Genomic DNA, 42,457 nt, shown 5'->3' with positions numbered 1-42,457 from the left:
CCCTCGATCCCTCCCCACAAGGGGGAGGGAAGCGCGTCATCCTGCAGCCGAGATGGGCCATACAACGCGGCTGATTTAAGGAGATGCTTGACGTCCCGTGCCTTTGGAACCCCACCGGGAAGGTCCGTGTTCCGGGGTGAAATCCGTCGAGCCTAAGGCGCCGCCCCTCCGTGCAAAGGCAAAATCGTAGGAGATCGGATTTGTCTCGCATTCGCACACATCCGGGTGAAGTCCTGGCCGAAGACTACCTCGGCCCACTCGGGCTTTCCGCCCGGCAGGTCGCGGCCGAGATCGGTGTTCCCCCCAACCGCCTGTCCGAGATCATCCGCGAGCGGCGTGGCGTGAGTGCCGACACGGCGATCCGGCTCGGTGTCCGCTTCGGCACATCGCCCCGGTTCTGGCTCAACCTCCAGAACGCGCACGATCTATCCAAGGCTCGCGCGACGATGGACTACTCCGCCATCCTCTACTGCGGACCCCAGACCGTTCCGGCGCCGTAGAGCGAAGCCGAGGCTCCGCCTACTTGTTTCGCCCCAGCAGCACGAGCCAGCCGATTCCGATCACGCAGACCATCGCGCCCACCGTCACGAAAGCCGGGGTGCCGAGGTCCATGAAGCGGGGAGCGAGCTGCGTCGCGAAGGCGGCGACGATGAGGGCCACGGCGATGCGGGCGGCGGCGCGCTCGATGCCGCGGGTGAGCTTTTCGATGCCCTTCAGCTCGATCTCGACGGTGACGCGGCCCTGCTTCAGGCGCACCAGCATGAGATGGATCAGGGTCGGCAGTTCGGAGGCCGCGCCGAACAATCCGGCGCCCACGGCCTCGACCTTGCGGGTGATGCCCTTGATCGAGAATTGCGAGGCGAGCTTGCTCTTCACCGTGGGGCCGGCGGCGGTGAAGAGGTCGAATTTCGGATCGAGATGGCGCATCACCCCGTCCGCCGTCACCAGGCCCTTGAACAGGATGGCGAGGTCGGTGGGCATGGCGAGGTCGTTCTCGCGGGCCATGGTCATGAAGTCGGTGAGCAGGTCGCCGAAGTTCAGCACCGAGCCGGCATGGCGGTTGATGAAGGCCTGCGACGAGGATTCGAGCTTGGTGAGGTCGGGATTGCTCGATCCGGTCCAGTCCAGAAGCACGGCCATGAGCCCGTCGGAATCCTCCTTCAGCATGGCGCCGATGAGCATCAGCAACTGCGTGCGGCGGCGCTCGGAGAGGCGGCCGATGATGCCGAAATCGATGAAGCCGATGCGGTCGCCGGGCATCACCAGCATGTTGCCGGGATGCGGGTCGGCGTGGAACACGCCCTCGATCAGCGCCATGTTGAGGAAGGCGTCGGTGCCCTTCTGGGCGACCTTGACCTTGTCGACCCCGGCCGCGTCCAGGCGGGCATGGTCGTTGGGCGGGATGCCGTGGATGAATTCCTGGACGAGGACGCGCTCGGAGGTGAACTCCCAGTGGATCTTGGGGATGACGATGTCGTCCCGGTCGGCGAAGATCGCCGCGATGGTCTCGCAGTTGCGCGCCTCGTTGATGAGGTCGAGCTCGCCGTAGAGGCCGCTGGCGAGATGGCGCATCTGCTCGTGGGGCTGGTAGCGCCCGAATTCCGGCCATTCCTGAACCACGATCCGGGTCGCATGCGCCAGGAGGCGCAGATCCGCCTCGATGATCTTGCGCAGGCCCGGACGCAGGACCTTCACCACCACCTCCTCGCCGGACATCAGCCGCGCCCGGTAGACCTGGGCGATGGAGGCCGCGGCCAGGGGAACGGTGTCGAACTCGGCGAAGATTTCGGAGGGCGGCGCGCCGAGATCGGCCTCCAGCTGCGGGCGGATCTTGTCCCAGGCGATGGGCCGGACCTGGCTGTGGAGCTTCTCCAGTTCCTCGGTCCATTCCGGCGTCAGCAGGTCCGGCCGGCTCGCCAGGATCTGGCCGAGCTTGATGAAGGTCGGCCCGAGGGCCTCGATCGCCCGGCGCACGCGCTGCGGCTGGGACAGGCGCGCCACGTCCACCTGCGGCCGGCGGCGCTTGGCGAACCGCGCCAGATGGCCGAGGCCGAGGCGCTCCACCACCTTGGTGACGCCGTAGCCGATGAGGACGGCGGCGATCTCGCTCAGGCGCTGCCTGTCGCGAGCGGCGACGAAGGCGGTTTTCAGCATGTGCTCAAGGGACTGCCCCGGCTGGCGTGAGGATGGCCGTGTCGTCGTCTCAGGCCGGCGGGCCTGTCCTGGACGGTGCCGGTGTCCAGATAGGCCACGTCTAGGAAGCCGGCGAGGCCGAATTTTGGCGGCGCAGCGGCAATCGTCGGCGCGCGGCACCGCGGACGGCTCGACGAGCCGGAACCCGCGACGCGTCAGAAGCCCGAGGGAGCGGAAGCGTTGGCGTGCCGGCGCGAACCCGCTTAGACAGGCGGCTCCCGCGCGATCCTCGCGCCCAATCGACGGAGAGACGGTCCCGATGGCAGGTACGCCCCGCGCCGGCATCATCCCGGTGACGCCCTTCCAGCAGAACTGCACCCTGATCTGGTCCGACGAGACCAAGATCGGCGCCGTCGTCGATCCCGGCGGCGACCTCGACCGGATCGAGGCCGCGATCCGCGACCAGGGCATCACCATCGAGAAGATCCTGCTCACCCACGGCCATATCGACCATGCGGGCGGCGCGGACGAGCTGCGCGAGCGGCTCGGCGTCCCCATCGAAGGCCCGCACGAGGCCGACCGCTACCTCCTCGACAGCCTGCCCGAGACGGGGGCGAATTACGGCATCGACGGGGCTCGCGCGGTGATTCCGGATCGCTGGCTCGCCGAAGGCGATGCGGTGAGCGTGGGCGATCTCGCCTTCGACATCCTGCACGCGCCCGGCCACTCGCCCGGCAGCGTCGTCTTCGTCAGCCGCGACGCGCGCTTCGCCCTGGTGGGAGACGTGGTGTTCAAGGGCTCGGTCGGCCGCACCGACCTGCCCGGCGGCAACCACGACCAGCTCATCCGCGCCATCAAGGAGAAGGTCCTGCCGCTGGGCGACGACATCGCCTTCATCCCAGGCCACGGCCCGACGAGCACGCTGGGCGAGGAGCGGATGACCAATCCGTTCCTGCAGGAGTGAGACCGAAGACCGGTCGGTGATGTCATTCGGCGGTCTTGGTCTTCCGGGCCGGATTTCTGCGGGCACGAGGAACGGCCGCGCCGATGTCTTTCAGACGGACGGCGCGGCCTTCCGGAAACGTCACCAGGAGTTGGAGATCGCCGCCGATCGCCCGCACATAGGCACGCAAGGTCGATAGCTTCATGTCCGCGCGCTTCTCGAGGCGCGAGACATAGACCTGGCGGCCCCCTAGCCGTTCGGCGACTGTTGCCTGGGTGATCTCCTCGGCACGTCGCAGGTCCCTCAACGCGAACTCTTCGGCGATCAGTTCGGCGCCGCGCGCTCTGATCCGTGCCTGTCGCTCCGGCGTGAGCGACGCGAGGATGTCGTCCGCCGAAACAGGGCGATGGTCATCGGTCACCGGGAGCTCCCATCCCTGCGCAAGGCCTTGAGATGCTGGTCGAAACGGGCATCGGCCCGCTTGATCAACGCGGTATAGAAACGTTTCCCCGAAACACCGGACTTGTCATCGGCGACGAGGAGAATGCCCGTTCGAACAGGATCGAAGGCGAAGGCCACCCGTCAGACACCATCGTCCGCCTCGAAGCGAAGCTCTTTCATGTTGGCATGCTTCGAACCATTGAGCGTATCCGCCCCGGGCCGTCTCAATCCAGGGCCCGCGACCTTCAGAAGCTCGATCATGGCCAGCAACTCGTCCTGAACCGCCTCCTGCAGCTCATCGAACTCGCGCCGGAATTCATGGTGAAGCTCGACCCGCCAGCCCATTCTTCATACCCTGCACGGTATGTTTTCGAAAGGGTCGGCGCGACCCTCGACGCAGAGTGAGATTGGGGCGATCTCAAGCTTGGCGGCAAGCCTCCGAGTGGGCGGGAAGACACGGGGACCGCGTGTGCTCATGCGGTGCATTTTCAAGACGCACCGCTTATATATAGCCCACTGAACGAATCGCAGGCGTACCCGGGGACCGAGCCGGGGCACGAAAATCAAGCAAAGACCCGCCTGCCTGGGGAACTTGATGTCCGACATGACCGACGACGACACCTCCCGCAACCTGGCGGCCACGGCCTATGGCGCGGAATCGATCCGCGTGCTCAAGGGCCTGGATGCCGTGCGCAAGCGGCCCGGCATGTATATCGGCGACACCGACGACGGGTCGGGCCTGCATCACATGGTCTACGAGGTGGTGGACAACGCCATCGACGAGGCGCTGGCGGGCCATGCCGACGTCGTCACCTGCACCCTCAATGCCGACGGCTCGGTGACGGTGTCCGATAACGGCCGCGGCATCCCCACCGACATCCACAAGGAGGAGGGGGTCTCGGCCGCCGAGGTCATCATGACCCAGCTCCATGCCGGCGGTAAGTTCGACCAGAATTCCTACAAGGTCTCCGGCGGCCTGCACGGCGTCGGCGTCTCCGTGGTCAACGCCCTGTCGCAATGGCTCCGCCTGCGCATCTGGCGCAACGGCAAGGAGCACGCGATGGAGTTCCGCCACGGCGACGCGGTCTCCCCGCTGGTGGTCGTGGGCGACGGCAACGGACGGCGCGGCACGGAAGTGTCGTTCCTGCCCTCCACCGACACGTTCACGATGATCGAATTCGACTACGCGACGCTGGAGAAGCGCCTGCGCGAACTCGCCTTCCTCAATTCCGGCGTGCGCATCGTCCTCACCGACGCGCGCCATGCCGAGCACAAGCGCGAGGAGCTGTTCTACGAGGGCGGGATCGAGGCTTTCGTGCGCTATCTCGACCGCTCGCGCAAACCGATCGAGGGCATGACGAAGCCGGTCTTCGTCCGGGCCGAGCGCGACAACATCCGCGTCGAGGTGGCGTTGTGGTGGAACGACTCGTTCAACGAGACCGTGCTGCCCTTCACCAACAACATCCCACAGCGTGACGGCGGCACCCACATGGCGGGCTTCCGCGCCGCCATGACCCGGCAGATCACCGGCTATGCCGAATCCACCGGCATCACCAAGCGCGAGAAGATCACCCTCACCGGGGAGGATTGCCGCGAGGGCCTCACCGCCGTGATCTCGGTGCAGGTGCCCGACCCGAAATTCTCGTCCCAGACCAAGGACAAGCTGGTCTCGTCGGAAGTCCGCCCGGCCGTGGAGAACGTCCTCAACGAGGGCCTCTCCAACTGGCTCGAGGAGAACCCGGCCCAGGCGAAATCCGTGATGGGCAAGGTCATCCTCGCGGCCTCCGCCCGCGAGGCGGCGCGCAAGGCCCGCGAGACCGTGACCCGCAAGGGCGTGCTCGACATCGCCTCCCTGCCCGGCAAGCTCGCCGATTGCCAGGAGCGCGACCCGTCGAAATGCGAGATCCTCCTGGTGGAGGGCGATTCCGCCGGCGGTTCGGCCAAGCAGGGCCGCGACCGCCACTTCCAGGCCGTGCTCCCCCTGCGCGGCAAGATCCTGAACGTCGAGCGCGTGCGGGCGGACCGGATGCTCTCCTCGGCCGAGATCGGCACGCTGATCACGGCGCTCGGCGCCGGAATCGGCCGCTCCTCCACCGACCGGGAGGGCTTCAACCCGGATAAGCTGCGCTATCACCGCATCATCATCATGACCGATGCGGACGTGGACGGCTCCCACATCCGCACCCTGCTGCTGACCTTCTTCTTCCGGCAGATGCCGGAGCTGATCGAGCGCGGCTACGTCTACATCGCCCAGCCGCCGCTCTATAAGGCCGCCAAGGGCAAGACCGCGATCTACCTCAAGGACGAGCGGGCGCTGGAGGATTACCTCATCGATGCCGGCGTCGACGGGGCCGTGCTGCGCCTCGCCTCCGGCGCCGAGTTCGGCGGGCCGCAATTGAAGGTCCTTGTGGAGGAGGCGCGCCAGTTCCGCGGCCTGATGCAGGCGCTGCACACCCGCTACGACCGCGCCACAGTGGAACAGGCGATGATCGCCGGGGCCTTCCGCACCAACGTGGACGAGAACCCCGACGAGGCGACGAAGCGCGCCGCCGAGATCGCCCGGCGCATGGACGTCATCGCCGACGATATCGAGCAGGGCTGGGAAGGCTCCGTCAGCGAAGGCGGCTACGTCCTCAGCCGGACCCTGCGCGGGGTGCGCCAGGTGGTGACCCTCGACGCCTCGCTCATCGCCTCGCAGGAGGCGCGCCGCCTGTCCGACCGGGCCGAGGCCCTGCGCGAGATCTACGGCGAGCCGGTGACCTATGCCCGCAAGGGCGAGGAGACCGTGCTGCACGGGCCGGTCGGCCTGTTCGAGGCGGTGATGGCCTTCGGGCGCAAGGGGCTGCAGCTCCAGCGCTACAAGGGGCTCGGCGAGATGAACCCGCAGCAGCTCTGGGAGACCACCCTCGACAGCGAGGTCCGCTCGCTCCTCCAGGTTCGGATCAAGGACACCCAGGATGCCGACGATCTGTTCGTGAAGCTGATGGGCGACGTGGTGGAGCCGCGCCGCGAGTTCATCCAGGAAAACGCCCTCAGCGTCGCCAATCTCGACGTCTGAATGAATGCGGCCGGGAGGGTCGACATGAGCAACATCATCCGTCCGACCTTCGGTCAGCCGCGTCGGCCCGAGCCCGTCAGTGACGACGACCGTGTCGAGGTGACGACGCAGCGCGTCTACGGGGAGGCCGGCGATCACCGCGTCTGCCTCGTGCGCGACGACGACGCGCCCGGCGGGGAGGTCTACAAGGTCGTCGTCGGGCGTCTTGCCGGACAAGAGGTCAGCACCGTGGCGATCCTGCCGGCCACGGCCGAGGGCGAGGTGGATGCCGAGATGGTCGCCCTCGCGATCCTGCGCACGCTGAGCCTCATCGACGAGGACGACGAAACTCCGGGCATCGCCTGACGCCGACGCGGGTTCGCATCGACAAGTCGGCGATCGACTTTGCTCGGGTCGTTCGTGTGTCGCCGGTTTCAGAATGCAGGACCGGTGACGACGTTTGCGAAACCGGCTCGGGGACGCGGCTTTCCCTCCCCGGTGACACGCCGAACGAGAGCGATCCGATGGCCGATGCAGGGCCGATACCCCTGCCGGAACCGGCCGGTCGCCCACCGCGACATCGAGACGACCCCATCGCGCCCTTGTATACATGGTCGACATCGCGCTGTTCGGCAGGGCCGAAACCGCGGTCTTCGACCTGCCGCCGGAGGACAGAGCCATGAGTCGCAACCCCGTCGTCGTCGCCGTGGCGATCACCGGTTCGGTGCCGCGCAAGAAAGACAACCCGGCCGTGCCGGTGACGATCGCAGAGCAGATCGAATCCACGCAACGGGCCTTCGAGGCCGGCGCGACGCTCGCCCATATCCACGTCCGCAACGACGACGAGAGCCCGTCTTCCGACCCGGACAAGTTCGCCGCCGTGCAGGAGGGCCTGCGCAGGCACTGCCCCGGGATGATCGTGCAGTTCTCCACCGGAGGACGCGGGCGCGACCCGGCCGGGCGCGGCCTGTCGCTGAAGCATCGGCCCGACATGGCGTCGCTGTCCACCGGCTCGGTGAACTTCCCCACCATCGTCTACGAGAACCCCGCGAGCCTCGTGACCGCTCTCGCCAGCCAGATGCAAGAATACGGCGTCCGGCCGGAGATCGAGATCTTCGACCTCTCGCATCTGCACGGCGCCAGGCGCCTCGTGGAGGCGGGCCTCATGGACGCGCGCCCGCATGTGCAGTTCGTCATGGGCGTGCAGAACGCCATGCCGGCGGACGAGCGCCTGCTCGACATCCTGCTCGGCGAGATGCGGCGCATCCTGCCCGAGGCGACCTGGACGGCGGCCGGGATCGGCCGCAATCAGGCGGTCGTGATGGAATGGGCCCTGGCGCGCGGGGCCGACGCGGTGCGCACCGGCCTGGAGGACAACATCCGCATCACGAAGGACCGCCTGGCGACCAGCAACGCCGAACTCGTCGGCCGCGCCGTGGACACGGTGATCCGTCATGGCAGGCGGGTCGCCAGCCCGGCCGAGGCTCGCACCGCCCTCGGGCTGGCGACCTGACGGATGAGCGGCCCGGCTTTTCATCCGGCTGGATGAAGCCGGGGGTCACGTCGGAGGCCGTCGCGTGGTCAGTGCCTCCGGCTGGCGAGCACCTTGTCGATGCGACGCCCGTCCATGTCGACCACCTCGAAGCGCCATCCTCCCGCATCGAAGGCATCGCCGACGCCGGGGATCCGTCCGAGTTGGAAGATGACGTAGCCGGCCAGGGTGGTGAAGTCGTCGCTGTCGGGCGTCTCGGAGAAGGCGAGGCGTTCGAAGGCCTGCCGGGCCGGCATCATGCCGTCGATGAGGAGCGATCCGTCTGCGCGTTCGACGACGTCGGGCTCCTCGCCCACCTCCGGAATGTCGCCCGCAATCGCTTCCAGGAGGTCCGTCTGCGTGACGATGCCCTCCAACGTCCCGTATTCGTCCACCACCACGGCCATGCGCATGGGCTGGCTCTGGAAGGTCTCGAGGACGGCCAGGATGGTCATGCTCTCGTGCACGACGATGGGCGGCTGCGTGGCCACGGCGAGGTCGATCTCCTTGCCGTCGAGGACCTGGTCGAGCAGGTCCTGCTTGCGCACGATGCCGACGAGTTCGTCGACCTCTCCGCGGCTGATGACCACCTGAGCGTGGTCGCATTCGCGGATCGCCTTGAGAACCACGTCTCGCGGGTCGTCGAGATCGACCCAGAACACCTCGTGGCGTGGGGTCATGATGTCCCGCACCTTTCGCTCCCCGATGGCGAAGATGCGCTCGACGGCCTCCTGCTGAACCTCCCGGATGAGGCCCGCTTCCTGGCTCGCCTGGATCAGCAGGTTGAGTTCGGCCGTCGAGTGAAGGGAGCCCTCGCCATGTCCCGGCTGGAGGCCGCAGAGGCGCAGTACCCCGTTGCCGAGGGCGTTGAGGAAGAGGATCGCAGGGCGGAAGACGAGGAGGAACAGGCTGAGGGGGCGGACCACGGCCAGCGCCGTGCGCTCGCTGCGCTGGAGGGCGAGGCTCTTCGGGGCGAGCTCGCCGAGCACGATGTGCAGGGACGTGATGATGGAAAACGCGACGACGACCGCGACGGTGTGCGAGGCCACCGAGCTGAGCCCGATCGGCAGCCATGTCAGCGCAGGCTCGACGAGGTGAGCGAGGGCGGGTTCGCCGACCCAGCCCAACGCGAGGGACGACAAGGTGATGCCGAACTGCGTCGCGGCGAGATGGGCATCGAGCCGGTCGGTCGCCCGCTGCAGGGCGCTCGCATGCGCGCGACGTTCTGTGACGAGTTCCGCGACCCGGGAGCGGCGCACGGAGACGAGGGCAAATTCAGCGGCAACGAAGAACCCGTTCGCGAACACCAGCACCAGGACCGCCACCAGCCCCAGCACGGTCGACCATGCATCTTCGGAAATCGCCGTGACCCTTTTCGAATGAACGGCTTCACTTACCAGCCAAGGGGCGATCGATCCAAATGGCCGGGGAGGCGGATGCCCAGATTTACGCACACAGGATCGATGGCCCGACACCATAGCCGGCACTCAAATCGAACGACTCGCTATGTCGTAATGCTCAGTCTTTCCCGACGGATTGCGGCTGATTGTCGGTCGCGCAATGAGGCGTGCATGACGCCGCTCGATATCTGTGTTCGACAGATCGATCAGGCCTGCGCCTCCACGCAATCGACGGCAATCGATGACGTTGCGAAAGCTTGGGATACCCTCGCGTCCTCAGCTCCAGTCGACATCGAGATCCATGGCGCGTTCGAAGGCGGCCGCTTTCATTTCGCGGCCTTTCGGATCGGCCACGCAGATATCCTTGAAGCCCCGGCCTGCCAGCTCCCAGGTTTTCTCCAGAGCCTGATCAGCGGTGCCGCACGCGAAAACCAGCGCGCGTCCGGCGTGATCGTTTGCCTTAACTTTGTACAAGATCGGTCTCCGAGCCGTTCGCTGCCCGTTATACGCGAGCGAGGGGCATCGGGCGAGAGAGCCGGACGACGTTCTAGGGTCCACGGGCCGGCACGAACCGGCCGGGCCGGAGCCGCTTTGGCCTGAACGGCCTGTCGGTCCACGCATGTCTCGTTTGACGAGAGCCGTTGGTCGACATCCCCAAACGCGAGTGCTCACGACACGCCTCGCGGTCCTGTCCCACGCGCCGAGCCGCCGGATCGAGCCGCATGACACCCTTGACCTCAGTCTGGAGTTATTCTAATTAAGAACCACGCGGATGGCGGGGCTTGGTAGGCCTCCTGCCCCTGAACCGGATCATTGGGAGAGACACATGGCACACATCACCAGCGCGGCCTGCGAGAGCTGCCGCTTCTTCGACGATCACAAGATCAATGGCGGTCAGTCGGCCGGCGACGAAGGTCTCTGCCGCTATAACCCGCCGGTGAGCCAGCCCGAGCCGAAGTCGCCGGGCCTGTGGCCGGTGGTGGCGTCCAAGGATTGGTGCGGTCACTTCACCTCCGACATGACGGCGGCCGAGTAAGCCAGCCTTCCTCGTCGGTGGCGGGATCGGGGCCGGTGCGTGAGCACCGGCCCTTTTTCATGCGGCATCTTCTTCGGCGAGACACGCCGACCCTCACGAAGAATTCTCTCGCGGCTTGCGCGAAATCCGTTAGGACGCCGTGAGCCGGTCATGATCCGGTCACGTTCGCATCCGAAGCCGGGGCCTTCAGACGAGGGGCGGCTCCCGCCACCGCGCGCTCGACCACGCGCCCCGGACGGGCGGACGGCATGGGCGCGGACAGCGGCGTTTCGGGGCGGGTTAAGGATGTTCTTGATGACGTATCGACCCATTTCGGCCGTGGCCGGGCGCCTCCTGGCGCCGGTGGCCGGTCTTGCGCTCAGCGCGATGTCCGGCCTCGCCATGGCTGCTCCGAACGATCCGAGCGGAACCTGGCTCACCGAGGACGGTCGGGCTCGCGTCCGTCTCGAGAAATGCGGCGCGAAGAACGATCACCTGTGCGGCTACGTCGTCTGGCTGAAGGTGCCGCTGAACGACAAGGGGCAGCCCCGGATCGACTTCAAGAACCCCGACCCGAAGAAGCAGGCCCGCCCATCGCTCGGCCACCAGCTCGTCATGGGCATCAAGCCCAACGCCGAGAACCATTACGAAGGCAAGATCTACAACGCCGAGGACGGGTCGTTCTACGACGTGACGATCTGGAGCGAGAAGCCCGGCGAACTCACCGTGCGCGGCTGCATGCTGCGCTTCATGTGCATGTCGCAGGCCTGGACCAAGGTCACAGATACGGCGCCGGGACAGATCACCGGACCGACCAACGGCCCGGGCGGTCCCCGCTCCGATCCGGAATGGGCGCCCAAGCCCACGCCGGCCGCCACGGGGACCGGTGCCCCTGCCGCGCCCTCCACGAAACCGGCCGCGCCGGCACCGAAGCCGGCGGCCAAGCCCGCCGAGTAGGGTACCGGACCGCCCCGTTCGATCCGGGGCGGAGCTCGTCGGACCTCCCGGCGACCGCTTCGATCCCATCCCGCCTTGCCGGACCGGACGCGCGGTCTTCGACGACGACGCCAGCCATAAGTCCGCGACGATGCGCGCGTGGCGGGCGCGTCCCCCGCATTGAACCATCCCATTCCCATTCGGCCTCGGCCATCCGGTTCGACGTCGCCGAGGGCGTCTTCTCCGCGCCCGGTTCGACCGCTTCCACCGCCTGACCGTCCGCCACGACCGCCCGCCGAACCGGAGATCATCCGGATCGGACGGCTCCGTCAGCCGGTTCGAACGCCTCGCGTCCGCGCCACGTCCAGGGACACGACCCGTCCAGTGGGGAACGACCGTACCGAGCCGGCTCATTCCGGTCGGCCGCTGTCGCAGACGGACAAACGTTGAGTGCGCCGCAGGCTCGACATAAACTCTGCTTGTCAAAGGCACCGTTCGACCCCTGAAGATGGGGGAATGGATGCACGATCATTGCGGAGACCCAGGTCGATCCATGAATTTTAGCCTAAAAGCCCTCGTCGTCCTCGCAATGTCCGCAGTGGCATCGGGGGAGGCCACAGCATTCGATGCCGGCTTCTTCAAGGGGAGCCACGTTTGCGGCGGCGTGTCGACGCTGGACGATTGGGAATTCAGACCCGAAGGCTCGGCTTTCGACGTGTTCTTTCGCAAGACGAACGCGTCTTCTTTTCAAAAGCTGGAATTGCTCGCTCAGGACACGGAGGGTGGTCTCATCCTGGTGGACAGACGCGGCCGCCCTTGGGTCGCGGTGCGATTCGGGCAGAACGGCGACAGCCTCCAGGGTCGCTGGCTCACCGGCCAGGGCAAGCCGCAGGCCGATTGCGAGCCGTTCACGCTCTCTCGGAGCGAGAGCGTGAAGGCACGGATCGATCGCCTCTTCGGCCTGCTGGGCGAGGCCCGTCCCTCCGTCGAAACGGCCCGGACCGTCGCCGGGGAGCAGCAGACGCTTCCCCCCTTCGACCTGCTGCCGGATCTCGACCAGCAAGCCTATCGTCAGCGCTACGCCGAGGCTGCGCCGACCTTCTGGAGGCGCTTCTACGATGCCGAGCGCAAGCGGCTCGCGGAGCTTCCCGTCGATCCGCCGGCCGCCCGCGCTCAGGTCGTCGAAGAGATGCGCGCGGCGACGAGCCCCGCTCTGGCGCCCGATGGGTCGCTCGACCGCAACGGGGCAGCCCGCCAGGCTGCCCTGGAGTTCCTGCGCATCGTCGCCGACCGCCTCGCGGCGAGCGGGCAACCGCTCGAGGCCCTGCCGGGGGATACCGTGTGCGAGCGAATCGCGACGTTCGGCTATCTCGACATCGAGCGGCTGGAATGGGCGGTCGGTCTGCCGGTCGAATACTGGGACCGTCCCTTCACGGAGGACCTCCTCCGGAAAGCCCAGTCCTGCAAGGACGGCAGGACCGTCGTCCGGCTGCTGTCTCAATCCTATCCCGACATCGAGAAGCGCCGGAAGGCCGCCCTCTGGCTGCGCGAGGAGCGGGAGCGCTTCCTCGCCCTTCCCCTGACTCTGACGTCGTTCCGTGAGACGAACGGGTTGCAGCTCGGCGGGGAGGAGCTCCGCCGAAACGGCGTGACGCGGATGGCCCATGACCGCTTCCTCGGAGCCCCGCTCGACCCCCGTCGCACCGAGATGGAGCAGGCCGCCGCTCGGGAGCTTCAGGAGGTGTTCGGCGGCGACAGCCTCAAGAGCCTCCCCCTCAACGAGGCTCGCTCGCAATGCGACCGGCTCGTCGGCACGCAATGGGGCAACGAGGCCCTGTCGCGCCTCTACAAGACCTGCACCGGAATGGCGGAAGACTACGTGGCGAAAAGCGTCCGGCAGGTCTTCCAGGAGCAGGCCGGGCGGATCGAGGCCGCACCGAAGACGTTCGCAGGGCTGGAGGCCAACAACTGGTTTCTGATGGGCACGGGCGATGTGCGCGGGATCTATCCGCCGACGGCCCTCGTGACGGAGTTCAACGGCAAGGTCGCCGACGCCCGAGCCGAGGCCGTCCGCATTGCGACGGGCGAAGTCGACAAGGCCTTCGCGGCCGCCGATCCTTCGTCGGACGCCCCGGCGTCGGGCATCCTGCAATGCGGGCGCGGCACGATTCCGTTGCATGAGAGTCTCAGGCCCCTCGTCCAGGCCTGCCAGGAGGGAAGCCGCGCCTTGGCCGCCCGGCGCGACGAGCTCCGGTGCCAGGAAGCCCTCAAGGCGTCCGGCGGCGGCTCCGGCCTGCTGGAGGCCGCGCTCAGGCCGAAGGCCGCAGCGGGCAACAGCTTCCGGGTCCGTCAGCTCGTCTGCGAGGCGGCCAGGCAGAAGGTCACGGTCACCTTCCCCACCTCCGGCATGCTGTGGTGGTCCAAGCAATATGTCGAGGCGCGGCTCCCGGCCGAGAGAGGCCGCGACCAGGTCCGCGCCCTCCGCTGGCTCATCGAGCCGGTGGCCGATGCGAAGGGCGAATGGGCGATCTCCAGGCTCGAATCCAAGACGGGGGAGGTGGCGCTGCCCTTCCCCGAAGACAGCCTGCTGCCCTGCCTCGCGCGGCAAAGCCTCTGCCGCTGACGTCTCCGCGCGACCTCGACATCGGGGTGGCCGTCCGCGGATCGAGGCCGGGAGGGTTCCATCCGGTATTAGGGCGCAAACGCCACAAGCGGGCCGAGATCGCCGGCCAGATCGAACACACTCAGGGCGAGCTTCTGAAGCTTGTCAGGTCACTGGACGCTGTAGACAGCGCCATCCGCATCTTCGATCCCATGGCAGACGTGGGAGAGATCGGGAACCGCCAGTACCCGCCGCTTCACGCCGCCTTCCATGGCGAGATGATGCGGTTCGTCCTGGGGGCACTCCGCGTCGGTGACGGGCCGCTCACGTCACGGGAGATCGCGGACCATGTCATGGTTGGGCGTGGCCTCGACAAGGACGAACCCAAGGTCGCGCAGATGATTCGTAAGCGCGTCGGGGCCTGCCTGTGGAAGAGCAAACAGGCGGGGAACGTTAGGGAGATGAGGGTCGAGGGAGATCTGAAGGGGTGGGTGCGTAATTAGGACTCGTCCAAACTGCTTTCATCTTCGGGCATGTGGATAACCCGCAAGACGCCTGCCTTAATACGCGTGTCATTTATATGAACTCTTACCTTAATAAAACCCTCTTGAGATATTTCTATTGGGGACATAAAAATATTCTGTAACAACTTCATATGAGGCGGGACATCTGGATCAGGAGATTTTTTGTTCGTAACAGCATCTTTAGTGCTAACTTCTCGATTAATATCTATTGATGGCCTTTCGCCATCTCCGGGGAAAAACACTTCTAGCTTGATTCGCTGAATATCGCCGGGGAGTGGATTGGTAACAACCGTTATTGCTATGGCAAATTTCGGCAATATCATCGGGAGGGCAGGCACTACAAGATCAGATTGGTATACACCAATAAGACTTATAGAACCGCCCACTTCGTTGCGAATGTCCTCACAGAACAATGCGATGCCATGCGGCTCAAACGGACGTCGATTAATAGGCATGGTCTACAACTAACTCAGATGATTTGACAGTTTTTGTTGCATTTTTCCATAGCCTGGCGCTGTCCACCCCCTTTGCAACGAGATTTTCTGCCTGTGATGCCTGCTTTGTATTCGCATCAGAATAAAAATTACCACCTTCCATACCATCATCTTCAAATGTAATGACCGCGCGTCTATTTAAAGCCCAGGCAACTTCACCAATTGTCCTTAGACTGATGTTTTCTCTTCCAAGAAGCCACTTGTTAACGGTCGACCTGTTTTTGATGCCAAGTCTATTCGCAAGCGCCTGCTGGGTAAGGCCAGTAGTTTTTTTCTCCCGGAGAAATGCGGACTGCATTTCTCGGATTGCCTGCATGATCAAACTTGACCCTGCGAATGATTTTTCGTCAGTTTCAAAATGAAATGACATCTTTTGGGTCCACCGAATCTATAAAACTGGGCTCATCAAGACCGAGCTCTTCTCGATCATTCCTAGTTTCATCTATCAGAGAAGCATATCTCCGATTAGGATCTTCTTTGATGAAGTTTGCATCGCCTCCAACATTCGCAATGTAGCAGTCGAAGTGAACAAACCAGCCAAAAATTCTTACGTCTCCAGTTTTTAACTCCCATACGCCGTATGACCCAGGCGACAGTACGTTAAACTGACGACTAAAATCCAATGGCTGACCAGAGATGTACTGCTGTAAAAGATCTTTTACCTGATCTTTTACGGGAATGTCTCCGCCCCAATGGGTACTGGGGATCGCTCCAAGATCATTGTGACACCACGACTCAAATTTTGGCGTGACATACATCCTCCTCATCGGTTGCTGACGACCAACGAGCGCGACGGTCATAGGCCTGAGAAGCCTACGCCCCTCCAACTCCTGGAGTGTTGCCATATAGGTCTACATCCCACAAGGGCAACATGCTCCCGAATGCATCGCCCATAAGAGTTGCAACCCTAGATCCAGTTCGCTATCGGGCCAATAGCAGGACGATGGAGTGATAGACGCATAAGGATCTTAGGCCGCTTTCAAATGCCGCTGCCAGTACCCGCAGAAATCCCCGGACGGGCCGCGCTTCATCGCCAGACCGGCAATCCGCTCGTACTGAGCGCCGTTGGCCTCGCGGCGGTGATCCTCGCGCCATGAAGCCTCCTGCGCGTAGCGGAGGAGGTAGACGCCAGCGATGTGGTGGTGGTGGCCCTGCTCGGCGCGACGGAGGCGGGAGAAGTACTCCTCGGCCATGTTCGTGCAGGCACCATCCTCGCTGTAAGCGTCGCGGTGATTGATGCGCTTGACCTCGTACTGAGCGTGCAGCGCGTCCCAGGAAGCCGCTTCGTCGGCCTGAATGACGGTGCCCTTGGCAACGCGGGCCTTGATGAAGCTGAAAGCAGCCCCTTTGGTGCGGAACACGGCGGGGACCGAATCACCGCCGCGCTCGCGGACGATCACGACGCAGTCGCGCTAGCGGTTCTGGTTCTTGGCAAGGCGTCGGTCGACGCGGCTCGCCCTGTGATTGGCGGGCTTGATGTACCCGCCGAAGTAGCCGCCATCAACCTCAACGGTCCTACCCTCGCCGCCGACGAAGCGGCCCTTCAACTCCACAGCCATGGCCTCACGGAGTTTATGAAGAAAGACGAAGACGCACTTGTAGGAGACGCCAAGTGGCCTGCTGCCGGCTCCATCGTCACGCCGGTCGATGCCAACTCGCGCCGTCCCGGTTCTCAAATCCGGGGCGATGCCTCGCCCGAAGCCCCGTCACTCCACCAGGGCGGCGTAGGTCAGCACCCGCAATTCCCGCCTGATCGGCAGGGCCGAGGAGGGGATGAGCTGGGCCAGCATCACCACGGCGAGGTCTTCGGCCGGGTCGATCCAGAACGAGGTGCTCGCCAAGCCTCCCCAGGCGACCTCGCCGGGGGTGCCGACGATCTGTGCCCGCGCCGGGTCGAGCATGACCGAGAAGCCGAGCCCGAAGCCGATTCCCGTATAGGACGATTCCGAGAAGCGCGGCTGGCCCATCGAGGCGAGGTCGCCACCCAGATGGTTCATCAGCATCAGCTCCACCGTCTTGCGGCCGAGGAGCCGCACGCCGTCGAGGGCGCCGCGCCCGAGGATGAAGCGGCAGAAGCGCATGTAGTCCGACGCTGTCGAGACGAGGCCGCCCCCGCCGGAGGCGATCGCGGGCTTGGCGGCGAAGCGGCTTCCCACCGCGTCGTCGTAGAGCTTGAGGCTGCGATCGCGGAACAGGCTGTAATTGGCCGCCAGCCGGGACACCTTGTCGGCGGGCACGTGGAAATCCGTGTCGACCATGCCGAGCGGGTCGATCACCCTCGTTTTCAGGAAATCGCCGAACTCCTGGCCCGACACCACCGCGACGAGGTGGCCGAGGAGGTCGGTGGCGACGCTGTAGTTCCATTCCGCGCCGGGCTGGGCGAGGAGGGGCTGACGCGCCAGCCGGGCGACCACCTCGGCGAGGCTCGCATCCTGGTTCTCGCCGAAATCGACGCCGTTCTGCCGGTAGAGCGCATCGACGAGGGTCGCTTCCATGAAGCCGTAGGTGAAGCCCGCCGTATGGGTGAGGCAGTCGCGGATGGTGATCGGGAGCTGGGCCGGCACGGTCTCGGCCTTCACCCGGTTGCCGCCGGTGAAGACCCGCATGTCGGTAAATTCGGGCAGGAAGCGGGTGATCGGGTCGTCGAGCTGGAAGCGCCCTTCCTCGTAGAGCATCATCACCGCCACCGAGGTCAGCGGCTTCGTCATCGAGTAGATGCGGGTGATCGTATCGGCGGCAAACGGCGTCGCGCGGGCGATGTCGGCGAGACCATGGGCGCGGAAGAAGGCGGTCTCCCCCCGCCGCGACAGCATCACCGAGAGGCCGGCGAGCTTGCCCTCGGCCACCAGCCTGCGCATCCAGCCATCGACCCGCTCGAGCCGCTCGGGGCAGAGGCCGAGGGTTTTGGGGTCGGTGACGGGCAAGTCCTGAACCGGGGTGTCCTGCATGCGCGCCTCTCCGTCTTCACCACCCTCGGGCGGCCGTCTCGTCGAACCTGACCCCGGCCTTTAGAGCATCGTTCGGCGCCATGGGTACCGGTATTTGCCGGCTGTCGGTCAAACGCCGAAGAGCCGTCGCATGGCGCGTCGAAGGGCCGTCGCGTGGCGCATGAAAGCGCGGGACGTGGCGCTCACCAGCCCATGCTGCCCGGCCCGCCCTTGAACGGGCCGACGATCTCCGGCGTGATCCAGCCGCCATAAAATCCGCCGGGCTGCGGCTCGACTCTCACGTCATCGACGAAACAGGCCTCCATCGCCCCGGCATAAAAGGCGACGAAGCCGGCAATGGCCATAAAATCCGGCGTCGGCGTCGGGTAGGCCCAGGCCGCGCCCGGCGCCCGATGGCCGCCGGCCACGACATCGAAGAGGACGGCGCGGCCCTTCCATTCGCAGATCCCCGCCATGGTGGGCGGCCCGAGCACGCCGTCGGCCACATCGCCGGGGGGCAGGTAATAGGTCGGCGGGTGGCTGGTCTCCAGCACGCGGTACCCGGCCACCGTGTCGGCGACGGTGGCACCGGCGAAGACCACGCGCAGGCGCCGGGCCACGCGCTCCAACCGAGGCGGCCGGGGATAATCCCACACGCTTTCCTGGCCGGGACCGAAGGGCAGGGGGGTCGGGTGCATCGGAATCATCCAATTTCTAATTTTTATCAAGGGTTTGCCGGGAGAACACCCTCCCGGAAACGGGAGACCGTTTTCGCGGCGGGGGCCGGCACGGAGGCGATATTCGAGACGCGGCGTTTGCGCGTGGCGCGGGCCATGCTAGCCCGGCTCGCGACGCGGACGATAGACATTCGGCCGCTCCGGTGGATCGGCCGTCTCGGTGAGCCGGCCATCCCGAACCAGATGCCCTGGGACACTGCCTGTGACGGATTTCGCCCTCTTTCTCGATTTCGACGGCACCCTGGTGGAGATCGCTCCGCGACCCGACCAGGTGGTGGTGCCCCAAGAGCTCGCGCCCGCGCTCCTGCGCTTGCGGGACCGGCTCGGCGGGGCGCTCGCCATCGTCACCGGCCGCCCCATCGCGGTGATCGACGACTTCCTCTCGCCCGCCAGGTTCGATGTCGCCGGACTTCACGGGGTCGAGCGGCGGGTCGACGGGGTGGTGTCGGGAGGCAGCGCCGAGGATCATCCCGCCCTGCGCGCCCGCATCGCGGGGTTGAAGGACGCCGTGCGCGACCTCGAATCCGTGCTGATCGAGGACAAGGGGGCCTCCGTCGCGGTGCATTGGCGCCTCGCCACGCCCACCGACGCCGCGAAGGCCGAGGAGGCCGTGAAGGCGGCCGCTTCCGATCTCGGCGCCGATTACCGGCTGCAGCTGGGCAAGGCGGTCGGCGAGATCGTCCCGGCCTCGGCTACCAAGGGCCATGCCATCCGCGCCCTGTCCGAGGCGCCGCCCTATGCCGGCCGCCGCGCGATGTTCCTGGGCGACGACCTCACCGACGAGAAGGCCTTCGCCGTGGTGAACGAGGAGGGCGGGGTCAGCGTCCGGATCGGCGGCAGCGACACCATCGCCACGCGGCGTCTCACCGATCCCGATGCCGTGCGCGCGCTGATCTATGCCTGGGCCGATGGCGCACCGATGGACCCCGACGCCCTGCCGCCCGCCTGAGGGCGCGAGCGGCGGCCGCGATCCCGCATCGGGACCGGTGCCGCAGACCTGACCGTGACGCCCCGCACCCGCATTGAGGGCGGGCGAGATATGAAACCCCGGATTCCAGCGCGAAGGACAACCGCACGCATGTTCGAGTTCCCGGTCCTCGTCGGCGATATCGGCGGCACCAATGCCCGCTTCGCACTCGTGCCGGAGGCGGGCGCCGGGGCGGAGATCGTCGGCCATGTCCCGACCAACGCCTTCCCCGACCCGAGCGCCGCGATCAGCTCCGTTCTCGAAAAGTATGACGGACCGGCCCCGCGCTCGACGATCCTGGCGGTCGCCGCCCGGATCGATGGCCCCGCCGTCCGTCTCACCAATGCGAACTGGATCATCGAAGGCGCGCGGATCGGCGGGGATTTCGGCCTCTCGCGGGCGGTGGTCGTCAACGATTACGTCCCCGTCGCCGCCGGCGCCGTGGATATCGCCCCCACCGACCTGACGCCGATCGGCCCTTATCGCGATGGCGGGCTGAAGGGCGACCAGGGGACGAGGCTCGTCCTCGGCCCCGGAACCGGGTTCGGCGCAGCGGCCGTGATCGCTTACGCGGATCATCTCGCCATCGTCTCCACGGAGGCCGGCCATGTGGATTTCGGCCCCGCCGATGCGGCCGAGGAGGAGATCTGGCGGCATGTGGAGCGTATCGAAGGGCGGGTGACGGTGGAGGCGCTGCTCTCGGGACCCGGCCTCGCGCGGCTCTACAAGGCGATCCATCTCGCGCGAACCGGGCGGGAGGCGGCGGATGCCGAGCCCGCCAAGGTGACCGATACGGGTATCGACGGCAGCGACCCGGTTGCGGCCGAAGCCGTCACCCTGTTCGCCAAGCTGCTCGGACGGGTCTGCGGCGACCTCGCCCTGACCTTCCTCGCCACGGGCGGCGTCTATATCGGCGGCGGCATCGCCCCGCGGATCCTGCCCATCCTGAAGAAGGGCGATTTCCGGCGGTCCTTCGAGCACAAGCCGCCTTTCGTCACGCAGATGGAGGCGATCCCCACCAGCGTGATCTCGGTTCAGGACCCGGCCTTTTCCGGTCTCGCCGCCCTGGCCAACCGGCCAGAGGTGTTCGTCTATCACGGGCAGGTCTGGACCAAGGACTGAACCGGGCGGCTACTCGTCCGAGTCGTTGTCGACGTTCTGCTCGGCCTCGTCGTAGGTGTAGCCTTCGAGCCAGTCGGCGCTGTTCTGCGATCCGGCGGGGTAGGGGTTGGACCCATCCGGCTGGCCCGCGATCTTGGCGGCCTTGCCCTCTTCCATCACGGTCTTCGAGACGTAGCCCATCGGTCGATTCCTCCGCGCCGGCGCAATACCGGCCGTCACCGAGCAAGATGAGCGGGCGCCCGCAATTTCAAGGGCGCGGCGTCGTCAGATGCCGTCCCCCGCCACTTCGCGGGCCACGGCCCGCCGACCGATGTCCCGGCGGCAGAAGCCCTCGGGCCAGTCGATCCGCGACACCGCCGCGTAGGCGCGGGCCTGGGCCTCCATCATGCTGTCGCCAATGGCCGTCACCGCCAGCACGCGGCCGCCATCGGCGACGATACGGCCATTCTCCGCCCGCGTGCCAGCCTGGAACACGATGACCGCGTTGCTGGCGCCGGCTTCGGCGATCCCCCGGATCGTCGAACCGCGCATCACCGCGCCGGGGTAACCGGCCGCCGCCATCACCACGGTCAGGGCCGCACGATGGGCGTCGAATTGCAGCGCGATGCCAGTGACGTCGCCCTCGCAGGCGGCGAGCAGGGCCGGCACCAGATCGGAGGCGAGACGGGGCATCAGCACCTGCGCCTCGGGATCGCCGAAGCGGGTGTTGTACTCGATGAGCTTCGGGCCATCGGCCGTCAGCATCAGGCCGGCATAGAGGATGCCGGTGAAGGGCGTCCCGCGCTCCCGCATCCCGGCGAGCGTCGGGGCGATGATCGTGTCCATCACCTCCCGTTCGAGGGCGGGCGTCAGGATGGTGGCCGGGGAATAGGCGCCCATGCCACCGGTATTCGGGCCGCGATCCCCGTCGAACACGCGCTTATGGTCCTGCGCCGTCCCGATCGGCACCGCGTTCGTGCCGTCGCAGAGGGCGAAGAAGCTCGCCTCCTCCCCGAACAGGCATTCCTCGATGACGATCTCGGCGCCCGGCTCGCCGAGCATGGAGCGGACCGCGCTCTCGGCCTGCTCCAGGGTCTCCGCCACCACGACGCCCTTGCCGGCGGCGAGCCCATCGGCCTTCACCACGATGGGTGCACCCGATTGCGCCAGGTAGGCGAGGGCGGCGTCCCGCTCGGTGAAGCGGGCGAAGGCGGCGGTCGGGATGCCGCGCTCGGCACAGAGATCCTTGGTGAAGCCCTTCGAGCCTTCGAGCTGCGCCGCCGCCCTGGTCGGCCCGAAGGCGCGGATGCCCGCCGCCTGGAGATCGTCCACGAGGCCCGCCACGAGGGGCGCCTCGGGCCCGACCACCACGAGGCCGATCTCGGCGGTCTCACAGAACCGCCTCACCGCCTCATGGTCGGTGAGCGCGAGATCGGGACGGTTCTCGCCGTATTCGGCCGTACCCGGATTGCCCGGGGCCGTGAACAGGCGGGAGCAGAGCGGGCTCTTGGCGATGGCGTAAGCCAGGGCATGTTCGCGTCCGCCGGAGCCGATGAGGAGGATGTTCATAAGTCACGCTTCGAAAGACGCAGAAGGCATGCCGGGATGCCGGAGCCGGCGCGAGTGGCCAGGTAGCGAACGGTCGGTCCGAAACATAGCATCCTCGAAGGCCCGCAGCGCAGGGCGGCGGGCCTTCCCGCACAGGGTTTCCCCCGAAAAGCGAGAGATGGACAGTCTTCCCGCGAGGCAGGCGCTCACGGAGGCCCTGGCGCGCCGTTCGCATCGATGCTCTAATTACCGCTTCCGACCTCACGCAATCGATGGCCGTCGCAGGAACGATACGGGCCGTCTGCGGGTTGAACACCGTCATGCCAGGATGTCGCCACTCCACTGCTCTCCCGATCGTCCCGCAAACCGGGTCGGGCCTGCGTTTGTCGCAGTTCCTCGTGAGTGGCCGTCCCTCGGTGAGACCTGTCAACGACAACCGTCCCCCGCACATCCCGGGCTTTTGGCCCTGGGCGCTCGCCATCGGCGTCGCCCCCGTCCTGTCGGGCATCCTCCTGCTGGCTCTGATGTTCTGACCGACCGCGCCGGGGTTTACCCGCGTGCCGACCCGGCCTAGCGTCCCCGCGCCATGGCCCTCGTTCCTCCCCCTGTTCCAAATCCTGCCGCCCCGACACCGGCCGTCTCCAACGCGCCGGAATGGTCGGTGGGGGACCTCGCCTCGGCCCTGAAGCGGACGCTGGAAGACGCGTTCGGCCATGTCCGGCTGCGCGGCGAGATCTCCGGCTATCGCGGCCAGCACGGTTCCGGACACGCGTATTTCTCGCTTAAAGACGGCACCGCCCGCATCGACGCTGTGGTGTGGAAGGGAACCTTCAACCGCCTGCGCCAGCGCCCCCAGGAGGGGCTGGAGGTCGTCGCCACCGGGCGCATCACGACTTTTGCCGGCAAGTCGTCCTACCAGATCGTCGTCGAGACCCTCGAACCGGCCGGGATCGGTGCCTGGATGGCCTTGCTGGAGGAGCGCAAGCGCGTCCTCTCGGCGGAAGGCCTGTTTGCCGCGGATCGCAAGCGCGCCATTCCCTATCTCCCGCGGGTCGTCGGAGTGGTGACCTCGCCCACCGGCGCCGTCATCCGGGACATCCTTCACCGGCTGGAAGACCGCTTCCCCCGGCCGGTCCTGGTCTGGCCCGTGCGCGTCCAGGGGGAGGGGGCGGCCGAAGAGATCGCCGCCGCCATCCGCGGCTTCAACGCGCTCCCGCCGGACGGCGCGATCCCACGGCCGGACGTGCTCATCGTCGCGCGGGGCGGCGGCTCGATCGAGGATCTATGGGCGTTCAACGAGGAGATCGTGGTCCGCGCCGCCTCGGAGAGCACCATCCCCCTGATCTCGGCGGTGGGCCACGAGACCGACACCACCCTCATCGATTTCGTCTCGGATCGCCGCGCACCGACGCCGACGGGCGCCGCCGAGATGGCCGTGCCGGTCCGCGCCGATCTCGTCGCCGAGATCCGCGACCTCGGCCACCGCCAGGGCGAAGCCGTCCGGCGCAAGCTCGACCGCGAAGGCTCCGACCTGCGCGCGCTCCTGCGTGCCATGCCGGGAGCGGATGCCTTCCTCGCGGGAAAACGCCAACGCCTCGACCTCGCCGAGGCCCGGCTCATGCCCGCGCTGGCCGGCAATGCGCGCGATCACCGGGCGCGGTTCGGCCGCCTGCTCGATCGGCTCGGGCGGCACCCGCCGGGATTGCGGCTGGCTCAGGCGCGCGGCCGCCTCGCCCTCGTCGCGGACCGCCCTCGTTCCGCCTTGCAGAACTATGCGACACGTAAAAGCGAGGCGCTAGGCTATCTCGGCCGGCGCCTCGTCGTCGCCCGCGAACAGACCCTCGTCCGTGCCCGCACGGAGACCGCCCGTCGCTTCGAGCGCCTGGGCGCCCTCGATACCCGGCTCGACCAGGCAATCCGCCGCCTGATCGAGCGGCGGAGCGACAGGCTCGGCAATTTCGCGGCACTCCTCGGCACGCTGAGCTACCGCGCCGTCCTCGCGCGCGGCTTCGCCCTGGTCCGCGACGAGGACGGAGCCCCGATCCGCGCCGCCGCCTCGGTGACGCCGGGCCAGCGGCTGGGCCTCGAATTCGCGGACGGCACGCGGTTCGCCCGGTCCGAGGCCGCAGACGATACGGCGCCCGGCGGGGAGGGGCCGCCGAAGCGCAAGCGGCAGCCGCGAAAGCCGGCGGAGGCCCCGCCTCAGCAATCCCTGTTCGAACTGTGAGTCCCGTGGCCGGCGCATGGCGGGGCCGTGACTCTTGGCCCGGCGGATGCTTGCCGACATGCGGCATCTCGCTTCGCGTCGCGAACACCGCTAAAGCGCGGCGCCGAATGTCGGCCCGCACCCTCGATCCCACCCCGTGCCAGCGGCCCCACGGCCTGCCAAGGAGAGACGATGACCACCACGATCGATAGCGGACAGAAGCTGCATCTCGTCTTCGGCGGCGAGCTCGAGAACCTCGAAGGCATCAACTTCCGCGATGTGAAGGGGCTCGACATCGTCGGAATCTTTCCAGACTATGCCTCCGCGCAGAGCGCCTGGAAATCCAAGGCGCAGGCCACCGTCGACAGCGCTCAGACGCGCTATTTCATCGTCCACCTCCATCGCCTGTTGGAGCCGTGATCTGTGCAGGGCAGCCCTCAATGATCGGTGAAGGCATTGTGACACCGGGTCGGGGGCTGTAAGGGGTGCCGCGCCGAGGGGCCGGTATCCGGCGCGGCGCAGGAATCGAGAGATGAAGACGGCGGCATGAAGTCCTCGATCAAGATCATCGCTGGAAATTCCAGCCGTCCGCTGGCGGAGGCGATCTCCGCCTATCTCGAGCTTCCCCTGGCCAAGTGCATGGTCCGCCGCTTCGCGGACATGGAGATCTTCGTCGAACTCCAGGAGAACGTCCGCGGCGAGGACGTCTTCATCGTGCAGTCGACCTCCTTCCCCGCCAACGATCACCTGATGGAACTGCTCATCATGATCGACGCGGCGCGGCGCTCTTCGGCGCGGCGCATTACGGCGGTGATCCCCTATTTCGGCTATGCCCGGCAGGACCGGCGCACCTCCGGCCGCACCCCGATCTCGGCCAAGCTCGTGGCCAACCTCATCACCGAGGCCGGCGCCGACCGGGTGATGACCCTCGATCTCCATGCGGGGCAGATCCAGGGCTTCTTCGACATTCCCACCGACAACCTCTTCGCCGCCCCGGTGATCGTGCGCGACATCAAGGAACGACTAGACCCGAAGGAATGGATGGTGGTCTCCCCCGATGTGGGCGGCGTGGTCCGCGCCCGCGCCATCGCCAAGCGCATCGACGCGACGTTGGCCATCGTCGACAAGCGCCGCGAGCGCCCGGGTGAATCGGAGGTCATGAACATCATCGGCGAGGTCGAGGGTCGGTCCTGCATCCTCGTCGACGACATCGTCGATTCCGGCGGCACCCTGGTGAACGCGGCCGAGGCCCTGCTCAACGCCGGCGCCAAGGACGTGTCGGCCTACATCACCCACGGCGTGCTTTCGGGCGGCGCGGTCTCCCGCATCGCCGCCTCGCGGATGAAGGAATTGGTGATCACCGATTCGATCCAGCCGACGCAGGCGGTCAAGCTCGCCCGCAATATCCGCGTTGCCACCATCGCTCCGCTCCTCGGCGAGGCCATCGGCCGGACCGCGACGGAATCGAGCGTCTCGAGCCTGTTCGTCTGACGGTCGACGCCGCACGGCTGCCAATCGACGGGGGAGAGCGGGCGTATCCGGCCGTCCATCGTCGACGACCGGACGTGAAGGCAATTGCGCGCCCTCCGGCAGCCGCCTATATACGCTGATCCCCTTTTGAGAGCGTGAGACGGGACTTCCGGATCGACTGATCCGGAGCCTGCGGACCGATGCCCGGCGCCGCCCGTTCCCCCGCTAACGTCGGAGCCACAGAGCATGTCCCAAGGTCCGCTGATGCCGAAGGCGACCGCCGTCTGGCTGGTCGAGAACACGTCCCTCGCCTTCGAGCAGATCGCCGATTTCTGCAAGCTGCACCCCCTCGAAGTGAAGGGCATCGCCGATGGCGAAGTCGCGGCGGGGATCAAGGGCCTCGACCCGATCACCACCGGGCAGCTCACCCGCGACGAGATCGAGAAGGCGCAGAAGGCGCCCAACTACAAGCTCAAGGTGGCCGTTTCGAAGGTGAAGCTGCCCGAGGTCAAGCGCACCACCAAGGGTCCGCGCTACACCCCGCTGTCGCGCCGTCAGGATCGGCCGAACGCCATCCTCTGGCTGCTGCGCAATCATCCCGAGCTCAAGGACGCGCAGGTCATCCGCCTCGTCGGCACCACCAAGTCGACGATCCAGCAGATCCGTGAGCGGACCCACTGGAATTCCGGCTCGCTGCAGCCGATGGACCCGGTGACCCTCGGCCTCTGCACGCAGATCGACCTCGATTTCGAAGTCCAGCGCGCCGCCAAGGACCGCCCGGCGGTCTTGCCGACCGATGCCGGCGCGACCCTGCTGCCCACCGAAGTCTCCACGGCCGGCAATTTCGAGGAAGCCGACGAGCATCACCGCAACGAGCGCGACGAGAAGCTCAACGCGGATTCGGTCTTCGCAAAGCTCAAGGGCATGCGCAGCACCGAGGACGAAGACGAGGAATAATCGTCGCGTCGAGCGTCCGCCAACCGACAGACATACTACCGGAGGCGCCGCTGTTGCGGCGCCTTTGTCGTGTTGGTGCGCTGCATGATCGCCAAGCATGAGAAAATGCGCAATATTGATCGCCCTCGATTGCCGGGGACACTTTTACGGGGCGAATGATGGCCTCTCACGAGACGGCGCACGACGTGGCGGAATACGAGCCGGGCGGCCACACGATCGGGTCCGACATCCTGGCCACGGGAACCGGCCCCGATACGGCGGCTCGCGACGCCGATCCGCGACTGGGAGCATCGGAACCGGTGACGCTGGCCGAATCACTGATGAATGAGGAAGGCTGGAGCCTGCTCAACTTCAGCGAGGCCGGGCCGAATCCGCCCTATCTGCGCATCGGAGGCAAGCTCCGGATGACGCTGACGGAATACGAGCCGTGTTTCTCGTCCCATATCCGCGACCGCATCCTGTTCCGATCCAAGGTCTCGATGGTTGAGCACCTCCGGAAATACGATCAGATGATGATCGATCCCCTGGCCTTCGAGGAATGTTTCGGCCCCGGCCAGGGTACCGACGCGACATTCCCCTTCGGCGCGTGGCTGACGATCCGCAAGGTCGGCTTTTCCGGTATCGAACTTTGGGACAAGGGCCGCGGCGACGTGGAGATGCCGATCGAGGCGCTCTCGGTCGCCTCCGCGATCTGGCTGCGCCACGCCGATACGCCGCGCTGGATGCTTACGTGAACGCATCCTCCCGCGCGGATCGCAAGCGTTCTGTTGCCGAAACGGACGCGATCGGTTATGGCAGCGCCGTCCTCCCTTCGGATTCGACTGTGCGCGGGCTTTTCGTCCCGCCATCGACCCGTTGGGGAATGGCCCTCGACCATTGTTCCAGATTGCGTCGGCCCTCCTGCGGGGGGTGAGCCTGTCGAGTCCTCCAGGGGGCGCGCGGGCGGCGATCGCCGAGGGTGCCCCGTCACACGAACCGCCGACGCCGGCCTCGATCATGAGGCCTGTCAGGAGACAGAATGACCGCTGGTAGCGCCCTGCAGCGTAACCCGAGCCGCGACGACTTCGCGGCTCTCCTCGAGGAGAGCTTCCTCGAGCACGAGATCACCGAAGGTTCCGTCGTCAAGGGTCGCGTCGTCGCGATCGAGAAGGACGTGGCCGTCATCGACATCGGCGCCAAGACGGAAGGCCGTGTCGCCCTCAAGGAATTCAACGGCCCCGGCCGCGAAGGCGAACTCGCCGTCGGCGACGAGGTCGAGGTCTATGTCGACCGCATCGAGAACGCGCTCGGCGAAGCCGTCATCTCGCGCGACAAGGCGCGCCGCGAGGAGAGCTGGGTCAAGCTCGAGAAGGCCTTCGAGGCCAACGAGCGCGTCACCGGCGCGATCTTCAACCAGGTCAAGGGCGGCTACACCGTCGATCTCGACGGCGCCGTGGCGTTCCTGCCGCGCTCGCAGGTGGACATCCGTCCCGTCCGCGACGTCACCCCGCTGCTGGGCACCCCGCAGCCGTTCCAGATCCTCAAGATGGATCGCCGCCGCGGCAACATCGTCGTGTCGCGCCGCACCGTCCTCGAAGAGAGCCGCGCCGAGCAGCGCTCCGAGCTCGTGGCCAACCTCGAAGAGGGTCAGGTCATCGACGGCGTCGTCAAGAACATCACCGAGTACGGCGCTTTCGTCGATCTCGGCGGCATCGACGGCCTGCTCCACGTCACCGACATGGCGTGGCGCCGCGTGAACCATCCGTCCGAGGTCGTGACCATCGGCCAGACGGTCAAGGTCAAGATCATCAAGATCAACCACGAGACCCACCGCATCTCGCTCGGCATCAAGCAGCTGCTCGCCGATCCGTGGGAGGGCATCGCCCAGCGCTACCCGGTCGACGCCAAGCTCAAGGGCCGTGTCACCAACATCACCGATTACGGCGCCTTTGTGGAGCTGGAGCCGGGCATCGAAGGCCTGATCCACGTCTCCGAGATGTCCTGGACGAAGAAGAACGTTCATCCGGGCAAGATCGTCTCCACCTCGCAGGAAGTGGAAGTGCAGATCCTCGAAGTCGATCCCGTCAAGCGCCGCATCTCGCTCGGCCTCAAGCAGACCCTCCAGAACCCCTGGGAGGCCTTCGCCGAGCAGCATCCGGTCGGCTCCGAGGTCGAGGGTGAGGTCAAGAACAAGACCGAGTTCGGTCTGTTCATCGGTCTCGACGGCGACGTCGACGGCATGGTCCACCTGTCGGATCTCGACTGGAACCGTCCCGGCGAGCAGGTCATCGAGGAGTTCAAGAAGGGCGACATGCTGCGCGCCCAGGTTCTCGACGTCGACGTCGAGAAGGAGCGCATCTCGCTCGGCGTGAAGCAGCTCGGCGGCGACCCCTTCACGGAGGCCGGTGAGTTCAAGAAGGGTCAGATCGTGACCTGCGAAGTGCTGGAAGTGAAGGATTCGGGCGTCGAGGTGAAGATCGTCGACACCGACCTCTCCACCTTCATCCGCCGGGCCGAGCTGGCTCGTGACCGTGGCGATCAGCGCCCCGAGCGCTTCGCCGCCGGCGAGAAGTTCGATGCCCGCGTGATCCAGTTCGATCGCAAGGCGCGTCGGGTCCAGCTCTCGATCAAGGCCCTGGAAATGGCCGAGGAGAAGGAGGCGATGGCCCAGTTCGGCTCCGCCGATTCCGGCGCCTCCCTCGGCGAGATCCTCGGTGCCGCCTTCAAGAAGGCCCGCACCAGCGACGACAAGGACGACGCGCAGGACTAAATCCGGCGCCGACATCAACGGTCGCCGACTCCCTGGAGTCGGTGATCGCATCCTGAACGCCCGCGTGGGATCGCCTCCCGCGCGGGCGTTTCTTTGTCTCGACACGCTCTCTCTAGAGCGGACTCGCCCTGACATGCCGGTTTCAAAACCCGGCATTTGAACGGATTGCGGCGAGCCACAGATTGTTGCCCTCCGGGCCATCGTCTAGGAGACGGGCACCGAGGGATCGGCTCGAACTGAAAACGCCACGGTTCGAGACATCGCCGGTACGGGACGGGATTCCGGAGCGGCAGCCCGGATGGGACATTCGGGCCGCACGACGATCAGCTGAAACAGCCCTGGCACTTCGCGGATGGCAGCCGCCGATGCCCTTCGCACCGGCTCGTCTCGTTCAGGGCCGAGTTGCCCATGCGGAATCCTCTCGGACATGGAAACATAGCCGAAGTCCCGAGGCGTCGTATCGACCTCTCATCTGTAAATGTTCCAGAGAGAAAGTCAGAACGTCCAATCGCACCACCGGACTGACAAATAATAGCTGGAAGACTACTGCCGACCCCTTTACCGACCGGGATCGGCGAGGCATCGATCCGGCAGACTGGTCAATCCAGCACACCGGGCAAGAATGCCCTCTGGGAAGAAGCGCTCCTCCGATCCTCTCGATCCGATGCCCTGGGCGGACAGCCGTCCGATGAGGGTCCTTCGGACGTGTTCCGCAGAACGAGGTATGGCGATGAGCGCCGACGACAACGATATGTGCCCGTCCAAGGGCGTTTCCTCCACGGCGCCTGCCCTGAACCGCAGGCAGATCCTCGGCACGGCCTTGACCGGGATGGCGGCCGTGGCCGTGCCCGGCACCCTGGTTCTCGCGGCCCCTCCGGCGAAGAAGGTCGATGTCCTTCTGATCGGCGGCGGCATCATGAGCGCCACGCTCGGTGTCTGGCTGCGCGAGCTCGAACCCAACTGGTCGATCCAGATGATCGAGCGGCTCGACGGCGTGGCGAAGGAGAGCTCCAACGGCTGGAACAATGCCGGCACGGGCCATTCCGCCCTCGCGGAGCTCAACTACACGCCCGAGAAGAAGGACGGCCAGATCGAGATCGCCAAGGCCGTCGAGATCAACGAGGCCTTCCAGGTCACGCGCCAGTTCCTGGCGTGGCAGGTTCGCAACGGCGTCCTCAAGAACCCCCGCTCGTTCATCAACTACACCCCTCACATGAGCTTCGTGTGGGGCGACGAGAACATCGCCTTTCTCAAGAAGCGCCATGCCGCGCTCAAGGCGAGCCCGCTCTTCGCCGGCATGGACTATTCGACCGATCCCGAGCAGATCCGGAAATGGGTCCCCCTCATGATGGAGGGCCGCGATCCCAAGCAGAAGATCGCAGCCACCTGGACCTCTCTGGGCACCGACGTGGAGTTCGGCGAGATCACCCGCCAGTTCGTCGGGCATCTGCAGAGCCAGCCGAACTTCGACCTGAAGGCCTCGTCCGAGGTCCGGACCATCGACAAGAATCCCGACGGCTCCTGGCGCGTGGTCTCCCGGAACCTCAAGGACGGATCCGAGCAGAGTTTCGACGCCAAGTTCGTGTTCATCGGCGCGGGCGGCGGATCCCTGCATCTCCTGCAGAAATCCGGCATCCCCGAAGGCGAGGACTACGCCGGCTTTCCCGTCGGCGGCTCGTTCCTCGTCAACGAGAATCCCGATGTGACGACGCAGCATCTGGCGAAGGCCTACGGCAAGGCCTCGGTCGGCTCGCCGCCGATGTCCGTTCCGCATCTGGACACGCGCGTCCTCGACGGCAAGCGCGTCCTGCTGTTCGGTCCCTTCGCGACCTTCTCCACCAAGTTCCTGAAGGAGGGCTCCTATTTCGACCTCCTGTCCTCGACGACCACCAGCAACGTCTGGCCGATGGTTCGCGTGGGTGTGGATGAATATCCCCTGGTGGAATATCTGGCCGGTCAGCTGATGCTCTCGGACGATGACCGCATCGCCGCCCTGCGTGAGTATTTCCCCAAGGCGAAGAAGGAGGACTGGCGCCTGTGGCAGGCGGGCCAGCGCGTGCAGATCATCAAGCGCGACAAGGACAAGGGCGGCGTTCTGAAGCTCGGCACGGAGATCGTCAGCGCGAAGGACGGCAGCATCGCGGCGCTGCTCGGCGCCTCGCCGGGCGCGTCCACCGCGGCTCCGATCATGCTGAAGGTGCTGGAGAAGGTCTTCGCTTCCAAGGTGTCGTCCCCTGAATGGCAGGCGAAGCTCCGGCAGATCGTCCCCAGCTACGGATTGAAGCTGAACGACGATCCGGAGCGGGTCGCGCAGGCCTGGGCCTATACGAGCGAGCAATTGCAGCTGCCGGCTCCCCCGCAGATCGACCTGGAGGCACTGAAGCAGACACAGGTCAGCAACACCGTCCTCAACAGCAACCGCACCACCACGACGAAGCCGGTCCACGACCTCGCTCCCTGAGCGAGTGAATTTGGCCGCCAAAAGCCTCCGATGTCACCGGTTCGACATCGGAGGATTCTGTTTCGGCCGAGCGACCGAACCACCCGCCGAGCCCCCATCCCCACGGCTTCGCGCCCAAGCTTCGCTTCCCGTCGACGAGTCCTCTTGCCGGTCCACCGGAGGGGGCGCTAGAACACGGCCCTGCTTTCGCGTACCCCGGACTCCATCGGTCGTCCGGCGGAAGGACGCGAGAGCTGCCAACGGCTTGGTGCAATCCGGCGGCGGGTGTGGAACACATCTCGAGGGGACGTTTGGAGGCACCTTTACCGGTACATCCTTACGTGTCGTGAGCGAACAGCCGGCCGCAGCGGTCGGACGAGTCAAGGGAGCGGGACGATCGCATGGCCGCAGACGCCGAACTTCTGATCGATCGCCGGCGCCTGCGCCGCAAGCTCTCCCTGTGGCGCGTCGTGGGGATCGGCGGGCTGATCGTCGCCGTCGGGACATTGGGCTACCGGGTCCGGGGCAATGACGGCTTCGGTTTCCCGGCCGTGAAACCGCAGATCGCCCGCATCTCCATCGGCGGCTTCATCGCCGGCAGCGAATCGACGACGAAACTCATCGAGCGGGTCCGCGACGCCGGCGCGGTGCAGGGCGTGATCGTGTCGATCTCGTCGCCTGGCGGCACCACCACCGGCTCAGAGGAACTCTACCGCAACCTGCGCGCGCTGGCCGAGAAGAAGCCCATGGTGGCCTTCGTCGACGGCACGGCGGCGTCGGGCGCCTATATCGCCGCCATCGCGGCCGATCATATCGTCGCGCGGGAAACCGCCCTCGTCGGGTCCATCGGCGTGCTGTTCCAGTATCCCGACCTGTCCGGCCTCCTCGACAAGGTCGGGGTCAAGGTCGAGTCGGTGAAGTCGTCGCCGCTGAAGGCAGAGCCGTCGGGCTTCACCCCGACCTCGCCCGAGGCCCGCGCCGCCCTGGCCTCCGTGGTCGGCGATACCTACGCCTGGTTCAAGAGCCTCGTCTCCGAGCGGCGCAAGCTCTCCGAGAAGGAACTCGCGACCGTCTCGGACGGGCGCGTGTTCAGCGGCCGCCAGAGCGTTCCGCTGAAGCTGGTCGACGGTGTCGGCGGGGAGCGTCAGGCGATCGCCTGGCTCGAGACCGAGCGCAACGTCGCCAAGGGTCTGCCCGTGCGCGACTGGAAGCCGAAATCCGAGAGCGATTTCAAGCTCTGGTCGGCTCTCGGCATGGGGGCCGACTTGATGGGGCTGGGCGGCCTCGCCACGCGCCTGCGTCAGGCCGGCGACGAGACGGCAGGTCTCGCGCAAGGGGGCATGCTCGCCCTCTGGCGTCCGGGTTCCGCCGATGCGCCTTGAGGGCGACGCCGAATCACGCCTGCCCGGATCACGTCCGCAGGGGTGCCGGAACCGCATGAAGTCAGGGAAGACCGCCGCATGATCAAGTCGGAGCTCGTGCTCAGGATCGCAGAGCAGAACCCGCATCTCTACCAGCGCGACGTGGAAACCCTGGTGAAGGCGATCCTCGACACGATCGCCGAGGCGTTGGCGCGCGGCGACCGTGTCGAACTGCGCGGCTTCGGCGCCTTCTCGGTCAAGCGCCGCGATGCGCGACGGGGGCGCAACCCGCGCACCGGTGAGCCCGTTGCCGTCTCCGAGAAGGCCATCCCCGTGTTCAAGACGGGCAAGGAGATGCGCCAGCGACTCAATGAGGCCGGGATCGGCGCCGAGGAGCCCTCCGAAAGCGAGGAATCCTGAACGCCATGCACAGCCTCGTCCCATCGACCGGAGTGTCTCGATGATCCGCTTCCTCAAGGGTTTGATCCTGCTTCCCGTGGCGATCGTGGTCGTCGCCCTGGCCGTCGCCAATCGGGAGGTCGTCCGCCTGTCCTTCGATCCGTTCACGACGGACACGCCGGCCTTCAGCCTGCCGCTGCCGCTCTACGTCCTCATCTTCGCCTCCGTCGCCATCGGCATCCTCTGCGGCGGCATCGGCACGTGGCTGGGTCAGTCGAGCACACGGCGGACGAGCGCGGCCCGCCGCCGCGAGATCCGGCGCCTGGAGGGCGAGACCGAGCGTCTGAAGTCGCGTGTCGCGGCGAGCGAGCCCGCTCCGGCCGAGCGTTATCCCGGCCTCGACAGCCGCGTCGCGCTCCCCGCGCCGCGTTAGAGCCGTCATGCCGTCGATCCGGGTCAAGATCTGCGGGCTGAGCACGCCCGACACTCTCGACGCGGCGCTCTCGGCCGGGGCCGACCTCGTCGGCTTCGTGCATTTCCCCAAGAGCCCGCGCCATGTCCCACTGGAGACGGCGCGTTTGCTGTCGGACCGGGCGAAGGGCAGGGCGGAGCGGGTCGTCCTCCTCGTGGACCCCGACGATGCCCTGATCGATGCGGCCGTTGGCACCGTCGATCCGGACTGGATCCAGCTCCACGGACACGAGACGCCCGAGCGGGTCGCGGCGATCCGCGACCGCAGCGGTCGCCCCGTGATGAAGGCGCTCGGCGTCTCGACGCCCTCGGACCTCGCCGCCATCGCCGGGTACGAGGCAGCCGATCGCATCCTCCTCGACGCCAAGCCGCCGCCGGATGCGGCACTTCCCGGCGGCAACGGCCTCGCCTTCGATTGGGATCTTCTCGCAGGAAAAACCCTGCCGGCGGGGACGATGCTCTCGGGCGGTCTCACCCCTGAGAACCTCGCCGAAGCCCTCGCCCGCACGGGCCTGCGCGCCGTCGACGTCTCCTCGGGCGTCGAGACGCGGCCGGGAGAGAAGAGCCCGGAACGCATCGCCGCCTTCATCGCGGCGGTTCGCGCCTACGAATAGGGTCCGATTTCACAAATCGACGCGTTCGCCGCATTGTAGACGCCCCCCACGCGGGTCTAGGCATTGGCGCAACCCAATACCGAACGCACAGGCCCGGCGGAGACTCGCCGGCCGAAGACGCGAAGGACGACAACCGTGACCATCGCCCCCTCTCCGAACTCGTTCCGCAACGGACCGGACGAGCGCGGCCGCTTCGGCATCTTCGGCGGTCGCTTCGTCGCCGAGACGCTGATGCCGCTCATCCTCGATCTTGAGAAGGCCTATACGGAGGCCAAGGCCGATCCGTCCTATCAGGAGGAGATGAACGGCCACCTGACCCATTACGTCGGCCGCCCGAGCCCGCTCTACTACGCCGAGCGAATCACCGAGCACTTACGGACGAAGTCGGCTCCGGGCCATGGCGCCAAGGTCTTCTTCAAGCGCGAGGAACTGAACCACACCGGCTCGCACAAGGTGAACAACGTGCTGGGCCAGATCATGCTGGCCCGCCGCATGGGCAAGCCGCGGATCATCGCCGAGACCGGCGCCGGTCAGCACGGGGTCGCCACCGCCACCCTCTGCGCCCGATTCGGCCTGAAATGCGTCGTCTACATGGGCGCCGTCGACGTGGCGCGCCAAGCGCCCAACGTCTTCCGCATGAAGATGCTCGGCGCCGAGGTGATCCCGGTGGAATCCGGCACCAAGACCCTCAAGGACGCCATGAACGAGGCGCTGCGCGACTGGGTCACCAACGTCGCCGACACGTTCTACTGCATCGGCACGGTGGCCGGACCGCACCCGTATCCGGCCATGGTGCGCGATTTCCAATCGATCATCGGTCGCGAGACCAGGGAGCAGATGCTGGAGATGGAAGGGCGCCTGCCCGACTCGCTCATCGCCTGCATCGGCGGCGGCTCCAACGCCATGGGCCTGTTCCACCCGTTCCTCGACGACCGCGAGGTGGAGATCTACGGGGTCGAGGCCGCCGGCCATGGCATTGCCTCGGGCCTGCACGCCGCCTCCCTGTCCGGCGGAAAGCCGGGCGTGCTCCACGGCAACCGGACCTACCTGCTGCAGAACGAGGACGGCCAGATCGCCGACGCCCACTCGATCTCGGCCGGCCTCGACTATCCCGGCATCGGCCCCGAACACGCCTGGCTGCACGAGGCCAAGCGCGTCACCTACCTCTCGGCGACGGATTCCGAGACGCTGGAGGCGTTCAAGCTGTGCTCGATGCTGGAGGGGATCATCCCGGCCCTCGAGCCGGCCCACGCCCTCGCCAAGGTGTTCGAGATCGCGCCGACGAAGCCCGCCGAGCATCTGATGGTGCTCAATCTCTCGGGCCGTGGCGACAAGGACATCCCGCAGGTGGCCGAGATCCTGGGCACCCGCCTCTGACAAAACCGCGCCGGGGAGTGGCCAAGTCGCAAACTCCCCGTTGACACCCGAAGGCGGATTTCTTTATACCGCCGATCTCTTCAGGGGCGCCCGCACCGCGCGGGTTCCTTTGTTATGGCGGGGTAGCTCAGTTGGTTAGAGCAGAGGAATCATAATCCTTGTGTCGGGAGTTCAAATCTCTCCCTCGCTACCAAGAATTCGACCCGCTAAGTCCATGACTTGGCGGGTTTTTCTTTGCGCGCTCTCGATCCCTCGACACATCCCGGCGACACTTAGCCAATGGCGAGATTGAGCGTGCGATCCGCCGGCGAGAGCCTGACCTGGCGGCCCCATTCGAAGGCCAGGAAATCCTGCTCGATGCCGTCGGCGAAGACGACGCCGCCATCGTTCATGCGCGAGGTCACGAGAAGCCCGGCATCGGTCAGCTTGCCCGCGCGCAGCCGCGTGCCGCTGGCGACGCTCGGGAATGGCTCGCGCACCCAGTAGCCCACCGCCGCCTCCTCCGTGCCGAGGGGGAGGGCGAGATGCGTCGCCTCGGCGATGGACCGCGCCCAGCCGGTCACCCCCGTACCGGACGCGACGATGAGCCCGCTGGAGGATTGATCCTCGGCCTCGCCCGCCGCTTCGACCCGGTAGCGCGCGGATTGGTGGCTGCGGTGCCCGACGAAGATCTCGTTCAGTGCGAACAGCGTCTCGCCATGGTCGAGCACGGCCTTGACCATGGTGCGCCGCTCCACCTGCGCCGCGCCGTTGACGCTCGCGGTGAGCACCTGCCCGAGCCGCTCGACAGCGACCCGGACGAGGATCCCGTCATAGAGGTCGGGCGCCGGGTTGACGCCGATGACCGGCTGCGCGCCGAGATACTTCGCGACATTGGCGACGAGCCCGTCCTGGCCCACGGCGACGACGACGTCGTCCGCGGCGAACAGGAAGCGGTCGAGGTCAGCGCGCCGCACCAGGGCCTGGCGCCACTCCCCCGGCACCGAGGCCCGTGCCCGGGAGAGCACGGCGTGGAACCGTTCGTGCCGCTCGACCACATCCTCGAGTTTCTGCCCGCGGCTCTCGAGGAAGAAGCGCGCCTGCCCGCTCGTGGCGTGCCGGGCGATCAGGGCCTCGTAATCGGTCTCGCGGATGACGAAGACGGCGCGGTGGGTGAGGGCGGCCATGCTGAGCAGGTTTCACAAAAGTGGTCACCGGTTTTGTGTCTTAAAACCTGCGACATTTCAAAGATCTAAGCGAGGTGAAGCGTTGGCTTGCCGACGCGAACCTGCTTAGCGCGCCCCCACCATCGGACGGGCCTTGTGGAACTCGCCCATCACGGCGGCGAGGAGATCGGGCGTCACGCTGACATGCTCGATCGTGTCGAGCTTGCCCGCCAGTTCCTGCGCGGCGAGGCCGAGCAGGATCGCGGGCGGCAGGTCGCGGTAGATCGCGACGCGCTGCGCCTCTGCCAGGACCTTGGCTCCCTCGACGAGGCGGATGCGCTCGGCTTCCGCCGTCGCCTCGACGCCCTGCGCCTCGGCGAGGCCGGCCGCCCGGTTTCGCGCGTTCTCCGCCTCCTCGGCAATGAGGAGTTTCTCCCGGCGCGCCAGTTCCGTGCGCGTGGCGAGCTCGTTCTCTGCGATGGCACGCTCCTTCTCCACGGCGAGGGCGCGGCGGGAGAAAGTCGCCTCGTCGGCCTTCTGCTGCAGCGCCTCGAAGGTCGGGGTCTGCAAGGCGCGTTCGAGTTCGCTCGTGGGTGCGAGGTTGGTGAGTCGCACCGACACGGCGGCGACGCCGATCTCGGCCAGGGACTGGTCCGCCGCCAAGACGGCCTCCAGCCCCCCGCGCAGGGGTTCGGGGCCGGCATCGAGGATGGTGCGCACCGGCTTGCCGCCGAGATATTGCAGCACGGCCTGACTGGCGATGCCGGCCATGCGCGCCTCGATCTTCTCGATCGGCTCGCCCTGGAGCTTACCGGTGCGAAGATCGATGGAGAAATCGATACGGCTGGCCAGTCGTTCCGGATCGACCACGTGCCAGCCGATCGTCCCCTGCACGGCGACGGCCTGGAAATCCTGGCTGCGGCCACGGACGAACAGCGTCATCTCGCGGTCGTCCATCGGCATCTCGGCGATGCTCGATGTCTCCGGGCGGAACCAGAAGACGAGGCCCCGGCCGCTCTGGCGGATGCGGCCCCGGCGATAGCGGATGACGTGGCTGCTCGCCTCGCTCCGCAATTGCGCGACCAGACCGATGTTGCGGATCGATGCCATGGAAACCTCCTGTCGGGTCAGCGGGACGGTTGAAATCGGTAGAGTTCGGCGGGGCGGAACGACGTTCCGGCCTCGCGCGATCCGGTCGGCGCCAGCCAGCCCCGGTCGAGCATCCGGCGTCGGAAGGCCGGCTTGTTGAGCGTGGTGCCGAGAACCGCCTCGTGCACGTCCTGCAGCTGTCGCAGGGTGAAATGCTCGGGCAGGAGGGCAAAGCCCACATCCGAATAATCGAGCTTTCCGCGCAGGCGCAGCATGGCCATCGCCAGGATGTCGGCATGGTCGAAGGCGAGGGGCAGAACCTCACCCTTGGGCGACAGTGCCACCACGTCTCCGCCCGCCTCGCCCGACCAGGGCACCTCGATCCCGGCCGCCACGAGGGAGGGTGCGCGCTCCAAAGCCTCGGCGAGGGCCGCCTCCGGCAGGAGGGCGAGATAGGCCACGCTGACGATCCGCATGCGCGGATCGCGGGCGAGCGCGCCGAACGTGTAGAGCTGCTCCAGATGCACCCCGGTTATCCCCGCCTTCTCATGCAGGACATGGAGAGCGGCCGCATCGAGGGTCTGGTCGATCCCCACGAAACCGCCGGGCAGCGCCCAGCGACCGGCATGCGGATGCTGTTCGCGTTTCAGCAGCAGCGCCGCCGGGCGGCCCTCGCGCAGGCCCAGCAGGACGAGATCGACGGCGAGGGCAGGGCGCTCGTAGGCGGTGGGATCGTACTCGGCCAGGAATTCGGTTTCGATCACGGGGCGAGCCTTATATGCGTTCTGCATCTTAGTTAGATGCGTTTTGCACATAAGACAAGGGCAGAGTTCGACGTCATCCGGAACGATGGTGAGGATCGGATGCCGTCGGGTCCGACTGACCCGTTTCGCCCGCTCTCACGATCTCAGGACGGCGGATGGGGAAAGACGCTCAACCTCCTAAAGACGGCCATGACGCACAGGGTGCTTCCGTGAGATCGTCACATAGTCCGGCCCGACCCTTGCTCCCCGGGATGCGACGGTTCCGCCGGATCGGGGTTTGAGGAGGAAGCCATGGCCGAGATGCCGAAGACCGAGCCCGCATCGGGTGGGCTCGATGCCTATATCGACGCCGCCTCCGCCCTCCTCGGCATTCCCCTCGATCCCGCTTGGGTCGCGGCGGTGGGCGCGAACCTCACCGTGCTTCAGGGCGCCGCCGGCCTCGTCGCGGGGTTTCCCCTGCCAGACGAGGCGGAGCCGGCTCCGGTCTTCGCGGCGTGAGCGGGGGCATGACCGATCCGAGCACGATGCACGCGGCCGACATCGCCGGGTCCGTCAGGGATGGGGCGATCAGCGCCCGCCTGGTGGTCGAGGCCGTGCTGGCGCGCATCGCGCGGGTGGACACGGCGGTCAATGCCTTCACCGACGTGCTGCCCGAACGCGCTCTGACGAGAGCCGATGCCGTCGATGCGGCGCGAGCCCGTGGGGAGGCGTTGGGGCCGCTGGCGGGCGTGCCCTTCGCGGTGAAGAACCTCATCGACATCGCGGGCCTGCCGACGCGGGCGGGCTCGAAGATCAACCGCGATCTCGCCCCCGCCCGACGGGACGGCGCCCTGGTGCGACGGCTCGAAGCCGCCGGGGCCATCCTCGTGGGCGGCCTCAACATGGGCGAGTATGCCTATGATTTTACCGGGGAGAACGTCCATGACGGCGCGACCCGCAATCCGCACGACCTCGGGCGCATGTCGGGCGGCTCGTCCGGGGGCTCGGGGGGCGCCATCGGCGCGGGCCTCGTCCCCCTGGCCCTCGGCTCGGACACCAACGGCTCGATCCGCGTCCCGTCCGCCTTCTGCGGCTGCTTCGGCCTCAAGCCCACCTATGGAAGGCTGACGCGGGCGGGGAGCTTCCCCTTCGTCGGCAGCCTCGATCATCTCGGGCCCATGGCGCGCAGCGTCACCGACCTCGCCTTGTCCTACGATGCCATGCAGGGCCCCGATCCGGACGACCCGGTGGCGACCACCCGTGCCCCCGATCCCGCGATGCCGAGCCTCGATGACGGCATCGGCGACCTGCGGATCGCCATGGCGGGCGGATACTTCGCGCGTGGCGGTGACAACGAGGCCTTCATGGCGGTGGAAACCCTCGCCGCATCGCTCGGCTGCGGGCGGCGAGTGGAGATCCCCGAAGCCGCGCGGGCTCGGGCCGCCGCCTACCTCATCACCGCCGCCGAGGGCGCCGCCCTCCATCTCGACCGCTTGCGCACGCGTGCCGCCGATTTCGACCCGGCCGTGCGTGACCGGCTGATCGCGGGGGCGATGATCCCGGCCCCCTTCGTCGAGCGCGCGCAGCGTTTCCGCCGCTGGTACCGGGCGGCGATGCTCGACCTGTTCCGCGAGGTCGACATCATCCTGGCCCCCTCGACCCCGTGCCGGGCTCCGAAATCGGGGCAGGTCACCTTCGAGCTCGACGGGGTGACCCTGCCGGTGCGGGCGAATATCGGCGTCTTCACCCAGCCGATCTCGTTCATCGGCCTGCCCGTGGTGGCGGTGCCCGTGCGGGTCGATGACGGCCTGCCCCTCGGTGTCCAGGTCATCGCCGCTCCGTGGCGCGAGGATCTGGCGCTGCGGGTCGCGCGCCACCTAGAGAGGAACGGCGTCGTCTCCGCGCCGCATGCGATCCTGTGAGCGAGCCGATGGAGATCGATGCGCCAGACGTGATCGCCGAGGTCGAGGCCGCCTTCGCGGCCTATGAGGCGGCGCTCACCGGCAACGACGTGGCGACGCTGGAAGCCCTGTTCCACGACGATCCCCGCACCATCCGCTACGGCGGGGCTGAGAACCTCTACGGCATGGACGCGATCCGTGCCTTCCGCCGCGCCCGCTCACCGGCCGGGCTGGGGCGGACCCTGTCCGATACGGTGATCACGGCCTATGGGCGGGATACGGCCGTGGCGATGACCCTCTTCCACCGCGACGGATCGCCCGGCAAGGTCGGCCGGCAGAGCCAGACCTGGATCCGCTTCCCCGACGGCTGGAAGGTCGTGGCCGCGCATGTGAGCGTCATCGACGGTTGAGGCACGCCATTCCCCCGCCCCCGCGCGGGAGACGTGCACCTTCAGGGCGCGGGAGATCCGTGGCGTCCGCTCACGTCTCCTGAGGCGTCGTCTCGGTGACGACGCGGCGCAGGCGTCCCTTGCGCTTCTCGTACTGGAACATCGAGGTCAGGGTCGGATCGCTCGGATTCGGTGTCGAGACGATCGGCTCCGGTGCCGGTGCCGGTTGGACCGCCGGGGCGGGGGCCACCCGCTCGAGCGCGAGGCGGACCACCTCGCGGTCGCGCCGGATCAGAGCCGCCACGGCGCCGTCGGCGGCCATCGTCGCGCTGGCGCCGTCGCTGAACGTGATCGGCAGGGTCGCGGCGGTATTGGCCGAGGATTCGAGCACGTCGAGCCCGAGTCCCACGAAGGACGCAGCAAAGCCGAAGGGCGACGGTAAGGCCTTTGTCGAGGTGGCCAGCGCACCCTGGAGACCGCGCACGATGTCACCGCTCCAATGCGCCTCCGGCGTCGACTCGGGCGCGAGCCCGAGATCGGTGAGATCCTCCACGCCGCGGGCCTCGCCGTTGGGAAAACGGAACACGCCGTTCTCGTAGGTGGCCACGCCCTCGCCGAAGGTGCCTGCCGTGATCCGAATGTCCGTCATCGTGCCGTCCAGGCGGACGTCGCCCGCCGCCGTTCCCCAGAACAACGCAGCCTTGTGTCCGAAACAGGGCGCCGTCTCAGGCGATCGCTGACGGCGCCGTGCCGTAGGCCTCCGCCATCTGGGGGATTGCCCAGAGCTGTGCGTGAGGTCGTGACCATACA

The 42,457-nt window shown here is 66.9% G+C and carries 44 protein-coding genes and 1 tRNA gene; 28 read left to right on the top strand and 17 right to left on the bottom strand.

Translation table 11 applies throughout. The features are described from left to right. Positions 1-200: 200 nt before the first annotated feature. Complete coding sequence (locus MBTS_RS07345; RefSeq protein WP_192215328.1) at positions 201-500, top strand: HigA family addiction module antitoxin; 300 nt, start codon at positions 201-203, stop codon at positions 498-500. 19 nt (positions 501-519) lie between these two features. Here the strand turns inward: MBTS_RS07345 and MBTS_RS07340 are convergent, their stop codons facing one another. Further along, entirely contained in the window at positions 520-2,154 is a 1,635-nt protein-coding gene (locus MBTS_RS07340; protein ID WP_018043134.1) for an ABC1 kinase family protein, read from the bottom strand. A gap of 298 nt (positions 2,155-2,452) precedes the next feature. Here MBTS_RS07340 and MBTS_RS07335 point away from each other — a divergent pair, with 298 nt between their 5' ends. Then, entirely contained in the window at positions 2,453-3,097 is a 645-nt protein-coding gene (locus MBTS_RS07335; RefSeq protein ID WP_192215327.1) for an MBL fold metallo-hydrolase, read from the top strand. 22 nt (positions 3,098-3,119) lie between these two features. Here the strand turns inward: MBTS_RS07335 and MBTS_RS07330 are convergent, their stop codons facing one another. Beyond that, positions 3,120-3,497 (bottom strand): helix-turn-helix domain-containing protein, encoded by a 378-nt coding sequence (locus MBTS_RS07330; RefSeq protein ID WP_192215326.1) that lies wholly within the window; start codon positions 3,495-3,497, stop codon positions 3,120-3,122. Positions 3,498-3,529: 32 nt separating this feature from the next. On the opposite strand from MBTS_RS07330, the gene MBTS_RS24215 reads away from it, so the two are divergent. The 4 genes from MBTS_RS24215 (at position 3,530) to MBTS_RS07310 (ending at position 8,067) form a co-directional block, all read left to right on the top strand. Further along, on the top strand, positions 3,530-3,922 hold the full coding sequence (locus tag MBTS_RS24215; RefSeq protein ID WP_425324817.1) for a hypothetical protein: 393 nt from the start codon (positions 3,530-3,532) through the stop codon (positions 3,920-3,922). Between the two features lie 199 nt (positions 3,923-4,121). Next, complete coding sequence (gene gyrB, locus MBTS_RS07320; RefSeq protein WP_026175818.1) at positions 4,122-6,575, top strand: DNA topoisomerase (ATP-hydrolyzing) subunit B; 2,454 nt, start codon at positions 4,122-4,124, stop codon at positions 6,573-6,575. Positions 6,576-6,599: 24 nt separating this feature from the next. Next, a complete protein-coding gene (locus MBTS_RS07315) occupies positions 6,600-6,920 on the top strand; it encodes a hypothetical protein (protein ID WP_238253945.1) in 321 nt (106 codons plus the stop codon). Between the two features lie 313 nt (positions 6,921-7,233). Then, positions 7,234-8,067, top strand: a complete 834-nt coding sequence (locus MBTS_RS07310; RefSeq protein WP_192215325.1) for a 3-oxoadipate:acetyl-CoA acetyltransferase — start codon at positions 7,234-7,236, stop codon at positions 8,065-8,067. Between the two features lie 68 nt (positions 8,068-8,135). On the opposite strand, the gene MBTS_RS07305 is transcribed toward MBTS_RS07310, so the two are convergent. Next, positions 8,136-9,392 (bottom strand): hemolysin family protein, encoded by a 1,257-nt coding sequence (locus MBTS_RS07305; protein ID WP_056141729.1) that lies wholly within the window; start codon positions 9,390-9,392, stop codon positions 8,136-8,138. Between the two features lie 369 nt (positions 9,393-9,761). Then, a complete protein-coding gene (locus MBTS_RS07300) occupies positions 9,762-9,959 on the bottom strand; it encodes a hypothetical protein (RefSeq protein ID WP_018043142.1) in 198 nt (65 codons plus the stop codon). 352 nt (positions 9,960-10,311) lie between these two features. On the opposite strand from MBTS_RS07300, the gene MBTS_RS07295 reads away from it, so the two are divergent. The 4 genes from MBTS_RS07295 (at position 10,312) to MBTS_RS07280 (ending at position 14,541) form a co-directional block, all read left to right on the top strand. Continuing rightward, positions 10,312-10,521 carry a hypothetical protein gene (locus MBTS_RS07295; protein WP_018043143.1) on the top strand — a complete coding sequence of 70 codons (210 nt, stop codon included), beginning with the start codon at positions 10,312-10,314 and terminating at the stop codon, positions 10,519-10,521. A 294-nt stretch (positions 10,522-10,815) separates the two neighbouring features. Further along, positions 10,816-11,457 (top strand): DUF2147 domain-containing protein, encoded by a 642-nt coding sequence (locus MBTS_RS07290; RefSeq protein ID WP_056149106.1) that lies wholly within the window; start codon positions 10,816-10,818, stop codon positions 11,455-11,457. Between the two features lie 532 nt (positions 11,458-11,989). Then, positions 11,990-14,059 carry a hypothetical protein gene (locus MBTS_RS07285; protein WP_238253944.1) on the top strand — a complete coding sequence of 690 codons (2,070 nt, stop codon included), beginning with the start codon at positions 11,990-11,992 and terminating at the stop codon, positions 14,057-14,059. Between the two features lie 26 nt (positions 14,060-14,085). Next, positions 14,086-14,541 carry a hypothetical protein gene (locus MBTS_RS07280; RefSeq protein ID WP_192215324.1) on the top strand — a complete coding sequence of 152 codons (456 nt, stop codon included), beginning with the start codon at positions 14,086-14,088 and terminating at the stop codon, positions 14,539-14,541. Here the strand turns inward: MBTS_RS07280 and MBTS_RS07275 are convergent. The 7 genes from MBTS_RS07275 to MBTS_RS07245 all read right to left on the bottom strand — a co-directional run bounded on the left by MBTS_RS07275 (position 14,538) and on the right by MBTS_RS07245 (position 18,681). Beyond that, positions 14,538-15,017 (bottom strand): DUF6941 family protein, encoded by a 480-nt coding sequence (locus tag MBTS_RS07275; protein ID WP_192215323.1) that lies wholly within the window; start codon positions 15,015-15,017, stop codon positions 14,538-14,540. The genes MBTS_RS07280 and MBTS_RS07275 overlap by 4 nt on opposite strands. Continuing rightward, positions 15,007-15,426 carry a helix-turn-helix transcriptional regulator gene (locus MBTS_RS07270; RefSeq protein ID WP_192215322.1) on the bottom strand — a complete coding sequence of 140 codons (420 nt, stop codon included), beginning with the start codon at positions 15,424-15,426 and terminating at the stop codon, positions 15,007-15,009. Before MBTS_RS07270 ends, MBTS_RS07275 begins: the two co-directional genes overlap by 11 nt. Then, positions 15,410-15,856 (bottom strand): hypothetical protein, encoded by a 447-nt coding sequence (locus tag MBTS_RS07265; protein WP_192215321.1) that lies wholly within the window; start codon positions 15,854-15,856, stop codon positions 15,410-15,412. The genes MBTS_RS07270 and MBTS_RS07265 overlap by 17 nt, the downstream gene beginning before the upstream one ends. A gap of 168 nt (positions 15,857-16,024) precedes the next feature. Further along, entirely contained in the window at positions 16,025-16,456 is a 432-nt protein-coding gene (locus MBTS_RS07260) for a transposase (RefSeq protein WP_192215320.1), read from the bottom strand. A 12-nt stretch (positions 16,457-16,468) separates the two neighbouring features. Further along, positions 16,469-16,615 (bottom strand): hypothetical protein, encoded by a 147-nt coding sequence (locus MBTS_RS07255; protein WP_192215319.1) that lies wholly within the window; start codon positions 16,613-16,615, stop codon positions 16,469-16,471. Positions 16,616-16,762: 147 nt separating this feature from the next. Continuing rightward, on the bottom strand, positions 16,763-18,004 hold the full coding sequence (locus MBTS_RS07250) for a serine hydrolase domain-containing protein (protein WP_238253943.1): 1,242 nt from the start codon (positions 18,002-18,004) through the stop codon (positions 16,763-16,765). Positions 18,005-18,186: 182 nt separating this feature from the next. Further along, positions 18,187-18,681 carry a DUF427 domain-containing protein gene (locus MBTS_RS07245; RefSeq protein ID WP_192215318.1) on the bottom strand — a complete coding sequence of 165 codons (495 nt, stop codon included), beginning with the start codon at positions 18,679-18,681 and terminating at the stop codon, positions 18,187-18,189. Positions 18,682-18,922: 241 nt separating this feature from the next. On the opposite strand from MBTS_RS07245, the gene otsB reads away from it, so the two are divergent. After that, a complete protein-coding gene (gene otsB / locus MBTS_RS07240) occupies positions 18,923-19,669 on the top strand; it encodes a trehalose-phosphatase (protein ID WP_192215317.1) in 747 nt (248 codons plus the stop codon). A 129-nt stretch (positions 19,670-19,798) separates the two neighbouring features. Beyond that, positions 19,799-20,809, top strand: a complete 1,011-nt coding sequence (locus tag MBTS_RS07235) for a glucokinase (protein WP_192215316.1) — start codon at positions 19,799-19,801, stop codon at positions 20,807-20,809. 9 nt (positions 20,810-20,818) lie between these two features. Here MBTS_RS07235 and MBTS_RS07230 read toward each other — a convergent pair whose 3' ends face one another. Together MBTS_RS07230 and purD are read right to left on the bottom strand one after the other, a co-directional pair. Then, entirely contained in the window at positions 20,819-20,989 is a 171-nt protein-coding gene (locus MBTS_RS07230) for a hypothetical protein (RefSeq protein ID WP_018043150.1), read from the bottom strand. Positions 20,990-21,073: 84 nt separating this feature from the next. Further along, complete coding sequence (gene purD / locus MBTS_RS07225) at positions 21,074-22,357, bottom strand: phosphoribosylamine--glycine ligase (protein ID WP_147829504.1); 1,284 nt, start codon at positions 22,355-22,357, stop codon at positions 21,074-21,076. Between the two features lie 565 nt (positions 22,358-22,922). Between purD and xseA the strand changes: the two genes are divergently transcribed. The 13 genes from xseA (at position 22,923) to MBTS_RS07155 (ending at position 36,573) form a co-directional block, all read left to right on the top strand. Beyond that, the gene (xseA, locus tag MBTS_RS07215) at positions 22,923-24,563 is read left to right on the top strand and encodes an exodeoxyribonuclease VII large subunit (RefSeq protein ID WP_192215315.1); all 1,641 of its coding nucleotides are present in this window, start codon (positions 22,923-22,925) and stop codon (positions 24,561-24,563) included. Between the two features lie 171 nt (positions 24,564-24,734). Continuing rightward, complete coding sequence (locus MBTS_RS07210; protein ID WP_018043154.1) at positions 24,735-24,962, top strand: DUF4170 domain-containing protein; 228 nt, start codon at positions 24,735-24,737, stop codon at positions 24,960-24,962. Positions 24,963-25,088: 126 nt separating this feature from the next. Then, on the top strand, positions 25,089-26,033 hold the full coding sequence (locus tag MBTS_RS07205) for a ribose-phosphate pyrophosphokinase (protein WP_018043155.1): 945 nt from the start codon (positions 25,089-25,091) through the stop codon (positions 26,031-26,033). A gap of 225 nt (positions 26,034-26,258) precedes the next feature. After that, a complete protein-coding gene (locus MBTS_RS07200; protein WP_018043156.1) occupies positions 26,259-26,969 on the top strand; it encodes a DUF1013 domain-containing protein in 711 nt (236 codons plus the stop codon). Positions 26,970-27,124: 155 nt separating this feature from the next. Then, positions 27,125-27,703, top strand: coding sequence for a hypothetical protein (locus MBTS_RS07195; RefSeq protein ID WP_018043157.1), 579 nt, complete (start codon positions 27,125-27,127; stop codon positions 27,701-27,703). A gap of 284 nt (positions 27,704-27,987) precedes the next feature. Next, positions 27,988-29,718, top strand: a complete 1,731-nt coding sequence (gene rpsA / locus MBTS_RS07190; RefSeq protein ID WP_018043158.1) for a 30S ribosomal protein S1 — start codon at positions 27,988-27,990, stop codon at positions 29,716-29,718. 730 nt (positions 29,719-30,448) lie between these two features. Next, positions 30,449-32,179: a malate dehydrogenase (quinone) gene (gene mqo / locus MBTS_RS07185; protein ID WP_238253942.1), complete on the top strand. Its 1,731-nt coding sequence runs from the start codon at positions 30,449-30,451 to the stop codon at positions 32,177-32,179. A 380-nt stretch (positions 32,180-32,559) separates the two neighbouring features. Further along, entirely contained in the window at positions 32,560-33,540 is a 981-nt protein-coding gene (gene sppA / locus MBTS_RS07180) for a signal peptide peptidase SppA (RefSeq protein WP_192215314.1), read from the top strand. A 78-nt stretch (positions 33,541-33,618) separates the two neighbouring features. Continuing rightward, positions 33,619-33,939 carry an integration host factor subunit beta gene (gene ihfB / locus MBTS_RS07175; RefSeq protein WP_018043161.1) on the top strand — a complete coding sequence of 107 codons (321 nt, stop codon included), beginning with the start codon at positions 33,619-33,621 and terminating at the stop codon, positions 33,937-33,939. A 40-nt stretch (positions 33,940-33,979) separates the two neighbouring features. Then, complete coding sequence (locus tag MBTS_RS07170) at positions 33,980-34,351, top strand: lipopolysaccharide assembly protein LapA domain-containing protein (protein ID WP_018043162.1); 372 nt, start codon at positions 33,980-33,982, stop codon at positions 34,349-34,351. A 7-nt stretch (positions 34,352-34,358) separates the two neighbouring features. After that, positions 34,359-35,003: a phosphoribosylanthranilate isomerase gene (locus tag MBTS_RS07165; RefSeq protein ID WP_192215313.1), complete on the top strand. Its 645-nt coding sequence runs from the start codon at positions 34,359-34,361 to the stop codon at positions 35,001-35,003. A gap of 135 nt (positions 35,004-35,138) precedes the next feature. After that, positions 35,139-36,380, top strand: coding sequence for a tryptophan synthase subunit beta (gene trpB, locus MBTS_RS07160; RefSeq protein WP_056252988.1), 1,242 nt, complete (start codon positions 35,139-35,141; stop codon positions 36,378-36,380). A 116-nt stretch (positions 36,381-36,496) separates the two neighbouring features. Next, positions 36,497-36,573, top strand: a tRNA-Met gene (locus tag MBTS_RS07155). A gap of 79 nt (positions 36,574-36,652) precedes the next feature. Here MBTS_RS07155 and MBTS_RS07150 read toward each other — a convergent pair. The 3 genes from MBTS_RS07150 to MBTS_RS07140 all read right to left on the bottom strand — a co-directional run bounded on the left by MBTS_RS07150 (position 36,653) and on the right by MBTS_RS07140 (position 39,378). Beyond that, complete coding sequence (locus MBTS_RS07150) at positions 36,653-37,546, bottom strand: NAD(+)/NADH kinase (protein WP_056149066.1); 894 nt, start codon at positions 37,544-37,546, stop codon at positions 36,653-36,655. Positions 37,547-37,651: 105 nt separating this feature from the next. Further along, positions 37,652-38,635 carry an SPFH domain-containing protein gene (locus MBTS_RS07145; protein WP_192215312.1) on the bottom strand — a complete coding sequence of 328 codons (984 nt, stop codon included), beginning with the start codon at positions 38,633-38,635 and terminating at the stop codon, positions 37,652-37,654. A gap of 17 nt (positions 38,636-38,652) precedes the next feature. Beyond that, positions 38,653-39,378: an NUDIX hydrolase gene (locus MBTS_RS07140; RefSeq protein WP_192215311.1), complete on the bottom strand. Its 726-nt coding sequence runs from the start codon at positions 39,376-39,378 to the stop codon at positions 38,653-38,655. Between the two features lie 291 nt (positions 39,379-39,669). Between MBTS_RS07140 and MBTS_RS07135 the strand changes: the two genes are divergently transcribed. Genes MBTS_RS07135 through hpxZ form a run of 3 tightly spaced genes read left to right on the top strand, consistent with a single transcriptional unit; the run spans position 39,670 to position 41,668 of the window. After that, on the top strand, positions 39,670-39,876 hold the full coding sequence (locus MBTS_RS07135; protein WP_192215310.1) for a DUF4089 domain-containing protein: 207 nt from the start codon (positions 39,670-39,672) through the stop codon (positions 39,874-39,876). 8 nt (positions 39,877-39,884) lie between these two features. Next, on the top strand, positions 39,885-41,279 hold the full coding sequence (locus MBTS_RS07130) for an AtzE family amidohydrolase (protein ID WP_192215309.1): 1,395 nt from the start codon (positions 39,885-39,887) through the stop codon (positions 41,277-41,279). A gap of 8 nt (positions 41,280-41,287) precedes the next feature. Then, a complete protein-coding gene (gene hpxZ / locus MBTS_RS07125) occupies positions 41,288-41,668 on the top strand; it encodes an oxalurate catabolism protein HpxZ (RefSeq protein WP_192215329.1) in 381 nt (126 codons plus the stop codon). Between the two features lie 70 nt (positions 41,669-41,738). On the opposite strand, the gene MBTS_RS07120 is transcribed toward hpxZ, so the two are convergent. After that, entirely contained in the window at positions 41,739-42,296 is a 558-nt protein-coding gene (locus MBTS_RS07120; RefSeq protein ID WP_192215308.1) for a hypothetical protein, read from the bottom strand. Between the last annotated feature and the right edge of the window lie 161 nt (positions 42,297-42,457).

Source organism: Methylobacterium bullatum (assembly GCF_014845095.1).
In the GTDB taxonomy this organism is placed as follows: Bacteria; Pseudomonadota; Alphaproteobacteria; order Rhizobiales; family Beijerinckiaceae; genus Methylobacterium; species Methylobacterium bullatum.
Note: the sequence above shows the minus strand (reverse complement) of the source record. Positions and strands in the feature narration are given on the sequence as shown.

Excerpts from the sequence above, each read along its gene's own strand:
- MBTS_RS07340 (WP_018043134.1), bottom strand. The coding sequence starts at position 2,154 with ATGCTGAAAACCGCCTTCGTCGCCGCTCGCGACAGGCAGCGCCTGAGC.
- MBTS_RS07335 (WP_192215327.1), top strand. The coding sequence starts at position 2,453 with ATGGCAGGTACGCCCCGCGCCGGCATCATCCCGGTGACGCCCTTCCAG.
- MBTS_RS24215 (WP_425324817.1), top strand. The coding sequence starts at position 3,530 with ATGCTGGTCGAAACGGGCATCGGCCCGCTTGATCAACGCGGTATAGAA.
- gyrB (WP_026175818.1), top strand. The coding sequence starts at position 4,122 with ATGACCGACGACGACACCTCCCGCAACCTGGCGGCCACGGCCTATGGC.
- MBTS_RS07315 (WP_238253945.1), top strand. The coding sequence starts at position 6,600 with ATGAGCAACATCATCCGTCCGACCTTCGGTCAGCCGCGTCGGCCCGAG.
- MBTS_RS07310 (WP_192215325.1), top strand. The coding sequence starts at position 7,234 with ATGAGTCGCAACCCCGTCGTCGTCGCCGTGGCGATCACCGGTTCGGTG.
- MBTS_RS07295 (WP_018043143.1), top strand. The coding sequence starts at position 10,312 with ATGGCACACATCACCAGCGCGGCCTGCGAGAGCTGCCGCTTCTTCGAC.
- MBTS_RS07290 (WP_056149106.1), top strand. The coding sequence starts at position 10,816 with ATGACGTATCGACCCATTTCGGCCGTGGCCGGGCGCCTCCTGGCGCCG.
- MBTS_RS07285 (WP_238253944.1), top strand. The coding sequence starts at position 11,990 with ATGAATTTTAGCCTAAAAGCCCTCGTCGTCCTCGCAATGTCCGCAGTG.
- MBTS_RS07275 (WP_192215323.1), bottom strand. The coding sequence starts at position 15,017 with ATGCCTATTAATCGACGTCCGTTTGAGCCGCATGGCATCGCATTGTTC.
- MBTS_RS07270 (WP_192215322.1), bottom strand. The coding sequence starts at position 15,426 with ATGTCATTTCATTTTGAAACTGACGAAAAATCATTCGCAGGGTCAAGT.
- MBTS_RS07265 (WP_192215321.1), bottom strand. The coding sequence starts at position 15,856 with ATGACCGTCGCGCTCGTTGGTCGTCAGCAACCGATGAGGAGGATGTAT.
- MBTS_RS07255 (WP_192215319.1), bottom strand. The coding sequence starts at position 16,615 with ATGGCTGTGGAGTTGAAGGGCCGCTTCGTCGGCGGCGAGGGTAGGACC.
- MBTS_RS07250 (WP_238253943.1), bottom strand. The coding sequence starts at position 18,004 with ATGCAGGACACCCCGGTTCAGGACTTGCCCGTCACCGACCCCAAAACC.
- MBTS_RS07245 (WP_192215318.1), bottom strand. The coding sequence starts at position 18,681 with ATGCACCCGACCCCCCTGCCCTTCGGTCCCGGCCAGGAAAGCGTGTGG.
- MBTS_RS07235 (WP_192215316.1), top strand. The coding sequence starts at position 19,799 with ATGTTCGAGTTCCCGGTCCTCGTCGGCGATATCGGCGGCACCAATGCC.
- MBTS_RS07230 (WP_018043150.1), bottom strand. The coding sequence starts at position 20,989 with ATGGGCTACGTCTCGAAGACCGTGATGGAAGAGGGCAAGGCCGCCAAG.
- purD (WP_147829504.1), bottom strand. The coding sequence starts at position 22,357 with ATGAACATCCTCCTCATCGGCTCCGGCGGACGCGAACATGCCCTGGCT.
- xseA (WP_192215315.1), top strand. The coding sequence starts at position 22,923 with ATGGCCCTCGTTCCTCCCCCTGTTCCAAATCCTGCCGCCCCGACACCG.
- MBTS_RS07210 (WP_018043154.1), top strand. The coding sequence starts at position 24,735 with ATGACCACCACGATCGATAGCGGACAGAAGCTGCATCTCGTCTTCGGC.
- MBTS_RS07205 (WP_018043155.1), top strand. The coding sequence starts at position 25,089 with ATGAAGTCCTCGATCAAGATCATCGCTGGAAATTCCAGCCGTCCGCTG.
- MBTS_RS07200 (WP_018043156.1), top strand. The coding sequence starts at position 26,259 with ATGTCCCAAGGTCCGCTGATGCCGAAGGCGACCGCCGTCTGGCTGGTC.
- MBTS_RS07195 (WP_018043157.1), top strand. The coding sequence starts at position 27,125 with ATGATGGCCTCTCACGAGACGGCGCACGACGTGGCGGAATACGAGCCG.
- rpsA (WP_018043158.1), top strand. The coding sequence starts at position 27,988 with ATGACCGCTGGTAGCGCCCTGCAGCGTAACCCGAGCCGCGACGACTTC.
- mqo (WP_238253942.1), top strand. The coding sequence starts at position 30,449 with ATGAGCGCCGACGACAACGATATGTGCCCGTCCAAGGGCGTTTCCTCC.
- sppA (WP_192215314.1), top strand. The coding sequence starts at position 32,560 with ATGGCCGCAGACGCCGAACTTCTGATCGATCGCCGGCGCCTGCGCCGC.
- ihfB (WP_018043161.1), top strand. The coding sequence starts at position 33,619 with ATGATCAAGTCGGAGCTCGTGCTCAGGATCGCAGAGCAGAACCCGCAT.
- MBTS_RS07170 (WP_018043162.1), top strand. The coding sequence starts at position 33,980 with ATGATCCGCTTCCTCAAGGGTTTGATCCTGCTTCCCGTGGCGATCGTG.
- MBTS_RS07165 (WP_192215313.1), top strand. The coding sequence starts at position 34,359 with ATGCCGTCGATCCGGGTCAAGATCTGCGGGCTGAGCACGCCCGACACT.
- MBTS_RS07150 (WP_056149066.1), bottom strand. The coding sequence starts at position 37,546 with ATGGCCGCCCTCACCCACCGCGCCGTCTTCGTCATCCGCGAGACCGAT.
- MBTS_RS07145 (WP_192215312.1), bottom strand. The coding sequence starts at position 38,635 with ATGGCATCGATCCGCAACATCGGTCTGGTCGCGCAATTGCGGAGCGAG.
- MBTS_RS07135 (WP_192215310.1), top strand. The coding sequence starts at position 39,670 with ATGGCCGAGATGCCGAAGACCGAGCCCGCATCGGGTGGGCTCGATGCC.
- MBTS_RS07130 (WP_192215309.1), top strand. The coding sequence starts at position 39,885 with ATGACCGATCCGAGCACGATGCACGCGGCCGACATCGCCGGGTCCGTC.
- hpxZ (WP_192215329.1), top strand. The coding sequence starts at position 41,288 with ATGGAGATCGATGCGCCAGACGTGATCGCCGAGGTCGAGGCCGCCTTC.
- MBTS_RS07120 (WP_192215308.1), bottom strand. The coding sequence starts at position 42,296 with ATGACGGACATTCGGATCACGGCAGGCACCTTCGGCGAGGGCGTGGCC.